This window comes from Anoxybacillus tengchongensis (genome assembly GCF_014201585.1).
Classification (GTDB): Bacteria; Bacillota; Bacilli; order Bacillales; family Anoxybacillaceae; genus Anoxybacillus; species Anoxybacillus tengchongensis.
Window position 1 is genome coordinate 1 of the sequence record NZ_JACHES010000017.1, and the last position, 44,133, is coordinate 44,133.

The 44,133-nt window shown below is 42.0% G+C and carries 39 protein-coding genes, 1 other RNA gene, 1 CRISPR repeat array and 1 other annotated feature; of the genes, 38 read left to right on the forward strand and 2 right to left on the reverse strand.

From position 1 onward, the window contains the following. Nucleotides 1-163: 163 nt before the first annotated feature. From recJ to dtd, 4 genes are all read left to right on the forward strand, one after another. Nucleotides 164-2,524 (forward strand): single-stranded-DNA-specific exonuclease RecJ, encoded by a 2,361-nt coding sequence (recJ, locus tag HNQ82_RS13620; RefSeq protein WP_183250269.1) that lies wholly within the window; start codon nt 164-166, stop codon nt 2,522-2,524. Then, the gene (locus tag HNQ82_RS13625) at nt 2,490-3,002 is read left to right on the forward strand and encodes an adenine phosphoribosyltransferase (protein ID WP_003396235.1); all 513 of its coding nucleotides are present in this window, start codon (nt 2,490-2,492) and stop codon (nt 3,000-3,002) included. Before recJ ends, HNQ82_RS13625 begins: the two co-directional genes overlap by 35 nt. 103 nt (nt 3,003-3,105) lie before the next feature. Further along, entirely contained in the window at nt 3,106-5,304 is a 2,199-nt protein-coding gene (locus HNQ82_RS13630) for a RelA/SpoT family protein (protein ID WP_183250271.1), read from the forward strand. A 14-nt stretch (nt 5,305-5,318) separates the two neighbouring features. Next, a complete protein-coding gene (dtd, locus tag HNQ82_RS13635; protein ID WP_183250273.1) occupies nt 5,319-5,759 on the forward strand; it encodes a D-aminoacyl-tRNA deacylase in 441 nt (146 codons plus the stop codon). Nucleotides 5,760-5,793: 34 nt separating this feature from the next. On the opposite strand, the gene HNQ82_RS13640 is transcribed toward dtd, so the two are convergent. Then, a complete protein-coding gene (locus HNQ82_RS13640; protein WP_055441849.1) occupies nt 5,794-5,967 on the reverse strand; it encodes a hypothetical protein in 174 nt (57 codons plus the stop codon). 132 nt (nt 5,968-6,099) lie between these two features. On the opposite strand from HNQ82_RS13640, the gene HNQ82_RS13645 reads away from it, so the two are divergent. From HNQ82_RS13645 to HNQ82_RS13780, 28 genes are all read left to right on the forward strand, one after another. Continuing rightward, the gene (locus tag HNQ82_RS13645; protein ID WP_183250276.1) at nt 6,100-7,359 is read left to right on the forward strand and encodes an N-acetylmuramoyl-L-alanine amidase family protein; all 1,260 of its coding nucleotides are present in this window, start codon (nt 6,100-6,102) and stop codon (nt 7,357-7,359) included. A gap of 52 nt (nt 7,360-7,411) precedes the next feature. Then, nucleotides 7,412-7,641: a binding site (T-box leader), on the forward strand. Nucleotides 7,642-7,693: 52 nt separating this feature from the next. Further along, nucleotides 7,694-8,965 (forward strand): histidine--tRNA ligase, encoded by a 1,272-nt coding sequence (gene hisS / locus HNQ82_RS13650; protein WP_183250278.1) that lies wholly within the window; start codon nt 7,694-7,696, stop codon nt 8,963-8,965. Nucleotides 8,966-8,976: 11 nt separating this feature from the next. Continuing rightward, a complete protein-coding gene (aspS, locus tag HNQ82_RS13655; protein ID WP_183250280.1) occupies nt 8,977-10,755 on the forward strand; it encodes an aspartate--tRNA ligase in 1,779 nt (592 codons plus the stop codon). A 50-nt stretch (nt 10,756-10,805) separates the two neighbouring features. Then, nucleotides 10,806-10,998, forward strand: a non-coding RNA gene (gene ssrS, locus HNQ82_RS13660) — 6S RNA. 111 nt (nt 10,999-11,109) lie between these two features. Continuing rightward, entirely contained in the window at nt 11,110-11,874 is a 765-nt protein-coding gene (locus tag HNQ82_RS13665) for a tRNA threonylcarbamoyladenosine dehydratase (protein ID WP_183250282.1), read from the forward strand. A 146-nt stretch (nt 11,875-12,020) separates the two neighbouring features. Continuing rightward, complete coding sequence (locus HNQ82_RS13670; RefSeq protein WP_183250284.1) at nt 12,021-15,080, forward strand: efflux RND transporter permease subunit; 3,060 nt, start codon at nt 12,021-12,023, stop codon at nt 15,078-15,080. A gap of 79 nt (nt 15,081-15,159) precedes the next feature. Next, entirely contained in the window at nt 15,160-15,969 is an 810-nt protein-coding gene (locus tag HNQ82_RS13675; protein WP_183250286.1) for a TetR family transcriptional regulator, read from the forward strand. Between the two features lie 11 nt (nt 15,970-15,980). Then, complete coding sequence (locus HNQ82_RS13680) at nt 15,981-17,261, forward strand: replication-associated recombination protein A (protein ID WP_183250288.1); 1,281 nt, start codon at nt 15,981-15,983, stop codon at nt 17,259-17,261. Between the two features lie 73 nt (nt 17,262-17,334). Then, nucleotides 17,335-17,751, forward strand: a complete 417-nt coding sequence (cymR, locus tag HNQ82_RS13685) for a cysteine metabolism transcriptional regulator CymR (protein WP_032100512.1) — start codon at nt 17,335-17,337, stop codon at nt 17,749-17,751. 15 nt (nt 17,752-17,766) lie between these two features. Then, nucleotides 17,767-18,912: a cysteine desulfurase family protein gene (locus HNQ82_RS13690; RefSeq protein WP_183250290.1), complete on the forward strand. Its 1,146-nt coding sequence runs from the start codon at nt 17,767-17,769 to the stop codon at nt 18,910-18,912. Nucleotides 18,913-18,926: 14 nt separating this feature from the next. Further along, a complete protein-coding gene (gene mnmA / locus HNQ82_RS13695) occupies nt 18,927-20,024 on the forward strand; it encodes a tRNA 2-thiouridine(34) synthase MnmA (RefSeq protein WP_032100170.1) in 1,098 nt (365 codons plus the stop codon). Nucleotides 20,025-20,087: 63 nt separating this feature from the next. Further along, nucleotides 20,088-20,744 (forward strand): tetratricopeptide repeat protein, encoded by a 657-nt coding sequence (locus tag HNQ82_RS13700; RefSeq protein ID WP_183250292.1) that lies wholly within the window; start codon nt 20,088-20,090, stop codon nt 20,742-20,744. 12 nt (nt 20,745-20,756) lie between these two features. Beyond that, nucleotides 20,757-23,111, forward strand: a complete 2,355-nt coding sequence (recD2, locus tag HNQ82_RS13705) for an SF1B family DNA helicase RecD2 (RefSeq protein WP_183250326.1) — start codon at nt 20,757-20,759, stop codon at nt 23,109-23,111. Between the two features lie 101 nt (nt 23,112-23,212). Continuing rightward, complete coding sequence (locus HNQ82_RS13710) at nt 23,213-23,404, forward strand: hypothetical protein (RefSeq protein WP_032100167.1); 192 nt, start codon at nt 23,213-23,215, stop codon at nt 23,402-23,404. Between the two features lie 10 nt (nt 23,405-23,414). Beyond that, nucleotides 23,415-23,555 carry a YrzQ family protein gene (locus tag HNQ82_RS13715; RefSeq protein ID WP_183250294.1) on the forward strand — a complete coding sequence of 47 codons (141 nt, stop codon included), beginning with the start codon at nt 23,415-23,417 and terminating at the stop codon, nt 23,553-23,555. 89 nt (nt 23,556-23,644) lie between these two features. Continuing rightward, the gene (locus HNQ82_RS13720) at nt 23,645-24,709 is read left to right on the forward strand and encodes an AI-2E family transporter (RefSeq protein ID WP_183250296.1); all 1,065 of its coding nucleotides are present in this window, start codon (nt 23,645-23,647) and stop codon (nt 24,707-24,709) included. 309 nt (nt 24,710-25,018) lie between these two features. Continuing rightward, nucleotides 25,019-27,652, forward strand: a complete 2,634-nt coding sequence (gene alaS / locus HNQ82_RS13725; RefSeq protein ID WP_183250298.1) for an alanine--tRNA ligase — start codon at nt 25,019-25,021, stop codon at nt 27,650-27,652. An 82-nt stretch (nt 27,653-27,734) separates the two neighbouring features. Then, nucleotides 27,735-28,001 (forward strand): IreB family regulatory phosphoprotein, encoded by a 267-nt coding sequence (locus tag HNQ82_RS13730; protein WP_004889315.1) that lies wholly within the window; start codon nt 27,735-27,737, stop codon nt 27,999-28,001. Between the two features lie 4 nt (nt 28,002-28,005). Next, on the forward strand, nt 28,006-28,428 hold the full coding sequence (ruvX, locus tag HNQ82_RS13735; protein ID WP_032100164.1) for a Holliday junction resolvase RuvX: 423 nt from the start codon (nt 28,006-28,008) through the stop codon (nt 28,426-28,428). 5 nt (nt 28,429-28,433) lie between these two features. Further along, nucleotides 28,434-28,727 carry a DUF1292 domain-containing protein gene (locus tag HNQ82_RS13740; RefSeq protein WP_032100163.1) on the forward strand — a complete coding sequence of 98 codons (294 nt, stop codon included), beginning with the start codon at nt 28,434-28,436 and terminating at the stop codon, nt 28,725-28,727. Nucleotides 28,728-28,813: 86 nt separating this feature from the next. Further along, on the forward strand, nt 28,814-29,896 hold the full coding sequence (mltG, locus tag HNQ82_RS13745) for an endolytic transglycosylase MltG (protein ID WP_183250300.1): 1,083 nt from the start codon (nt 28,814-28,816) through the stop codon (nt 29,894-29,896). A gap of 109 nt (nt 29,897-30,005) precedes the next feature. Further along, the gene (locus tag HNQ82_RS13750) at nt 30,006-30,653 is read left to right on the forward strand and encodes an O-methyltransferase (RefSeq protein ID WP_183250302.1); all 648 of its coding nucleotides are present in this window, start codon (nt 30,006-30,008) and stop codon (nt 30,651-30,653) included. 1 nt (nt 30,654) lies between these two features. Next, on the forward strand, nt 30,655-31,584 hold the full coding sequence (locus HNQ82_RS13755) for a peptidase U32 family protein (protein ID WP_183250304.1): 930 nt from the start codon (nt 30,655-30,657) through the stop codon (nt 31,582-31,584). Nucleotides 31,585-31,600: 16 nt separating this feature from the next. Continuing rightward, nucleotides 31,601-32,854 carry a peptidase U32 family protein gene (locus tag HNQ82_RS13760; protein WP_183250306.1) on the forward strand — a complete coding sequence of 418 codons (1,254 nt, stop codon included), beginning with the start codon at nt 31,601-31,603 and terminating at the stop codon, nt 32,852-32,854. Nucleotide 32,855: 1 nt separating this feature from the next. Next, the gene (gene udk, locus HNQ82_RS13765) at nt 32,856-33,491 is read left to right on the forward strand and encodes a uridine kinase (protein ID WP_183241097.1); all 636 of its coding nucleotides are present in this window, start codon (nt 32,856-32,858) and stop codon (nt 33,489-33,491) included. Between the two features lie 91 nt (nt 33,492-33,582). After that, a complete protein-coding gene (gene greA, locus HNQ82_RS13770) occupies nt 33,583-34,059 on the forward strand; it encodes a transcription elongation factor GreA (RefSeq protein WP_035019996.1) in 477 nt (158 codons plus the stop codon). 47 nt (nt 34,060-34,106) lie between these two features. Then, entirely contained in the window at nt 34,107-35,852 is a 1,746-nt protein-coding gene (locus HNQ82_RS13775; protein ID WP_183250308.1) for a peptidoglycan D,D-transpeptidase FtsI family protein, read from the forward strand. Then, the gene (locus HNQ82_RS13780) at nt 35,849-36,439 is read left to right on the forward strand and encodes a DUF1510 family protein (RefSeq protein ID WP_183250312.1); all 591 of its coding nucleotides are present in this window, start codon (nt 35,849-35,851) and stop codon (nt 36,437-36,439) included. Before HNQ82_RS13775 ends, HNQ82_RS13780 begins: the two co-directional genes overlap by 4 nt. Nucleotides 36,440-36,443: 4 nt before the next feature. On the opposite strand, the gene HNQ82_RS13785 is transcribed toward HNQ82_RS13780, so the two are convergent. Next, a complete protein-coding gene (locus tag HNQ82_RS13785; RefSeq protein ID WP_032100156.1) occupies nt 36,444-36,647 on the reverse strand; it encodes a DUF2536 family protein in 204 nt (67 codons plus the stop codon). Nucleotides 36,648-36,783: 136 nt separating this feature from the next. Here HNQ82_RS13785 and HNQ82_RS13790 point away from each other — a divergent pair, with 136 nt between their 5' ends. The 6 genes from HNQ82_RS13790 (at nt 36,784) to csx2 (ending at nt 43,963) form a co-directional block, all read left to right on the forward strand. Continuing rightward, nucleotides 36,784-37,422, forward strand: a complete 639-nt coding sequence (locus HNQ82_RS13790) for a class I SAM-dependent methyltransferase (RefSeq protein ID WP_183250314.1) — start codon at nt 36,784-36,786, stop codon at nt 37,420-37,422. 18 nt (nt 37,423-37,440) lie between these two features. Then, complete coding sequence (gene mtnN, locus HNQ82_RS13795; protein WP_183250316.1) at nt 37,441-38,139, forward strand: 5'-methylthioadenosine/S-adenosylhomocysteine nucleosidase; 699 nt, start codon at nt 37,441-37,443, stop codon at nt 38,137-38,139. Between the two features lie 44 nt (nt 38,140-38,183). Continuing rightward, nucleotides 38,184-39,107, forward strand: a complete 924-nt coding sequence (locus HNQ82_RS13800; protein WP_183250318.1) for a PLP-dependent cysteine synthase family protein — start codon at nt 38,184-38,186, stop codon at nt 39,105-39,107. Between the two features lies 1 nt (nt 39,108). After that, nucleotides 39,109-40,242, forward strand: coding sequence for a bifunctional cystathionine gamma-lyase/homocysteine desulfhydrase (locus tag HNQ82_RS13805; RefSeq protein WP_183250320.1), 1,134 nt, complete (start codon nt 39,109-39,111; stop codon nt 40,240-40,242). A gap of 62 nt (nt 40,243-40,304) precedes the next feature. After that, nucleotides 40,305-40,535, forward strand: coding sequence for a YrhC family protein (locus HNQ82_RS13810; RefSeq protein WP_425486272.1), 231 nt, complete (start codon nt 40,305-40,307; stop codon nt 40,533-40,535). Nucleotides 40,536-40,908: 373 nt separating this feature from the next. Then, nucleotides 40,909-42,100: a CRISPR direct-repeat array (repeat unit 30 nt; unit sequence GTTTGTATCGTACCTATGAGGAATTGAAAC). Nucleotides 42,101-42,238: 138 nt separating this feature from the next. Further along, a complete protein-coding gene (gene csx2, locus HNQ82_RS13815) occupies nt 42,239-43,963 on the forward strand; it encodes a TIGR02221 family CRISPR-associated protein (protein ID WP_183250324.1) in 1,725 nt (574 codons plus the stop codon). The last annotated feature ends 170 nt before the right edge of the window (nt 43,964-44,133 follow it).

The window sequence follows — 44,133 nt, forward strand, 5'->3', positions numbered from 1 at the left end:
GATAAAAGCGCTTACATGAAACAAGTCCATAAAACCATATATAACCAATAAAATCGGTCGAGAAAAAAATCTCCCACAAAGTCTTGACTCAAACATATGATGAACAATAAATTGCCCCTCAGCGTATTGTTTTGTATAATAAAAAGGTTGAGGGGTGAATGATATGTTAGCATCGAAAACCCGTTGGAACATCAAACAAGTAAACGAACAACAAGTGCAAATGATTGCGCAAGCGTTACATATAGCTCCGCTCGTTGCTTCATTGCTCGTCGGCCGCGGCTATCATACCGTTGAAGCCGCTCGTTCTTTTTTTGAACGAAAGCAATCGTTTCACTCGCCATTTTTGTTAAACGACATGGAAAAAGCGGTCGAGCGAATAGAGAAAGCGATTACAAACGGCGAACGTATTCTTGTTTTCGGTGATTATGACGCTGATGGCGTAAGCAGTACTGTTGTGATGGTCAGCGCATTACGAGAAAAAGGAGCGAATGTGTCCTTTTACATTCCGAATCGCTTTTCCGAAGGGTACGGGCCGAATGAACAAGCATTCAAATTTGCGAAGGAACAAGGGGTATCGCTAATTATTACAGTTGATACAGGTATTTCTGCTTTGCATGAAGCCAACGTAGCCAAACAGCTCGGTATCGATTTAATTATTACAGACCATCACGAGCCTGGTCCGATATTACCGGAAGCATATGCAACGATTCATCCGAAAATTAGTCCAAACTATCCGTTCAAACATTTAGCGGGCGTCGGAGTAGCATTTAAGCTTGCTCATGCGCTCATCGGGCGCGTGCCATACGAATGGCTGGACGTTGTCGCGATTGGAACGATTGCTGATCTCGTTCCGCTTCAAGACGAAAATCATTTACTTGCTCGATTAGGGATTGAACAATTTCGCCAAACGAAACGTCTCGGTTTACAAGCGCTTTGTAAACAATGTGGTGTATCCTATACAGCTGTGACAGAAGATACGATTGCGTTTATGATTGGTCCGCGCATTAATGCCGCTGGACGTCTCGATTGCGCTGATCCAGCTGTTCAGCTGTTGTTGACGACAGATGTAAATGAAGCGGACATGCTGGCTGAGCAAATTGATGCGATGAATCGCGAACGTCAGCAACTCGTCAACGAGATAACGGAAGAAGCGATTCAACTTGTCGAGCAGCATTATAGAGATGATCGCGTGTTAGTTGTAGCGAAAGAAGGCTGGAATGTCGGTGTCATTGGCATTGTGGCGTCTCGTTTAGTCGAAAGGTTTTATCGCCCAACGATCGTGTTAAGCATTGATCAAGAAAAAGGGATCGCAAAGGGATCAGCGCGAAGTATTGAAGGCTTTGACTTATTTGCGAATTTGTCAAACTGTCGCGAGATTTTACCTCATTTCGGTGGACATCCGATGGCTGCGGGTATGACGCTCTCTTTTCATAATGTAGATGAATTACGTCGTCGCCTAAACGAAGCGGCGAAGCAACAACTGACAGCAGAACATTTTATTCCTGTTACGCATGTCGATTTGCGTTGTTCGATTAGTGATGTTTCATTGGAATTAATTGAACAAATGAATCGGCTTGCACCGTTTGGAATGGGAAATCCGAAACCGCGCGTCCTTTTCCAACATGTGCAACTAGATACGTTACGAAAAATTGGAACAGATCAAAATCACTTAAAATTATTGTTAACAGAAAACGGAAAAACATTAGAAGCGATCGGATTTGGCTTCGGGCATATTGGAGATGAAATTGCGCCGAACGCTCGTCTCTCGATCGTCGGAGAACTGGCCATTAACGAATGGAATAACTTTCGCAAACCACAGTTAATGATTCAAGATGTAGCTGTGGACGAGTGGCAATTATTTGATATGCGCCATATTCGTCATCCAAGTAAGTTCATGGCATCGCTTCCAAAAGAAAAACGGTTATTCATCGCTTTCCATCACGATACAGTAGATGTGCTGCAATTAGGGGCGTATGCCGACGAAATTGTATATGTACTAAGCGAGCAAGAAGCGACGATCGATGTGAGTGGAAAATATGTCGTTTTTCTTGATTTGCCTCCGTCACAGCAAATCGTCAAAGTTTTATTAAGTTGTAGTTTACCTGAACGCATTTATGCGTTATTCTATCAAAGGGAGAATCACTTCTTTAGTGTGTTGCCGACGCGTGAACATTTTAAGTGGTTGTATTCCTTTTTGCATAAGCGTAGCCCTTTTGATGTACGGCGTTACGCTGACGATTTGGCTCGCTCGCGTGGGTGGACAAAAGAAACGATTTTGTTTATGATTCAAGTGTTTAGAGAGCTTGAGTTTATTACGGTTGAAAACGGGATCGTTTCTTTAGCCCGTCATGTACAGAAACGGGACTTAACAGAATCCCCTTCTTACCGATTAAAGCAAGCGCAGGCCGAACTTGAGCATATGTTTTTATATTCATCCTATTCCCAACTGAAACGTTGGTTTGATTCATTGTATGAGGAGGAAAATATCGATGGATTTAAAACAATACGTCACGATTGTTCCTGATTTCCCAAAACCAGGCATTCAATTTAAAGATATTACAACAATTATGGACAAAGGCGAAGTGTACAAATACGCAACAGATCAAATCGTCAATTATGCGCGTGAAAAGAAAATTGATGTGGTTGTTGGACCAGAAGCTCGTGGTTTTATTATCGGTTGTCCAGTTGCCTATGCGCTTGGCGTTGGATTCGTCCCTGTTCGTAAAGAAGGAAAACTGCCTCGCGAAGTCATTCGTGTCGAATACGGTTTAGAATACGGCAAGGACGTATTAACGATGCATAAAGATGCGATTAAGCCAGGGCAACGCGTCCTTATTACTGATGATTTATTAGCAACCGGTGGCACGATCGAAGCGACGATTAAGCTTGTTGAACAGCTCGGTGGCGTTGTTGCAGGCATTGCATTTTTAATTGAATTAACGTATTTAGAAGGTCGCGAAAAATTAAAAGGATACGATATTTTAACGTTAATGCAATTTTAATGAAGGAGGGGCACAACGCTCCTCTTTTTCGCATGTTGCTCTTTACATTTGAAAAAATTTTCATGATAATATTGTAAATACGTTTAAAATAAAAGGTGATTGCATGGCAAATGAACAAGTATTAACGGCAGAACAAGTCATTGAAAAGGCGAGCCGTTATTTGTCGGAAGACGACGTACAGTTTATCGAACGGGCATATAAGTTTGCGAAAGAAGCACATCGTGAGCAATATCGGAAGTCAGGAGAACCGTATATCATTCATCCGATTCAAGTAGCAGGTATTTTAGTTGACTTAGAAATGGACCCTGCGACAATTGCAGCTGGATTTTTGCATGATGTCGTCGAAGATACACATGTGACGAAAGAAGATTTAGAAAGAGAATTTGGAAAAGAAGTAGCGATGCTCGTTGATGGTGTAACGAAGCTCGGAAAAATTAAATATAAATCACATGAAGAACAACAAGCAGAAAATCATCGCAAAATGTTTTTGGCGATGGCGCAAGATATACGCGTCATTTTAATTAAGTTGGCGGACCGTTTGCACAATATGCGCACGTTAAAACATTTGCCGATTGAAAAGCAACGCCGCATTGCGAATGAAACGCTTGAAATTTTCGCTCCACTCGCGCATCGACTTGGAATTTCAAAAATCAAATGGGAGCTTGAAGATACAGCCCTTCGTTATTTGAACCCGCAACAATATTATCGCATCGTCAATTTAATGAAAAAAAAGCGGGCGGAACGTGAGCAATATTTAGAAGAAGTCATTCAAGAAATGCGTACACGGTTGCATGAAGTCGGTATTCAAGCTGAAATTTCTGGACGTCCGAAGCATATTTATAGCATTTATCGCAAAATGGTTTTGCAAAATAAACAATTTAACGAAATTTACGATTTGCTTGCTGTACGCATTATCGTTGAAAGCATTAAAGACTGTTATGCGGTACTTGGCATCATCCATACATGTTGGAAGCCGATGCCCGGGCGTTTTAAAGATTATATTGCCATGCCGAAGCCGAATATGTACCAATCGCTTCATACGACCGTTGTCGGTCCAAAAGGCGAGCCACTTGAAGTGCAAATTCGGACGTTCGACATGCACCATATCGCAGAATTTGGAATTGCTGCCCATTGGGCATATAAAGAAGGAAAGACCATTCGCCCAAATACATTTGAAGAAAAACTATCATGGTTTCGCGAAATTGTCGAATGGCAAAACGAAACGAACAACGCGGAAGAGTTTGTCGAAACGTTAAAAATGGATTTATTTTCCGATATGGTGTTTGTTTTTACACCAAAAGGTGACGTCATCGAGCTTCCAGCTGGTTCGGTGCCGATTGATTTTGCGTATCGCATTCACTCAGAAATCGGAAATAAAACGATTGGGGCAAAAGTAAACGGAAAAATGGTTCCGCTCGATCACCCGCTACAAACTGGAGATATTGTTGAAATTTTAACGTCCAATCATTCATACGGTCCGAGTCAAGATTGGTTAAAAATTGCACAAACATCGCATGCGAAAAATAAAATTCGCCAATTTTTCAAAAAGCAACGCCGGGAAGAAAATGTAGAAAAAGGGAAAGAACTTGTTGAAAAAGAAATTCGCAACATGGGCTTTGATGTCAAAGAAGTGCTCACCGCTGAAAATATGAAGCGGGTGGCAGAAAAATTTAACTTTGCTAATGAAGAAGATATGTATGCTGCTGTTGGATATAACGGCATTACAGCTGCCCAAGTCGCGCATCGTTTAACAGAAAAGTGGCGAAAACAACGCGATTTAGAAGAGCAAGCGAAACGTTTGTCGGACATGCTACAAGAGGCAAAGACCATTACCCCAATGAAAAAGCGCGATTTCGGGGTATGCGTCGAAGGAGTAGATAATTTACTTATTCGTTTGTCGCGCTGTTGTAATCCGGTGCCTGGCGATGAAATTATCGGATTTATTACAAAAGGACGCGGCGTTTCGGTTCATCGTGCCGATTGCCCGAATGTACTCGCAGAAGAAGCAAAAGAGCGACTCATTCCTGTTCAATGGGAGAGCAGCGCAAACTGCCAGCGTGAATATACAGTCGATATTGAAATTACTGGCTATGATCGACGTGGCTTGCTTAATGAAGTATTGCAAGCTGTCAATGAGACGAAAACGAACATTTCTGCTGTTTCTGGAAGAACGGATCATCGCAACAAAATGGCGACGATTCATATGACGATTTTTATTCATAATGTGAGCCATCTTCAAAAAGTGGTGGAACGCATTAAACAAATTCCAGACATTTATTCAGTTAGACGGATTATGAACTAGAGAGGGTTGAGGCCATGAGAGTTGTCGTTCAGCGAGCAAAACATGGAAAAGTAACAGTAGCTGGCGAAGTGGTCGGGGAAATTGATTTCGGGCTCGTATTGTTAGTTGGCATTACTCATGATGATACGGAGGAGGATGCCGCATTTGTTGCCGAAAAAATTGCTTATTTGCGCATATTTGAAGACGAGCATGAAAAGATGAACCGTTCCCTTTTAGATGTAGGTGGATCGATTTTATCGATTTCACAATTTACGTTGTACGGAGACTGTCGCAAAGGACGAAGACCAAATTTTATGGATGCGGCAAAACCGGAGCACGCAAAACATATTTATGAGCTGTTTAACGAGCATTTACGTCAAAAAGGAATTCACGTAGAAACAGGCGTATTTGGTGCAATGATGGATGTAGAATTGACAAACGTCGGACCGGTGACATTAATCGTCGAAAGCAAATAAAAACCGCGCTCGCATGTGGACGAGCTCGGTTTTTTTATCCTCGTGCTACATGTTTTTTCAGCTTTTGTACATCACGAAGAGTAAGCCCAAATTCAGAGGCGAGTTCAAACGATGTGAGTTCGCTTTCTTTTTGAATAAATGCATGAAAATCGACGTGCATAAGTGGTGATTGTGAATGAATAAACTCCCCTTTTTCACTATGGCGCATCATTAAGCTCCTTTCGCGTGAAATATCGTTCGTATTATTCCCAATTTTTCTACCTTTTCATTCAAAGAAGGATTTTTTTTGTTTGTGAAGAAATAAAGTAGCGATTATTGACAACGTAGGGGGATTTGCAACATGAAAAAATCGCTTATGACGTTACTGTTCGTTTTTTGTTGTTTGTTGCTGATCGTACAAACGGCGGAAGCAGCGATGAATGTACGCATAGCTGTTAATCAACTCAATGTGCGTACCGGCCCGGGATTTACGTTTGCGGTACAAGAAAAAGTAGCAAAAGGAAAGCAATATCCTGTCGTTCAAAAGCGAGGAGAATGGCTACAAATTCGGCTCGCCTCAAATCGAACAGGTTGGGTGCATGGAAAATACGTTCAAACGCAAAATGAGGCGATTGAAATAAAAAAACAAATACAACAGCCGGTCGTATGCCAAGTAGATGGTTTACGTATTCGCAAGGGACCAGGAACGACATATGCGGTCATCGGTTATGTCAACCGCAACGAGAAAGGAACGGCGACGATGACACAAAATGATTGGATATACGTACGCTGGGAAGGAAAAGAAGGATGGGTGAATCGGGCATATGTAGCAAACGCTGAGCAAAATAGTGAACAAATGACATATGATACATATGTTCAAATGTTATACGACAATACAAATATTCGTTCTTCCCCTTCTACCCAATCGCCTGTGATTTCGAAAGCAAAACGTGGTGATCAGTTCGGAGTCATTCGAAAAGAAGGGCAATGGTATGTCATTCAAGTGGATGCCCAAACGATCGGATATGTAGCCGAATGGGTCGTTCAAGTGACGCAAACATCCGCTCCCTCTCAAAATCAAACAATAGTAGGAAAAACAGTTGTTATTGATGCAGGACACGGCGGCAAAGATTATGGGACAACGGGTGTCAATGGAACAATTGAAAAAATGTTAACGTTACAGACCGTGCTGTTGCTAAGCGAAAAACTGAAACAAATGGGGGCTAACGTCATTTTAACGCGGTCAGATGATCGATTTTTATCGTTAAGTGAGCGAGTACAAATAGCTGCGAACAATAAAGCAGATGCGTTTATTAGCATTCATTACGACAGCGCGTTAAACCGTACGGCGAGCGGCTTAACGGTATATTACTATAAATCAATCGATCGGTCGCTTGCGGATGCGCTTTTTGGTCCCCTCAGTCGCTTAACAGGCATCCAGCAACGTGGAGTTCGTGTAGGAAACTATCATGTTTTGCGCGAAAATAGCCGTCCTTCTGTGTTGCTTGAACTCGGCTACTTAAGCAATCCGAATGAGGAGATGTTCGTCGTATCACAATCATATCAACAGGCAGCGGTAGAAGCGATTTGTAGCGGATTGCTTCGTTATTTCGGAAAATAAAGGTCGTCTTGACAAATGGTTTGTTCGTACGTAATATAAAAGAAAATTCAACATCTCGCCGATGATGGAGAAAAGTAGTTAAGAGTACACATGGCCAGAGAGGAAATGCCGTAGGCTGGAAGCATTTCTCCATGATGACTTAACGAACGAACACTCCGTAGGTTTCTCTTTGAACGCGTCATCGTTAGTAGGAGAGAACGCTTTCCGAGCGTTATCGGATGAAAGTGGAAGCATGCGCTTCAACTAGGGTGGCACCACGGGAACTCGTCTCTCGTCCCTAATTTATTAGGGGTGGGAGATTTTTGTTTGCATAAAAACTAAAGGAGGGAATGATATGTCATTTCAAATTCCGCGCGGGACGCAAGACATTTTGCCAGAACAAGCAGCAAAATGGCAATATATTGAACAAATTGCGCGCGAACTTTGTCGGCGTTATAACTATCAAGAAATTCGTACGCCAATTTTTGAACATACGGAACTATTTTTACGCGGTGTCGGCGATACAACGGATATCGTTCAAAAAGAAATGTACACGTTTGAAGATCGTGGCGGTCGCAGTTTAACGCTTCGTCCAGAAGGAACAGCAGCGGTCGTCCGTTCATTTGTTGAAAATAAAATGTACGGATATCCAAATCAACCGGTGAAACTGTATTACATGGGGCCGATGTTCCGTTACGAACGTCCGCAAGCAGGTCGTTTTCGTCAGTTCGTCCAATTTGGTGTCGAAGCGCTCGGAAGTAACGATCCAGCGATTGACGCTGAAGTCATTGCTTTAGCGATGGATATATATCGCTCGCTCGGACTGAAAAAACTGAAGCTTGTCATCAATAGTTTAGGCGATGTCGAAAGCAGAAAATCGCACCGACAAGCGCTTATCGATCATTTCCAGCCTCGCATTCATGAGTTTTGCGATGATTGCCAAGCGCGGTTACATAAAAATCCGATGCGTATTTTAGACTGTAAAAAAGATCGTGATCATGACCTCATGCGCACGGCTCCATCGATTCTTGATTACTTAAATGAACAGTCGCGCACATATTTTGAAAAAGTGCAAATGTATTTACAAAGGCTTGGCATCGTATTTGAAGTCGATCCGCGGCTTGTGCGCGGTTTAGATTATTACAATCATACAGCGTTTGAAATTATGAGCGAGGCAGAAGGATTTGGCGCCATTACGACATTATGCGGCGGTGGACGTTATAATGGTCTCGTTCAAGAAATTGGTGGACCTGAAACGCCTGGTATCGGATTTGCTTTAAGCATTGAACGATTGCTTGCTGCATTAGAGGCTGAGGGTATTTCGTTACCGATTTCAGAAGGAATTGACTGTTATGTTGTGGCATTAGGAGAACAAGCAAAAGAAGAAGCGGTTGCTCTTGTCGCTGCCCTTCGTCAAGAAGGTGTTTCGGCAGAAAAAGACTATCAAGACCGTAAAGTGAAGGCTCAACTTAAAGCAGCCGATCGTTTGCATGCGACATACGTCGCTATTTTAGGAGAAGATGAACTGCAAAAAGGTGTCATTAACGTCAAACATATGGCAACAGGGGAACAGCAAGAAGTACCTCTTGACATGTTTGTTTCACATATGAAAAACGCATTGCAATAGGAGGGGAAAGTATGTTCGGAAGGACGCATTATTGTGGAGAAGTAACAGATAAAGCGATTGGTCAAACGGTGCGCTTAAAAGGATGGGTGCAAAAGCGTCGCGATCTAGGAGGACTTATTTTCATTGACTTGCGCGACCGCACAGGCATTGTCCAAATTGTATTTAGCCCAGATGTGTCGAAAGAGGCGTTGCAAGTTGCGGAAACGATTCGTAGCGAATACGTGTTAGACGTAGAAGGCATAGTCGTTCAACGTGAAGAAGGGCAAGTGAACCGAAATTTATCGACTGGAACAGTTGAAGTACATGCGACACATGTGACGATTTTAAGTGAAGCAAAAACGCCGCCGTTTCCGATTTCAGATAAAACGGACGTATCAGAAGATGTTCGCTTAAAATATCGTTACTTAGATTTACGTCGCCCGGTGATGTTTCAAACGTTTCAAATGCGCCATCAAGTGACGAAAGCGATTCGCGACTTTTTAGATGAGGAAGGCTTTTTAGAAGTAGAAACGCCGATTTTAACGAAAAGTACGCCAGAAGGGGCGCGCGATTACTTAGTGCCAAGCCGTGTACATCCAGGCGAGTTTTATGCGTTACCACAATCGCCACAAATTTTTAAACAATTATTAATGGTCGCTGGTTTTGAACGGTATTATCAAATTGCTCGTTGTTTCCGAGACGAAGATTTACGTGCTGACCGTCAGCCAGAGTTTACACAAGTCGATATTGAAACATCATTTATGAGTCAAGATGATATTTTAGCAATGATCGAGCGCATGATGGCGCGCGTCATGAAAGTCGCAAAAGGAATCGACATTCCTATTCCTTTTCCACGCATGTCATATGATGAAGCGATCGCTCGCTTTGGCTCGGACAAGCCAGATACTCGCTTTGGACTTGAGCTTGTCGATCTATCTGAGCAAGTGAAAGATTGTGGCTTTAAAGTGTTCGCCAGCGCAGTGCAAAACGGTGGACAAGTGAAGGCGATTAACGTCAAAGGCGCAGCGGACAAATATTCTCGCAAAGATATTGATGCGTTAACAGAATATGTCGCTCGCTACGGGGCAAAAGGGTTAGCATGGTTGAAAGTCGAAAACGATGGACTAAAAGGGCCAATTGCGAAGTTTTTTAACGAAGACGAGCAAAAACAAATGATACAAACGCTTGAAGCGAAAGTCGGCGATTTGTTGTTATTTGTAGCCGATAAAAAATCTGTCGTTGCGGACTCGCTTGGCGCGTTGCGTTTAAAATTAGGAAAAGATTTGAAGTTAATTGACGAATCAGCCTTTCATTTCTTATGGATTACAGATTGGCCGCTTTTTGAATACGATGAAGAAGAAGGTCGCTATTATGCGGCACATCATCCGTTTACAATGCCTGTTCGTGAAGATGTGCCAAAATTCGAAACAGATCCAGCGAGCGTTCGCGCACAAGCGTATGATCTTGTGTTAAACGGATATGAGTTAGGAGGAGGATCGCTCCGTATTTTCGAGCGCGATATACAAGAAAAAATGTTCAAAACGCTCGGTTTTACTGAAGAACAAGCGCGCGAACAGTTTGGCTTTTTGCTTGAAGCGTTTGAATACGGTACACCTCCGCACGGTGGAATTGCTCTTGGATTAGACCGTCTTGTCATGTTGCTGGCGGGTCGTTCTAACTTGCGTGATACGATCGCCTTTCCGAAAACAGCAAGTGCTAGCTGTCTGCTAACAGAAGCACCAAGTGCAGTAAGTGAAGCGCAATTAGACGAACTGCATTTACAAGTGAAGGACGTTCAAAAAGTAGACTAAATTTGTAACGTTGCAAATGCATGCGAAGTGTGCTAACATACAAGTAACAACAAGTCCTGATGTGTTTGTCGTATCACCTATTGTTTTGACCGAACAATGTGTGATACGGGAGCCCGGGTTTTCAGGTAGCGTACATGCCTCATTTACATACCGAGGACGTACATAAGCGTGAAACAGGGCACCCACCTGTGAGAGAGCGGGTTCAAAACAAAGGCCATCAGCGACGGCACGATTGGGACTAAGCAACAAAAACGAATAAAGCCTTAACGTAAAGAACAAGCTTTACGTTGAGGCTTTTTTTGTGCCATAATGCATGTATATCCGATTGAAATACTTACATATGGGAGGAAAAACATGTTACATCAATTTTCTCGTAACGAACTTGCGATCGGAAAAGAAGGTTTAAAACGGTTAAGTGAAAGTACGGTGGCGATTCTCGGCATTGGAGGTGTCGGATCGTTTGCGGTAGAAGCGCTTGCTCGCTCAGGCGTTGGACGTCTCATTTTAATTGATAAAGACGATATTGACATTACAAACGTCAATCGTCAAATTCATGCCTTATTGTCAACTGTCGGGCGTCCGAAAGTGGAAGTGATGAAAGAGCGCATTGCTGACATTAATCCAGCGTGTGAAGTCATTGCGTTAAAAATGTTTTATACGGAAGAAACGTATGAGCAAATTTTTTCGTATGACATGGACTATGTCATTGATGCGTCGGATACAATTTCGTATAAAATTCATTTAATGAAACAATGTTTAGAGCGCAATATTCCAATCATTTCAAGCATGGGAGCAGCAAATAAAATGGATCCAACTCGCTTTCGCATCGCTGATATTTCAAAAACGCATACGGATCCGATTGCAAAAGTTATTCGCACAAAATTGCGAAAAGAAGGAATTAGAAAAGGTATTACCGTTGTTTTCTCGGATGAAAGCCCAATCGTCATTCGTGAGGACGTTCGCAAAGAAGTAGGAAACGATGAAGCAACGATTCGCAAGGCGAAAATGCCGCCGTCATCGAATGCGTTCGTTCCATCTGTCGCAGGTCTCATTATGGCTGCACATGTCGTACAACAATTATTAAAAGACATTCCGATCCAACGTGTAGATCAACAATAGGCGCAAAGGAAAAACATCCTTTGCGCTTCTTTACAGCACATTATTAGTTGCAAAGGAAAGGAAATTGAATTATAGTGAAAATGTGACTGTATGGTCGTAATAAAACGACCATTTGGTCATATTTCAAGAAAGAAAGGAAGAGCGGAATGAACTTTTTAACGAGGTTTAGTTTAAAAAATGCAGTCGCCGTATTTATTATTTCGTTTCTACTCATATTAGGCGGACTATATTCATTTTCTTCTTTAAAAGTTGATTTGTTGCCAAATATTGAGTTTCCACAACTATCTGTGGAAGTCATTTATCCAGGCGCTTCGCCAGAAGATATAAACGAGCAAGTGACGACAAAGTTAGAAGAAAAGTTTAAAGCGATTGAAGGGGTAAAAAAGCTTCAAAGTTCTTCGTTTGAAAGCATCGCAATTATTAATTTAGAATTTCCATTCGACACCGATATGGAGGAAGTTGAACGACAAGTCGAATCGCTTATGAAAGAGACAGATTTGCCGGAAAACGTGCAAACGAAAGTGAATCGCTTCTCGTTCGGTACGTTCCCGATTTATAACATTTCTCTGTTTGCAAAAGGGGACACGAATATCGAGGCATTGCTAAACGATACAATTATTCCAGAGTTGAAAAAAATTAATGGTATCAACTCCATTTCTGTCGGTGGAATGGAAGAGGATATTGTTCAAATTACAGTTGATAAGCAAAAAGCATTACAGTACGGCTTAAGCTTAACGCAAATTAAAGAACAAATTAATGAAAAGTTTTTAGCGTTCCCTGCCGGAAATGTTCAAACAGAAACAGTACAAATTCCGATTCGCGTACAACAAAAAATTGAAACGATAAAACAACTTGAAAATTTGCCGTTGTCTTCGCCAATGATGAATGCATCATCAGGAGCACCAGCAAGTGGTCAGCAAGCTTCTGCAAAAATTACGTTAAAAGATGTGGCGACGATTGAAGCAGTGACAGAGCAAGGAGAAATTACGCGCTACAACTTACAACCATCTTTATCCATGGCTATTACGAAAAAGCAAGATGCCAACACTGTTGAAGTGGCAGAAAAAGTACTGAACGTCCTTGACAAATATAAAGATCAAATTGATTATGCCATAGGATTTGATTCTGCTGAAGGAATTAAAAAGTCTGTTGAAACGCTCGTGCGTGAAGGATTGCTCGGAGCATTGTTTGCGTCCATTGCAGTGCTTATCTTTTTACGAAACGTACGTGCAACGATCATTGCGATTATTTCGATTCCGCTGTCGTTACTTGTAGCGTCCATTTTCTTACAACGAATGGATATTTCGTTAAACATTATGACGCTTGGAGGAATGGCGGTTGCAGTCGGGCGAGTAGTTGACGATAGCATCGTTGTCATTGAGAACATTTTCCGACGCGTGCGCAAATCGAAAACGGGAATGACAGATGAACTTGTCGAAGACTCAACGAAAGAAATTTTAAAGGCAATTACATCGTCGACGATTACAACAGTTGTTGTCTTTTTACCGCTCGGTCTTGTTGGCGGCGTGACAGGCGAGTTTTTCTTACCATTTGCGTTAACGATTGTGTTTTCGCTTTTAATGTCGCTCGTTGTTGCAATTACGATCGTTCCAATTTTAGCGAAATTTTCGTTTAAAAAAGTGCCGCCAGAAGAAAAAGAGGGAGCGTTGCAACGAGCTTACGGTCAAGCGATTGAATGGGCGTTGAATCATAAAAAAACCGTCTTGCTTTTGTCTGTTTTATTGCTCGGTAGTTCATTCGCTATTGTACCGAAGTTAGGCTTTACATTTATTCCAAACGAAGAACAAAAATCATTAATTGCTGCCGTCGAACTTCCATCGTCTACTCCATTAGAAAAAACGAACGATGTATCGTTGAAAATTGAAAATATGTTTGCTTCAATGAAGGAGATTGAAGAAGTTACTGCAGGAATTGGTAGCCGCGATTTCCGTAGCGGATTAAAGCGGAAAAATCAAGCTAACTATTTTATCACGTTGAAAGAAGACACAAACGTAAGCGCATTTATTAAAAAGTTAGAAAAAGAAATGGAAACGATCGCTCAAGCGGAAGTAAAAGGTGCAAAAATCGGTGTTCAAGAATTGCAAACAGGCGGGCCGCCGTCAAACAATAACGTAAATATTGACTTATACTCGACGAACTTAAATGCGTTACAACAGGCAGCGAAAGATGTAGAAGCGTACTTAAAGACGCGCGACGATTTGAAATATGTCACAAATAACTTTACAGATAAACAAAAGCAAGTCGTCGTTAACATTGATACGAACAAAGCAATGGAATACGGTGTATCAGGATTTCAAATTCTCGGTACAATCGCCGATCAAACTCGTCCGGTTCAAGTCGGTACGTTGACGTTAGACGATGAAGAACGGACGGTACAATTGTCGTATGATAAACAAATGGCATCGATAGAAGAGTTAGAAAACACACTTATTTTCACAAAGTTCGGTCCAGTGCCAGTAAAACAATTGGCAGATGTGCAAGAAGTCGATACATTTACATCGATTCAAAAATTGGACGGAAAAGTGTTCGCACGTGTGTCAGCTCAAGTCGTTGGTGACAACATTCAAAAAGTCACACAAGATGTCATCAATGGCGTGAAAAAAGAAATTGATTTACCAAAAGACGTCTCATTTGAAGGCGGCGGTGGAAGCGATGAAACGGTAGAAACGTTCCAACAACTCGGTTTAGCGATGGTTGTAGCCATTGGGCTTGTGTATATTACAATGCTTATTACGTTCGGAAAAGCGCGCATACCGTTTATTATTTTATCATCGCTTGTATTCGTTCCAATCGGCTCGTTGCTCGGCTTATTTATCGCGAATGAACCGATGTCTGTCAGCGTTATGATCGGTTTATTAATGCTCATTGGGATTGTCACAACGAATGCGATCGTTCTCGTTGACCGCATCGGGCAAAATCGTGAGCAAAAAGGAATGACGATTCGTCAAGCGCTCATTGAAGCAGGAAAAACACGCTTACGTCCAATTTTAATGACAGCATTTGCGACAGTTGCCGCACTCATTCCGCTTGCGCTTACGAAATCATCGGGAACGCTCATTTCCAAAGGATTAGCGATTACGGTCATCGGTGGATTGACGTCATCAACGTTATTAACGTTAATTCTCGTTCCTGTTGTGTATGAACTATTTTTCTTCCGTCAAGCGAAAAAAGAACGACAAGCATAATGGATAACAGGCTGACTGAAATTCGGTCAGCCTGTTATGTTATAATAAAACGAGAAATGAACAATAAGGATGAGGCCGAGTGAGCAGAAAAGAGCAAATTATTCAAGTGGCGATGAAACTATTTGCTGAAAAAGGATATCACGCTACAACGATGCAAGAAATTGCTGAACATAGCCAGTTAGCAAAAGGATCGCTATACAATTACTTTAAGTCAAAAGAGGAAATTGTGCTGTCGATTTTTCAATATCATTACGATCAGCTGTTTCAACAATTTGCACATATCGCTTCTGATCGTTCGTTAACGGCACGTGAAAAATTTTTAAAGCAACTTTCTCTACAAATTGAAGCGTTTGAGCAACATAAAGAAATTGTACAAATGCATATGGGCGATCATGCACAAAAAGTTAGCGAAGACGTTCATGCGCTCGTTTTACGTATTCGTTCCCATTTATTTGACTGGTACGTTCAATCACTCATAGATGTATACGGGGAGCGTATTCGTCCGTATGTACTTGATTGTGCCGTTATGTTAAATGGCATGTTAAAAGAATATTTATTTTTCGCCCTTTTTGAACAAAAACCGTTTCCTTTTCAACGATTAGCCCCTTTTTTAATCGGGCGACTTGATACTCTTGTCGACAGTTTACAGCACGACATGCCGTTGCTTAGCCACGATGCTCAAGCGGAAAAAACACGTGCACTTGTGCTTATTGAGGAGATGATCGAAGAAGCAGGTGATCATGATATCGTGGAGCTACTAAAACAATTAAAAACAGAAGTAGAGCGAGATGAACCACGAAAAGCGATTATTGATGCGTTTCTTTTATATTTACAACAAAGTAATATGCGCGAGTTTGTTCCTGCCTTACGTGCAGCGCTAGCATTGTGAGGTGAGAAAAAATGTTGTTTGCTCAAGAGCCGCTTGCTTATCGTATGCGTCCACGCACCATCGATGAAGTGGTCGGACAAGATGATGTCATTGGTTCACATACAGCATTATATCGAATGATTAAAAATGGCTATGTACCATCGTTGTTGCTTTACGGACCGCCTGGCGTCGGCAAAACATCGCTCGCTTATGCGATTGCTGGAACGATGCAACGACCGTTTTATACGTTAAATGCGACAACGGCAGGAAAAAAAGAAATCGAAGAAATTGTGGCAGATGCTCGCTTTGAAGGTAACGTCATTTTATTTATTGATGAAATTCATCGTTTTACGAAAGCACAGCAAGACTATTTATTGCCACATGTCGAAAACGGCTTGATTACGCTTATTGGAGCGACGACGGAAAATCCGTTCCATTCGATTAATCCGGCTGTTCGAAGTCGTCTAGGGCAAATCAAACAGTTGCAACCATTGACAAAAGAGAAAACGATCGAGTTATTACGCCGCGCTTTAGCGGATCGCGAACGCGGATTAGGCAATTGGCATATTGAAATTAGCGATGAGGCGCTGTCTATGATTGCAGAAGGAGCAAACGGTGATGCGCGCACAGCGTTAACGTTGTTGGAGGAAGCGATATATGCAACGAAGCAAGACGATCAATGCGCCGTCGTAGATTTACATACCGTTTCGTTTTGTGTAGAAAAAAGGGCATTGACGTATGATAAACAAGGAGATACGTATTATTCTTTACTCTCCGCTTTTCAAAAAAGCATTCGTGGTAGCGATGTTGATGCTGCGCTTCATTATTTGGCACGACTGCTTGAAGGAGGAGATCTTACCGCTGTTTGTCGTCGTCTTGCGGTCATTGCTTATGAAGATATTGGATTAGCAAATCCACTGATCGGGGTGAAGGTGATGAGTGCGATCGAAGCAGCCGAACGTCTCGGTATGCCAGAAGCGCGCATTCCACTTTCGGTCGTGACGATTGACATGTGTTTATCACCGAAATCAAATAGCGCCTATAAGGCAATTGATCAAGCACTTATGGATGTGCGGAGCGGCAAAGGCCAATCTATTCCGCTGCATTTACAAGATGCTCATTATAAAGGCGCCACACTTCTTGGACGCGGAGTAGGATATAAATATCCGCACGACTATGCGTACAGTTGGGTGGCACAACAATACTTGCCTGATGATTTAATCGGGGTGCAATATTATCAACCGAAACAAAACGGAGAAGAAAAACAGCTCGCTCATGTGTACGAACGGCTAAACGAACGAAAAAAGCAGTAACGTTCCTTTGTTTCGCATTTTTATGTTATAATGGCTTGTGTTTCTTTTGACAGTTGATGAGGGGATGATTCGTTTGAAAATATCTACAAAAGGTCGATACGGTTTAACGATTATGATTGAGTTGGCTAAACGATATGGAGAGGGGCCCATTTCATTAAAATCGATTGCTCAAATGAACAACTTATCCGAGCATTATTTAGAACAACTCATTTCCCCATTGCGAAATGCTGGTTTAGTAAAAAGTATTCGCGGAGCGTATGGCGGTTATATTTTAGCAGATGAACCGTCAAACATTACAGCAGGTGATGTCATTCGTGTGTTAGAAGGACCGTTGCAAGTCGTTGAAGAACTAGAAGATGAAGAACCAGCGAAGCGTGAACTATGGATGCGCATTCGCGATGCGGTAAAAGAAGTGTTAGATAGCACGACGTTAGAAGACTTAGCAAGCCATACAGACGACCATGGTGATGCATATATGTTTTACATTTAAGAAAGGAGAATGTATTTGGAGCGCATTTATTTAGATCACGCAGCAACGTCTCCTGTTCATCCGCAAGTCGTAGAGGCGATGATTCCATATATGACGACATATTTTGGAAATCCATCAAGCATTCATTCGTTCGGACGTGAAAGTCGCCGAGCGCTTGATGAGGCACGGGAGACGATTGCAAAAACGGTTGGAGCAAAAGCAAACGAAATTATTTTTACAAGCGGTGGGACAGAGGCGGATAATTTAGCGATCATTGGTGTGGCGATGGCGAATCGCGAAAAAGGACGACACATCATTACAACGTCTGTCGAACATCACGCCGTATTAAATACGTGCAAATTTTTACAAAAGCAAGGATTTGATGTGACGTATTTGCCTGTGGATGAGCATGGTATGATTTCAGTTGAACAAGTAAAAAGTGCTTTGCGCGATGATACAATTATTGTATCCATTATGTTTGGTAACAACGAAACAGGCGTATTGCAACCGATTCACGACATTGGCCAATTACTTCGCGACCATGATGCGTATTTTCATACAGATGCGGTACAAGCATATGGTCTCGTTCCGATTCATGTAGGTGAACTCGGCATTGATTTACTTTCCGTATCTAGCCATAAAGTGAACGGACCAAAAGGAGTAGGCTTTTTATACGTACGTGAAGGTGTTCGTCTTACACCACACATATACGGGGGAGAACAAGAACGAAAGCGACGTGCAGGGACAGAAAACGTACCAGGCATTGTCGGATTGCAAAAAGCAGCTGAACTCGCACAACAAACAATGGCTGAAAAAAGAACGTTGTATGAGCAATTTCAACGTACTATGCTTGCGACATTTGAACGAGAAGGCATTCATTACGCGGTCAACGGTCATGAAACAAATCGCTTGCCACATGTATTGAATGTTGTGTTTTTCGGAACAAATGTAGAAGCATTGCTTGTCAATTTAGATTTAGCAGGTATTGCTGCATCAAGCGGATCAGCATGTACGGCTGGCTCAATTGATCCGTCACATGTGTTAGTAGCGATGTACGGAAATGATTCCGAGCGTATTCGTTCTTCTGTCCGTTTTAGCTTTGGATATGGCAATACAATCGAACAAATAGAACGTGCTGCGTGTGATATTGCAAAAATTGTGAAGCGACTAACAAAAGCGTGAAAGGAGGGAAAACGATGGCAAGAGTAGTAGTAGGCATGTCCGGTGGAGTTGACTCATCGGTAGCAGCATTATTGTTAAAACAACAAGGATATGATGTCATCGGCATTTTTATGAAAAACTGGGACGATACAGATGAAAACGGGGTATGTACCGCAACGGAAGATTATGAAGATGTTATGCGTGTTTGCAACCAAATTGGTATCCCGTATTATGCGGTTAATTTTGAGAAGCAATATTGGGAAAAAGTATTTACGTACTTTTTAGATGAATATAAAGCAGGGCGCACGCCGAATCCAGATGTGATGTGCAATAAAGAAATTAAATTTAAAGCGTTTTTAGAACACGCGATGGCGCTCGGTGCTGATTATTTAGCAACAGGCCATTATGCGCGCGTTGCGTATCGTGATGGAGAATATCAATTGTTGCGCGGATTAGATGCAAACAAAGATCAAACGTATTTTTTAAATCAGCTCGGGCAAGCACAATTATCAAAAGTGTTGTTTCCAATCGGTGAATTACAAAAGTCCAAAGTGCGCGAAATCGCAAAAGAAGCGGGGCTTGCGACAGCAGGAAAAAAAGATAGCACAGGCATTTGTTTCATCGGAGAACGCAATTTCAAACAGTTTCTAAGCAATTATTTACCTGCACAACCGGGCAAGATGCAAACGCTCGATGGACAAGTGAAAGGCACGCACGACGGGTTAATGTATTATACGATCGGACAGCGCCACGGACTTGGTATCGGTGGTAGCGGAGAGCCTTGGTTTGTCGTCGGGAAAAATGTAAAAGATAACATTTTATACGTGGCGCAAGGGTTTGATAATGAACTGCTTTATTCTGATGCGATCATTGCGACGAATGTGAATTGGGTAAGCGGTCGAAAGCCGAGTGAACCGATGTCATGTACAGCGAAATTCCGTTATCGTCAGCCGGATGTGCCGGTAACAGTAGAAATGATCGATGAGACGACAGCGCGTGTGTCATTTGAGCAACGCGTGCGCGCAGTGACTCCAGGTCAAGCGGTCGTTTTCTACAACGGTGAACAATGTCTCGGTGGCGGAACGATCGATCAAGTCTTTCGCAACGGTGAAAGATTGACATACGTTGGCTAACCTTCAACTCAACAGACGAGTTGAAGGCTTTTTTGTTATAATATTGAATATGAGGTGATAGAGATGGATTACAATGCGCAAGGCATTCAATATATGCAGCAAGGAAAATATGAAGAAGCGGTCAAATGCTTTCATGAAGCAATTGAACGGCAACCGAACGATCCTGTTGGTTACATTAATTTCGGGAACGTATTAGCAGCTGTCGGAGAAGAAGAAAAAGCGATACGCTTTTTTCACAAAGCGCTTGAACTTGATGAAAAAGCTGCAACCGCATATTACGGACTCGGATCGATGTATTACAATCGCCAACAGTTCGAACTTGCGAAAGAACAATTTGAACGAGCAATTCAAGCTGGATTAACGGACGGGGATGTGTTTTTTATGCTCGGCATGTCGCTCATGTATTTAGAGCAACCACGTTTAGCGATGCCGTATTTTCAGCGGGCAGTAGAATTAAACGAGCGCGATGTGGAAGCGACGTTTCAGCTCGGACTTTGCTTAGCCCAATTGCAGTTTGTCGATGAGGCGATGACGTATTTTGAACGGACGATTCATTTAAACGATCAACATGCGGATGCGTATTACAATTTAGGTGTCGCGTATGCATACAAAGACGATCCGAAAACAGCACATGCGATGTTTGAAAAGGCACTTATCATTCAGCCGAATCATTTGTTAGCGGGTCATGGGAAAAAGCTAATGGAACGAGCATTACAGTAAAAAAAGGGGGAGCTGGCGTTGCAACAACAGTTAGACTTCGACGGACGATCGTTTATTAAAGGCGTCCATGTCGGTACCATTTTTCATAACGAAGACAATTTATATTCGGTTATTCGTGTGCGTGTGGAAGAAACAAATGAAGCGCATATAGAAAAAGATGTTGTTGTGACAGGCTATTTCCCTTTGCTCGGTGAATATGACACATATACGTTTTTCGGCTCATTTAAAGAACATCCGCGCTTTGGGAAACAATATGTTGTCGATCATTTTCGAAAAGAGTTTCCTGAAACGAAAGAAGGAGTGATTCAATATTTATCGGGCGGCATGTTTAAAGGAATCGGTAAAAAAACAGCTACTGCGATTGTTGAAACGTTAGGTGAGCGAGCGATTTCAAAAATATTAGAAGATCCTGATGTGCTTGCAAGTGTGCCCAAGTTGACAAAAGCGAAAGCGAGACAGCTATATGAAACGTTGCGCGAACATGAAGGATTAGAACAAATTATGATTGCTTTATCGCAATTTGGCTTCGGACCGCAGTTATCGATGAAAATTTATCAAGTGTACAAAGATGAAACGTTACAAATCATTCGCACAAATCCGTATCAGCTTGTAGAAGATGTTGAAGGAATTGGATTTGGTCGCGCCGATGACCTCGGCTTGCAGCTCGGTATTTCTGGGAATCATCCGGATCGCATTCGGGCCGGTTGTTTATATGTTATTGAGCAACATTGCATGCAAGAAGGACATGTGTATATGACGTACGAACAACTGCTTACAGAAGTAAAACAACTGTTAGAAGCAAAACGTCAAGAACTTGTCGATGTCGCTTGCATTTCCCGTGAAATGGTCCACTTATCTGAAGAAGGGAAGTTAATCGTTGAAGAAGATCGTTTTTATATCCCTTCATTATATTTCGCCGAAAAAGGCATTGTGTCAAATGTCAGGCGACTACTTGAACAATGTGATATGTCAACATTTTCTGAAGCGGAATTTTTACTGGCGCTCGGTGAATGGGAAGAAGAAGCAAATATCCAATATTCGCAAAAACAAAAAGAGGCGATTCAGCAAGCGCTTTGTTCCCCGTTGTTCATTTTAACGGGCGGACCAGGCACAGGAAAAACAACGGTCATTAACGGCATCGTTCATTTATTCGCCAAATTACATGGATTATCGCTTGATCCTGCGAGCTATGATGCAGACGAGCCGTTTCCCATTTTACTTGCGGCTCCAACTGGACGAGCAGCGAAGCGAATGACGGAATCGACAGGTTTGCCGGCGATGACGATTCATCGTTTGCTCGGCTGGAGTGGTGATGGATTTCAGCGCGGAGAAGATGAGCCGATTTGCGGAAAGTTGTTAATTGTTGATGAAATGTCTATGGTCGATACGTGGCTAGCGAATCAGTTGTTAAAATCTGTTCCATCATCGATGCAAGTCATTTTCGTTGGCGATGAGGATCAACTGCCGTCTGTCGGACCAGGACAAGTGTTAAAAGACTTGCTTCGCGCAAATGTCGTTCCGACCGTTCGACTAACAGACATTTATCGTCAAGCGGAAGGTTCGTCGATCATTTCGCTTGCGCATGCGATTAAAGATGGAAACATTCCCCATGATTTGACGATTCCACAAAAAGACCGCTCGTTTATTCGTTGCACGGGTGGACAAGTCGTTGACGTTGTAAAAAAAGTAGCTGAAAGTGCAAAACAAAAAGGATATCGGGCGAAAGACGTTCAAGTGCTCGCACCGATGTATCGCGGTCATGCGGGGATTGATCGACTGAATGAAACGTTACAACAATTATTTAATCCAAAACACGACAATAAACGAGAGCTTACTTTTGGTGATGTCGTTTATCGTGTAGGGGATAAAGTGTTGCAACTTGTCAATCAGCCAGATGAAAACGTCTTTAATGGAGACATCGGTGAGATCGTTGCTATTTTTTATGCGAATGAAAATGTCGAAAAACAAGATCTCGTCGTCGTTTCGTTTGATGGAAATGAAGTGACGTATCCGAAACAAGAATTGCACCAAATTACGCACGCGTATTGCTGTTCGATTCATAAATCGCAAGGAAGTGAATTTCCGATCGTTATTTTGCCTGTTGTGAAAAGTTATTATCGTATGCTGCGACGCAATTTACTATACACAGCCATTACGCGCAGTAAGCAGTATTTAATTTTATGCGGTGAAGAAGAAGCGTTCCAACTTGGGGTGATGCGAACAGATGACGGGACGAGGCAAACAACGCTATACGAAAAATTAACAGCTACCATTTCTTCTGAACAACAACTGCTCCCAATGGAAGATGCAAACATCGGAATGGAAGGTGTTACCCCGTATGACTTCATGGAAAATGACGTAACATAACAATGGACACACATATCGGTACGCTTCTTTTGCAATGATGTATGTTTGCGTAAAAAAATGACAAAGATAGAAGAAAAAAATAAAAAGGAGCGTGCCTTTTTATGTTAAAGTGTCCGAACTGTCAAAGTAAAGATTTAGGGAAAATCGGCGTCAATCAGTATTATTGTTGGAATTGCTTTATTGAGCTAACCGTTCAAAAAGGAATGATTTATACGCATCAAGTCGAAGAAGACGGAACGCTTAGCTCGCTTGACGATTTATTTAGCGAACATGAACGAACTTTGTTTTCGTAATGAAAGGAGAATGACGATGAATCGAACAATCGCTTCTTTAATCGCGATCGGTGCTGGAGTGGCAGCATATCAATTAGCGCAACGAAACGGTGGCGTGAACATGCGCAACATGCGAAAAGTCGGCAAACAAATGTTACGTCCATTTATGTAACGAAAAACGGCAATCTCATTTGAGGTTGCCGTTTTTCGTATAACATCTTCTATTTGTCCTCACACTATAGAAGTAAAGGAGGGATCAGTTTGGAACATCCACATCTTCATTTTTTCGTTCGCTTAATGAAAATGTTATTAGTTTTAATTTTTATTTACTTCGTTGTGAAACTCAAATCCGTATGGTTGCCATTTTTACATATGTTTATTAAGGTTGTAACCCCTTTTCTTATCGCTGCGTTCATTACATACTTATTGCATCCTGTCGTAGAGTATGTTCATCAACGTGGGATGCCGAGAGCGCTCGCTATTCTTTTCATTTATGCGTTATTTTTTGGTGGAATCGGTTTTGCGGTTTATAAAGGCACACCATTATTTATTGCCCAGCTAGAAGATTTCAATAAAAGTTTACCGATATTTGTCCGCACGTATGAACAATGGACGAATTATATTCATGAAGAAACGGCCACATGGCCTTACGATGTTCATAAACGAATTGAAGCGATGATTACAGAAGCAGAAACGTTTATTAGCGGGGCGGTTACAGGAACAATTATCGGGTTGAAACAGCTAATTAATCGAATCATTGTCTTTTTTATTATTCCGTTTATCGCATTTTACATGTTAAAAGATGTGGAGCTTATCAAAAAAGTGGCATGGGAATGGACTCCGAAAAAATGGCGAAATAAAGGCGTTCAATTTTTGCGCGATGTCGATCGCACACTCGGTGGGTATATTCGTGGACAATTGTTTGTTTGCCTATTGATCGGAACAGCTGCTGCGCTTTCGTTTTGGCTCATTGATATGAAATACCCTCTTTTGCTTGGCATCATCGTTGGCATAACAAACGTCATTCCGTATTTTGGACCAATTATCGGCGCCATTCCAGCAGCGATTATTGCCGCCACCATATCGGTAAACAAATTACTTCTTACTGTCGGCATCGTCTTTTTATTGCAGTTCATTGAAGGAAACATTTTATCTCCACTTATTGTAGGGAAAAGCTTACATTTACATCCGCTAATCATTATGTTTTCCCTATTTGTTGGCGGGGAAATCGGTGGTATCATCGGTTTAATCATTGCCGTCCCACTCGTTGCGATTGCCAAAGCGACATTTGCCCACATTCGCTCGTTGAAAACAACGGTGCATTGACAAAAAAAAGGGGCTTGTCTATAATTTTCACAAGAGTAATACATACAAAAACGATGACGGATCGAGTATGTTACAGTCCATCTTAAAGCGCATTTTGGCGCACAGAGAGGAATTTCCGCGGCTGAAAGAAATTCCAGATGAAGGGTAACAGAACGCTAATCCTGAGTGCAGGCAAACCCTGCCGACGAAGCCACGTTACGGCGGTTGAGGTGATGGACGTTTGTCCATAAACAGGGTGGTACCGCGAGCAAGCTCTCGTCCCTGAGCAGGGATGGGAGTTTTTTATATTTTATAAGGGAGGAAGGAAACGTGAAAAAGCTAACATCTGCTCAAGTTCGTCAAATGTTTTTAGACTTTTTCAAAGAAAAAGGTCACGCCGTTGAGCCGAGCGCATCGCTCATTCCAATTGACGATCCATCGTTGTTATGGATTAATAGCGGTGTGGCGACATTAAAAAAATATTTTGATGGTCGCGTCATTCCAGATAATCCACGCATTTGTAATGCGCAAAAATCGATTCGTACAAACGATATTGAAAATGTCGGAAAAACGGCGCGCCACCATACGTTTTTTGAAATGCTCGGCAACTTCTCGATTGGCGACTATTTTAAGCGAGAAGCGATTCATTGGGCATGGGAGTTTTTAACGAGCGAAAAATGGATTGGCTTTGATCCGAACCGTCTTTCTGTCACAATCCATCCAGAAGATGAAGAGGCGTTTGACATTTGGCATAACGAAATCGGGTTACCAGAAGAACGTATTATTCGGTTAGAAGGAAACTTCTGGGATATCGGGGAAGGTCCAAGTGGGCCAAATACAGAAATTTTCTATGACCGCGGTGAACAATTTGGCAACGACCCGAACGATCCCGAATTATATCCGGGGGGAGAAAACGAACGCTATTTAGAAGTGTGGAACCTCGTCTTTTCACAATTTAACCATAATCCTGACGGTACGTACACGCCGCTACCGAAGAAGAACATTGATACGGGCATGGGGTTAGAGCGAATGTGCTCGATTTTACAAGACGTTCCGACAAACTTTGATACCGATTTATTTATGCCAATCATTCGCGCAACTGAGCAAATTTCAGGTGAAACATATCGTACAAATGCTGAAAAAGACGTGGCATTTAAAGTCATCGCAGACCATATTCGTACCGTAACGTTTGCGATTGGAGACGGTGCGCTTCCATCAAACGAAGGACGCGGTTATGTGTTGCGCCGCTTATTGCGACGTGCGGTTCGTTATGCGAAACAATTAAACATTCAACGTCCATTTATGTATGAACTCGTGCCGGTTGTCGGTGAAATTATGGTTGACTATTATCCGGAAGTGAAAGAAAAAGCAACGTTCATTCAAAAAGTCATTAAAAATGAAGAAGAGCGCTTCCACGAAACGTTAAACGAAGGACTTGCGATTTTAGCAAGCGTCATTGAAAAAGAAAAACAACGTGGTAGCGATACGATTAGCGGTGAAGATGTATTCCGCCTGTACGATACATACGGCTTCCCTGTGGAATTAACGGAAGAGTATGCAGAAGAAGAAGGAATGAAAGTCGACCATGATGGTTTTGAGCGTGAAATGGAGCGCCAACGTGAACGGGCACGTGCTGCACGTCAAGATGTCGATTCGATGCAAGTACAAGGTGGCGTATTAGGCGATATTAAAGTAGAAAGCACGTTTGTTGGCTACGATCAACTTTCTGTTTCGTCTGTTGTCGAAGTGATCGTGAAAGACGGTCAACTTGTGAATGAAGTGAGCGAAGGACAAGAAGCGCAAATGATTTTACGTGAAACGCCGTTTTATGCAGAAAGCGGTGGACAAATCGCTGACCGTGGCTGGATCGAAGGAGAAACAGGAAAAGCGTACGTAAAAGATGTCCAAAAAGCACCAAACGGTCAACATTTACATCATATCGTCGTTGAACATGGGGTCATTCAAACAAACGGCACATATACAGCACGTGTCGATGAAGCAGCGCGTGTTGATATCGTGAAAAACCATACAGCGACACATTTGTTGCATCAAGCGTTAAAAGATGTGCTTGGCGTGCATGTTAACCAAGCTGGTTCGCTTGTTGCGCCTGACCGTTTACGTTTTGACTTTACGCATTTCGGTCAAGTAAAACAAGAAGAGCTTGAACAAATTGAAGCGATTGTCAACGAACAAATTTGGCGCAATCTCCCGGTTGCGATCGACTATAAACCGCTTGATGAAGCGAAAGCGATGGGGGCGATGGCGCTATTCGGCGAAAAATATGGCGACATCGTACGCGTCGTGCAAGTAGGCGACTATAGCCTAGAGCTTTGCGGTGGCTGCCATGTAACAAATACAGCCGAAATCGGTTTGTTTAAAATTGTTTCTGAATCAGGCATTGGGGCAGGTACACGCCGTATTGAAGCGGTCACAGGAAAAGCTGCGTATCGTCTAATGAACGACCAAATTGCATTATTAAAAGAAGTAGCGGAAAAATTAAAAACAAATCCGAAAGATGTGGTAACGCGCATTGATACGCTCATGAATGATATGCGTGAACTGCAACGTGAAAATGAATCGCTCTCTGCCCGTTTAAGTCATATGGAAGCAGAAAGCTTAGTAAACGAAGTAAAAGAAGTAAACGGTGTTCAACTTGTCACAAGCAAAGTAAATAACGCCGATATGAACAGCTTGCGTGCGATGATTGACGATTTAAAACAAAAATTAGGATCAGCAATCATTGTGCTTGCTTCTGTACAACAAAATAAAGTAAACTTAATTGCCGGGGTAACAAACGATTTAGTCGACCGCGGCTATCACGCAGGGAAACTTATTAAAGAAGTAGCGACGCGCTGCGGCGGTGGTGGCGGTGGCCGAGCAGATTTAGCACAAGCCGGCGGAAAAGATGCGAATAAAGTAGACGAAGCGCTTAAATTTGTCGAACAGTGGGTAAAATCTGTTTAATAAATGGTGGAAATCGTGTACAATGGATGTAAGGATGGATATGCCAGATTTCGTGGAACGTGAGAGTGGGGTGCAAAAGACGGTGAGTTCGTTTGATAATACAATGCAATTTAACTTTCCGGAAGAACCGATGGATGTCGATGTTCGGGAAGTGTTGCTTACCGTATACGACGCATTACAAGAAAAAGGGTATAACCCAATTAACCAAATAGTCGGCTACTTATTATCTGGTGATCCAGCTTACATCCCTCGCCATAAAGATGCCAGAAACTTAATTCGTAAAGTCGATCGTGACGAATTAATTGAAGAATTAGTGAAATTCTATTTACGAACACATCGCGAGGAATAGCCACATGCGTATTTTAGGATTAGACGTTGGAACGAAAACGCTCGGTGTTGCTGTAAGCGACGAGTTAGGATGGACGGCTCAAGGCATCGAGACGATTCGCATCGATGAAGAAAACGGCGAATATGGTTTTGACCGTTTGCGACAATTAATTGAGCAATACGCGGTTGAGGAAATCGTCGTCGGATTTCCGAAAAACATGAACGGCACGATCGGGCCGCGTGGCGAGGCGACAAAACGCTTTGCGGAACAAGTGAAAGAAACGTTTTCACTTCCTGTCATCCTGTGGGATGAAAGATTGTCCACGATGGCAGCAGAGCGCATGTTGATTGCTGCGGACGTTAGTCGAAAAAAGCGAAAACAAGTGATCGACAAAATGGCCGCAGTAATGATTTTACAATCGTATTTGGACCATAAACAATTGAGGTGAACATGATGGAACACGGTGAAAAACACATTACAGTCGTTGATGAAGACGGCAACGAGCAACTTTGCGAAGTATTATTTACATTTGAATCTGAAGAATTCGGAAAATCTTATGTTCTGTACTATCCAATTGGTGCAGAAGAAGATGACAATGAAGAAATCGAAATTCACGCATCTTCCTTTATCCCAGGAGAAGATGGGCAAGCAGGAGAGTTGCAGCCGATCGAAACAGAAGAAGAATGGGATATGATCGAAGAAATGTTAAACACATTCCTAGGTGAAGAGGAAGAAGGAGAGGAATAAGAGGCTGGCTATACGTCAGCTTCTTTTTTTATTTATGTCATGTCATTATTTGTAGTATAATGTCAAAAGTGAGGGGAGGATGAAGCATGTTACAAGAACACGAAGCGAAAACGGTGCGAAAAATTGTCTTATATATTACAGTACCTCTATTATTGATTATAATTGCTGCATGCATTGGCTTGTTTGTATATATTCGTTCTGCCTTGCAGCCGGTTGATCCGAACGACAAAACGCCAATTCAAGTAGAAATTCCAATCGGTTCATCGGTGTATACGATTGCGAATGTATTAGAAAAAAACGGTGTGATTAAAAATGCGACCATTTTTCGTTATTACGTGAAATTTAAAAACCACGCCGACTTTCAAGCAGGCAATTATACGTTTACAAAAGCCATGACGTTAGAGCAAATTGTAGGTAAGTTAAAAACAGGAAAAGTTGTCAAAGAAGCGAAATTAAAAATAACAATTCCAGAAGGAAAACAGCTGACGCAAATTGCGACAATTATTTCGCAAAAAACAGGCTATTCATCAAAAGACATTATGACAAAGTTAACTAATCGCGCCTATATTGATGAGCTTATGAAAAAATATCCTTCTGTTTTAACAACGGATATTTTAAATAAAAACATTCGTTATGCGCTTGAAGGGTATTTATTCCCAGCGACATATTCGTTTACAGAAGAAAAACCGTCGCTTGAAAACATAATTGAAACGATGATTGCCAAAACAGAAGAAGTGTTGGCGAAATATACAGAAGATATGGAAGCGCGTGGCATGACGGTTCATCAACTACTAACGATGGCATCACTCATTGAAGAAGAGGCAACAGAAAAAGCAGATCGTGAAAAAATTGCAAGCGTGTTTTACAATCGATTAGAAAAAGGTATGCCGCTCCAAACCGATCCAACGGTTTTATATGCGCTCGGCCAACATAAACAACGTGTATATTACAAAGACTTAGAAGTAAACTCACCGTACAATACGTATATGTATAAAGGACTTCCACCGGGACCGATTGCGAATGCAGGAGAAATGTCCCTTCACGCAGCTCTTCATCCAGCGGAGACAGATTATTTTTACTTTTTAGCTACACCAGCAGGAGAAGTGATTTTTACAAAAACACTTGACGAACATAATCGGGAAAAGGCAAAATATATCGGAAAGCAATAAAACGTTCGCATTTTGTTTTGATTTATGGTAGTATATATAAAGTTATGGATCGTGACGAAACAAGAGTTCAACTCGTTTGAACTCTTGTTTTTACGAGGAGGACGGTTTGTTGGTAAATCAGGAAATTATTCAATATGTAGAATCATTACTTCCTAAAAAAGAAGAAACAATCGTAGCAATGGAACAATATGCGCGTGAACACGGTGTTCCGATTATGGATGCGCTCAGCATCGAAACGATGTTGCACATATTAAAACTCATTCAACCGATGCGCATTTTAGAAATTGGCACTGCGATTGGCTACTCTGCTATTCGGATGGCAAAAGCGTTGCCGAATGCGAAAATTGTTACGATCGAACGAGATGAAGAGCGCTACAAACAAGCGCGTATGTACACGGAGCAAACGAATACGAAAAAGCAAATAACGCTACTGTTTGGTGATGCCCTTGACATAAACGATGAAGTAAAAAAATACGCTCCGTTTGACGTATTGTTTATTGATGCGGCAAAAGGACAATATCGCCGCTTTTTTGAGTTGTATGAGCCAATGTTAAGTGAAAAGGGGATTATTATAACAGATAACGTACTGTTTAAAGGACTTGTCGCCACGAATGAACCGATTGAACAAAAACGCATTCGTCAGCTCATGAAAAAAATTCGAGCATACAACGAATGGTTGGTGGCGCATCCGAGCTATGAAACGATCATCATTCCGATCGGTGACGGAATGGCGATATCGAGAAAACGAGGTGAGTAAAATGAAAAAACCAGAATTGCTTGTTACGCCAACGAGCGTTGCTCATATGGAGCAACTGGCTCAAGCAGGAGCCGATGCCGTCATCATTGGTGAACAACGGTACGGTTTGCGTTTAGCAGGCGAATTTTCACGCCAAGATGTAGCAGATGCGATGCAAGTTGCTCGTAAGTACGGTGTGCGCGTATATGTTGCGATGAATGCGTTGTTTCATAACGATAAAGTCGATGAACTGAGTGATTATGTTCGCTTTTTAGCAGAACAACAAGTGGATGCGATCGTATTTGGTGATCCAGCGGTGTTAATGACGGTGCGAGAAGTGGCACCGCATATGAAACTTCATTGGAATACAGAAACGACAGCAACCAACTGGTATGCGTGCAACTATTGGGGACGAAAAGGAGCGAAACGCGCTGTTCTTGCCCGAGAATTAAATATGGAAGAAATTATTGATATTAAACATCATGCGGAAGTGGAAATTGAAGTGCAAGTGCATGGGATGACATGCATGTTTCAATCGAAACGTTCTCTCATCGGCAACTATTTTGAATATCAAGGAAAGTTTATGGAAGTACAACAAATGAAATATGCGAAAGGGCTCTTTTTATACGATAAAGAACGCGACAATAAATATCCGATTTTCGAAGATGAAAACGGTACGCATATTATGAGCCCAAATGATATTTGTATTATTGACGAGCTAGGGGACATGATTGACGCAGAAATCGATAGCTTTAAAATTGACGGTGTGCTTCATGAGCCAGAGTATATTACAGAGGTAACGAAACTATATCGACGCGCCATCGATTTATGCGCAGAAAACCGCGAACAATACGAAGAAGAAAAAGGTGAACTGCTTGCGCGCATTGAAGCGATTCAGCCAAAGCATCGCCCGTTAGACACCGGCTTTTTCTTTAAAGAAACGGTATATTAAAAAAGGAGGGAGACATATGAGCATATCACAAATCATTGACGGCAAGCGTGTCATTGTGAAAAAACCGGAGCTACTTGCCCCAGCTGGCAACTTAGAAAAGCTAAAAGTGGCGGTTCATTACGGGGCAGACGCTGTGTTTATCGGTGGACAAGAATACGGTCTCCGCTCAAATGCCGACAACTTTACGCTTGAAGAAATGGCCGAAGGTGTGCAATTTGCGAAACAATATGGGGCGAAAATTTACGTGACGACGAACATTTACGCCCATAACGAAAACATTCCTGGCCTTGAAGATTATTTGCGCGGTTTAGAGAGCGTTGGTGTGCACGGCATTATCGTTGCTGACCCGCTTATTATTGAAACCGCGCGTCGCGTTGCACCGAAACTTGAAGTGCATTTAAGTACCCAACAGTCGCTTACGAACTGGAAAGCGGTACAATTTTGGAAAGAAGAAGGACTTGAGCGCGTCGTTTTAGCCCGTGAAACTAGCGCTGAAGAAATTCGTGAAATAAAAGAAAAAGTCGATATTGAAATCGAAACGTTTATTCACGGTGCGATGTGTATTGCGTATTCCGGTCGATGTGTATTAAGCAATCATATGACCGCGCGTGATTCTAACCGTGGTGGCTGTTGTCAATCGTGTCGCTGGGATTACGATTTGTACAAGCTTGAAGGAGATGAAGCGCTGGCGTTATTTGACGAAACGGACGATCCGTTTGCGATGAGCCCGAAAGATTTAAACTTAATTCAATCCATTCCAAAAATGATTGAACTTGGTATTGATAGTTTAAAAATCGAAGGCCGTATGAAGTCGATTCACTATGTGGCAACGGTCGTTAGTGTTTATCGCAAAGTCATTGATGCTTATTGCGCAGACCCTGACAATTTCGTCATTCGAAAAGAGTGGCTAGATGAGCTCGATAAATGTGCTAATCGTGACACCGCACCAGCCTTTTTTGAAGGTGTTCCGGGCTATAAAGAGCAAATGTTTGGTGTTCATAGCAAAAAAACAACGTACGATTTCGTCGGTCTTGTGCTTGATTATGACAAACAAACAGGCATCGTGACGTTGCAGCAGCGCAACTTCTTCAAACCAGGCGATGAAGTTGAATTTTTCGGACCTGAAATTGAAAACTTTACACAAGTTATTGAAAAAATTTGGGATGAAGAAGGGAACGAGCTTGATGCTGCCCGTCATCCGCTCCAAATTGTTCGTTTTAAAGTCGATCGAGAAGTTTTCCCATACAACATGATGAGAAAGGGGCACTAACATGAGGAAGAAACCGGTTGTCATCGGAGTTGCAGGAGGCTCCGGTTCGGGGAAAACGACCGTTACAAAAGCGATTTATGAACATTTTCAAGGACATTCTATTTTAATGCTTGAACAAGATTTTTATTATAAAGATCAGAGTCATTTACCGTTTGAAGAACGATTAAAAACAAACTACGATCATCCGCTCGCTTTTGACAATGACTTGCTTATTGAACATATTAATAAACTGTTGAATTACGAACCAATTGATAAGCCTGTATACGACTACACGCTTCATACGCGCTCAAACGAAGTTATTCGCGTTGAACCGAAAGACGTGATCATTTTAGAAGGCATTCTTGTATTAGAAGATGAACGATTGCGCAACTTAATGGATATTAAAGTGTACGTTGATACGGATGCCGACATTCGCATCATCCGTCGTTTACTGCGCGACATTAAAGAACGTGGACGCACGCTTGAGTCGGTCATCGAGCAATATGTAAATGTCGTGCGTCCGATGCACAATCAATTTATTGAACCGACGAAACGATATGCCGACATCATCATCCCAGAAGGCGGCCATAATCACGTTGCCATCGACTTAATGGTTACAAAAATTCAAACGATTCTTGAACAAAATTCTATTTTGTAATACCATAGCATAGATAATATGTAAACTTTTTGTCTTTGTACGAACGAGCCGTTCGTACATTTTCCATACATAAATAAAAGGAGTGAATGACATGTCAATGGAAAAAGAATACCCAATGACGAAAGCTGGGAAGGAGAAACTCGAGCAAGAACTTGAATATTTAAAAACAGTGAAGCGAAAAGAAGTCGTAGAGCGCATTCAAATTGCGCGCAGCTTCGGGGACTTATCTGAAAACTCCGAGTACGATGCGGCAAAAGATGAGCAAGCGTTCGTTGAATCGCGCATTCAAATGCTTGAAAATATGATTCGCAATGCGAAAATTATTGAAGAAGATTTAGAAAGTACAGACATCGTATCGCTTGGAAGAACAGTGACATTTGTCGAACTTCCAGATGGGGAAGAAGAGTCGTATACGATCGTCGGTAGTGCAGAAGCGGACCCGTTTGAAGGAAAAATTTCAAACGACTCTCCAATTGCTAAATCGCTTATCGGTCGCCGTGTTGGTGAAGAAGTGACAGTTCACACGCCTGGTGGAGACATGGTTGTAAAAATCATCGCAGTGAAATAGGTTTTAAAATACGACACCTCGTCGACAATGAAGACGAGGTGTTTTTTATGGTAAAAAAACGGATGGTCATCATATTAACAATCATTCAACTAGCCATATTCAGTTTGATCGGTCGGCTCGTTCAACTACAACTTGTAAGCACCGAGTCGTTTCATGGGATTAATTTAATTGAAGCGAGCGTCGCCCAACGAACGGAACAGCTCATTATCGATGATGGGCGCGGGATGTTCGTTGATCGCTATGGTCAGCCGCTTACATACGAGTACATTCCAACGCTCGTCCTATTTCCGTTTTTAAAAAAAATGGACTGGCCAATCGATCAAATTGCTGCGATCGTTTCCATGCCAAAAGAGATGATCAAACGACAGCTTGAAGAGGCGAAAGGTCCAATCATTTTGCATAACGGACAACGGCCCATTCAGCTTCAATCGTGGCAAATGGAACGTATTAATGAGTTGCATATTCCCGGTGTCATCGCTGTTCATAAACAATATGAACTAAAGGAAAAATACGCCCAACATGTGATCGGTTTACTTGGTGAAAATGAGAAGTTGCTCAAGGAACGATACGGGGATAGAAAGTTATCAGCAAAAAAAATAGGTGTATCAGGTTTACAAAGTTCGTTTGACGAGTTTTTAATTCCTGATGGGGAAACGAAGCTACTGTATCACGTAGATGCTCGCGGTGAACCGCTATTTGGCATGGATGTAAAATATACAGAGCAAGCAAATCCATTTTATCCGATTACCGTACAAACAACCATTGACCGTACCATGCAACAACGTGTCGAACAAATCATTGCTCAACATGGGATGGAAAAAGGAGCTGTCGTTTTGCTCGATGTCGAAACAAACGACGTTGTTGCGATGGCAAGCGCCCCAGTGATTGATGAACGAAATCCGTACAAAGACGGAGCGGCACAAAACAGAGCGCTCCTTCCTCAAGTGCCGGGTTCTGTGTTTAAGGTGGTCGTTGCAGCAGCAGCACTTGAAAACGGGCTTATTCACGGACAAACGTTTAACTGTGACCGGAAAATTAACGGTGAGTCGGAAGAAAAAAAGAAAGGCATGCGGTCATTTGAAGAGAGTTTTGCAATCAGTTGTAATCGAACGTTTGGAGAGTTAGGAAAACAGCTTCTTGCGATGGACAAAAATATGTTTGATATATATGCTCAAAAGCTCGGTTTGTTTCCGCGCGTTGGTTGGGAAGGGAATGTATATCATTTCGAATCGTTTCGTCCACTTCGCGAAGAGAAGCAAGGGAAAATTTGGACGGATGAACGAGATAAACACGTTCCGCTTGCTGTTGCCCAAACGGCGATCGGTCAAAAAGATGTCCGTGTATCGCCGCTTGCGGTAGCGAATATGATGGCAACCATTGCTCGCGGCGGTGAGGCAAAACAAGTGCGTATCGCCCGGAAAATGATGTATAAAAATGGTACAACGTTTTTCACTTTTGACGAAAAGAGATTAACAACCGATTCCTTGCGCAAAGAGACGATCGGCAAACTACAAGAGCTGTTACAACTTGTCGTGACGCATTCCGAAGGTACGGGTCGCACGTTTCAATCGTTGCCTTATGCCGTAGCAGGAAAGTCAGGAACAGCAGAAACGGGGAAAGAAGAACTCGTAAACAAATGGTTCGCAGGTTATTTTCCAGCTGACCGTCCAAAATATGCGCTCGTTGTGGTACAATTAGAAACAGCATCAGCTGCCTCTGTCACGAACGCCATTTTTGCCGATATCGTTCGTGCAACATATGAGTTGGAACAGAAAGGAATGAACGAAGAGTGAGTAGCCGTTTTGCGAAACGTTCAAAACAAAGAAAAGTAAATCGTATATTGAATACGTTGATTGCGATCGTATTTGCGCTTATTTTATTTTTCGGATGGAAATGGTTATTTGCCAACGACCGTTCAGTAAAAGAAACAAACGCCTCTCCGCAACCGGTTGAAGTCGAAACAAACGAACGAGAAACGAATGAACAACCGTCAGAACAACAAACAGAACAACAAGAAAACAATGAGAAAGTAGAAGAAACCGTTGTCGATGATCCAAATTCCAATGTCGTTCGTGAAATTGTCAATCCGTCATGGCAGCCGATCGGTACAACGCAATCGGAGCCGCATGTGACACAATACGATAAAAATTCGGTTGATTGGAAAGAAATGCTCGATGCGATTAGTTATGCGACTGGCATTTCTTCTTCTGATTTGATCGTTTGGTTTATCGGAAATGGAGGAAGCCCGAATCATGCTGTTGCTACTGTTTCCAAAAAAGATAAAACGGAACATTATAAAGTGTTTATCGAATGGGTAACAAATGAAGGGTGGAAGCCAACAAAAGTACAACAATTAAAAGAAATAGAGCGCCGTCCGTGACGCTCTATTTTTTTGCTTTAAAATGCACCATCGCACTATAAAGACGTTGTCCGTTTTCTAACAGTTGCATGTGATACGAAACATGATGCACTTCAAGCATAATCGCTTTGTTATGTTCAATTTGCTCATTAATTTTTTTCTCTAACGTCGCTAAGTCCGTCGCTTCGAAAAATTCCACTTTATCTTGAATGAGATCAAACGTAATCATCGTCTTCCTCCTTTCTACACGTAGTTTAACATATTTCCATTGAACATCTAAAAAAAATGTGGTAGATTGAGAACAGTAGCGTATTTAATTCATACTATACTTATAGGAATTATTATATTTTGTGGAGCGTGACATCATGGGACGTGAATTTTTAGACATCTTTGAGAATTGGGCACAGTCGTACGATTCGTCTGTATACGGGCACGATGAACAATACCGTGACGTATTTGACGGATATGAGACGATTTTAAATACAGTCGTTGAAAAAAGCGGCAACGTCGTTTTAGAGTTTGGCGTCGGAACAGGAAATTTAACAAAAAAATTGATCGAAGCGAAAAAAACGGTATATGGCATTGAACCGTCCACACCGATGCGTGAACTCGCCAAAGAAAAACTCGGTGATGTGACGATTGAAGACGGAGACTTTTTACAGTTTCCTTTGCCGAATGAACCGGTCGATACGATCGTGAGCACATATGCATTTCACCATTTAACAGACAAGGAAAAGGAAGAAGCGATCGGCAAATATAGCGCACTTCTTCGTAAAGGTGGTAAAATAGTGTTTGCTGATACAGCCTTCATTGATCGCGAAGCGTATGAGGCGATGATTGCAGAAGCAAAACAAAAAGGATTTGTTGACTTAGCAGAAGATTTGCAGCGCGAATATTACACGACAATTCCTATTCTTGAGCGCGCGTTTACAACAAACGGTTTTACCGTCACCTTTACGCCGATGAATCGTTTCGTCTGGTTGATGGAAGCTGTCAAACAATAAGTGAAAGAGGTTGAAACGATGAAAATAGCAATCATTGGAGCAATGGAAGAAGAAGTGGCGATTTTGCGCGAAAAAATAGCCAATCGAACAGAAACGACCGTGGCGAATTGCTCTTTTTATAGCGGCACGTTAGACGGAGCCAACGTCGTTTTATTAAAATCAGGCATCGGGAAAGTGAATGCGGCGATGTCGACAACGATTTTATTAGAACGTTTTGCCCCAGATGTTGTAATTAATACAGGCTCTGCTGGCGGTTTTGCCCCATCATTAAACGTCGGAGATATCGTCATTTCGACAGAAGTTGTTCACCATGATGTCGACGTCACCGCATTCGGCTACGCTTACGGTCAAGTGCCAGGCATGCCAGCGCGATATGTTGCCGATGAGCGATTAGTGCAAGCAGCCGAAACGAGCGCAGCGCACATTCGCGACATTCAAGTGGCGAAAGGATTAATTGCGACAGGCGATTCATTTATGCACGATCCAGCGCGCGTCGATTTTGTACGCACACAATTTCCAGACTTATATGCCGTCGAAATGGAAGCGGCTGCGATTGCGCAAGTATGCCACCAATTTGGCGTCCCGTTTGTCGTCATTCGCGCGTTATCAGACATCGCTGGCAAAGAGTCAAACATATCGTTTGAACAATTTTTACAAAAAGCAGCCCTTCATTCATCTGAGCTTGTGCAATTAATGGTGAATGAATTAAACAAATAGGAGAGTTTTCCTCTCCTTCTTTTCATCTTTTGGGAGGTTACAACATGAAAGTAGCGAAAAACGTGCATGAATTAATCGGCCATACACCGATCGTTGAAATTACGCAATTTCCGCTTCCAAAAGGGGTACGCATATTTGCGAAATTAGAATATTTGAATCCGGGCGGAAGCGTCAAAGATCGTCTCGGACAAGAATTGTTAAACGATGCGCTAGCGACAGGAAAGTTAAAAGAAGGCGGAACAATTATTGAGCCAACGGCAGGCAATACAGGAATCGGTCTTGCGCTTGCTGCGATCGGGAAAAACATTCGCGTCATTTTTTGCGTGCCAGAAAAATTTAGCATCGAAAAGCAACAACTGATGCGCGCACTTGGCGCAACCATCATCCATACGCCAACGAGCGAAGGAATGGCAGGGGCGATTCGGAAAGCGAAAGAGCTCGCCGCTGAAATTCCAAACTCCTATTGCCCACAACAGTTTGAAAATCCAGCTAACCCACGCACGTATTATAAAACGCTCGGCCCAGAAATTTGGGAGCAACTAGACGGACAAATTGACATTTTCGTTGCTGGTGCTGGATCAGGCGGCACATTTATGGGAACGGCGAAATTTTTAAAAGAAAAAAATGAGCGGATAAAAACGGTCATCGTTGAACCAGAAGGGTCGATTTTAAACGGTGGAGCACCGGGTCCGCATCGCACTGAGGGAATTGGCATGGAATTTTTGCCACCATATATGGATACGAGCTATTTTGATGCCATCCATACGATTTTAGATGACGATGCGTTTCAGCGCGTCAAGGAGCTTGCGCAAAAAGAGGGACTGCTTGTCGGCAGCTCATCTGGTGCCGCGTTTCATGCCGCTTTATTAGAAGCGGAACAGGCGGAAGAAGGAACGAACATCGTCGTCGTTTTTCCAGATAGCAGCGAACGATATTTAAGTAAACATATTTATGAAGGCGGGATGTAACGTGAGAAGAAAAACGAAATTGATTCATGGCGGCATTGCCGGAGATGTGCATACAGGGGCTGTCTCTGTTCCCATTTATCAAGTGAGCACGTATAAACAAGAAGCGGTCGGCGTGCATAAAGGATATGAATATTCACGTACAGGCAACCCGACCCGCCATGCGTTAGAGGAACTTATTAAAGATGTGGAAGAAGGATATGCTGGCTTTGCGTTCAGCTCAGGCATGGCAGCCATTACTGCCGTCATGATGTTGTTCAATAGCGGCGATCACGTCATTTTAACTGACGACGTATATGGTGGCACGTATCGCGTCATGACGAAAGTATTAAACCGCTTGGGCATTGCATCAACGTTTGTCGATACGAGTGACTTAGCGAACATTGAAGCGCACATTCAACCAAACACGAAAGCCATTTACATCGAAACGCCGACAAATCCACTTTTAAAAATTACAGACGTACAAGGGGCATCAGCGATTGCGAAACGTCATGGATTGTTAACGATTGTCGATAATACGTTTAGCACACCATATTGGCAAACACCAATTGCGCTTGGCGCAGACATCGTCATTCATAGCGCGACAAAATATTTAGGTGGTCATAGCGATGTTGTCGCTGGGCTTGTCGTTGTCAATAGCGAACAACTCGCAAAAGATATTCATTTTATTCAAAACTCGACAGGCGGCATTCTCGGTCCGCAAGATTCGTGGTTATTGATGCGCGGCATAAAAACGCTCGGCATCCGCATGGAAGAACATGAACAAAATACGCGCAAAATCGTTGAATTTTTAACGAATCATCCAGCGGTTACGCGCGTGTATTACCCTGGGCTTCCGTCACATCCAAATTATGATGTAGCGAAAAAACAAATGCGCGGCTTTGGCGGCATGGTGTCATTTGACGTCGGTAGCGCTGAAAAAGCGGAACAAGTATTAACGCGCGTCCGCTATTTTACGCTAGCGGAAAGTTTAGGAGCGGTAGAAAGTTTAATTTCACTCCCAGCAAAAATGACGCACGCCTCTATTCCGAAAGAGCGCCGCAATGAACTAGGCATTACCGACGGCCTCATTCGCATTTCTGTCGGGTTAGAAGATGCCGACGATTTAATGGAAGACTTAGCACAAGCTTTGGCATAAATTACATCGCCCCCTTTTTTCTTTTCTATGATACATTGAAAGAAGGAAGGGGGACGGTTATTTTGGAACAACAAAAGCGACATTGGTTAGGAAAAGCGCGTGACTATAAAGCATACAGTCTCGTTTTATTTGCGCTTAGTGCGTTTTTATATGTCGGAACATGGATTCCAAACGCCATTGACGAAGCGAAGCGACCACTTGTGCTCGGAGCGGTGTTTATTCTCATGCTTTCCTCTATTTTTTTCTCCCACCGTTCACACATATATGCACGAAAAATAGAAGAAGAAGCATAAACCCCATTTTCGAACGAAACAAAAACGTGTAAAATAAAAGAAAATGGGCAAAGGGGGAATGTATGATGATGTGGATGATTACAGGTCTAGTCATTACAGCCGTCATCGGTTTTGTTATTATCGCGGAAGTGAATGCCGAAGCATAAAACAGTCTCTAAACAGGAGACTGTTTTTAATACAATTCACTTGTGATAAAATTCACAACTGTCGTCGACCTCCAATCTTGCAAAAACCCCGGGGGATCGACGACACTTCATTTTTTGTGAATTTTTTAGCTGTATCAACGGACATAGACTATTGACTGAATTTTCAAATGTATGTATAATGATGTTGTATAGCTTTTCCATGTGTTGATATATCAACACTTTTTTGGGTTTGTATCGTACCTATGAGGAATTGAAACATATGATTCAATTGTTTACGGGGTTTGTTGGATCCGGGTTTGTATCGTACCTATGAGGAATTGAAACTGTCATAGTCTTCGATGTTTAATTCGTTGACTATATAGTGTTTGTATCGTACCTATGAGGAATTGAAACATTTTTCATCGGCAATTTCTACGCTAGGAGGATTGTTCTGTTTGTATCGTACCTATGAGGAATTGAAACGGTAGTGACTATTATAGACCGTGGAGTGTAGATAAAACAGTTTGTATCGTACCTATGAGGAATTGAAACCGATGACATCACACATCCATTGACAGTAGCAAATCAGTTCGTTTGTATCGTACCTATGAGGAATTGAAACAATCCCGTCGGTTTATGAACAAAATTAGGCAATTCACAAGTTTGTATCGTACCTATGAGGAATTGAAACCTGTTCCTGTATCTAGGGCATATAACCAGTCGGGTTTGTTTGTATCGTACCTATGAGGAATTGAAACTTTTCCCAATTGTGCCAATAAACAGGAAAAGAATTCTCGCAGGTTTGTATCGTACCTATGAGGAATTGAAACATATTTCAGTTTTTTTTCCTGAGAAAGTGTCTTAAAAAGTTTGTATCGTACCTATGAGGAATTGAAACCCGCATGATGTGTATGTGAGGGGGGCGTTCTGATGAAGGTTTGTATCGTACCTATGAGGAATTGAAACCTTTTTTCCGCCCGTTGCAATATGGGCACGTGGCTAAGTTTGTATCGTACCTATGAGGAATTGAAACGCGATGAGGATTTTAGACAACGTATGAAAGAGGAAAGTGTTTGTATCGTACCTATGAGGAATTGAAACTAGACTCAAAAGAGGGGGAGAGAAGACCTCTCCCTAAGTTTGTATCGTACCTATGAGGAATTGAAACCTCGATATTAATTTGTTTCAAAGCGATATTAGCTACGTTTGTATCGTACCTATGAGGAATTGAAACCAATTTTAGATTGATAATTAAAACTTGTTCTCTTTTTTGTTTGTATCGTACCTATGAGGAATTGAAACACGAGACCTTTCGTAGCCCCGTCTCCAAAGACAAGGTCGAAGTTTGTATCGTACCTATGAGGAATTGAAACAACATATCGTAGATAATGCCTTCCGCCAGCACCCATAGTTTGTATCGTACCTATTAGCGATTGGCATGGGTTGTATTGAAAAGTAGGGATGTTCATACCCTGCTTTTATTTTTTTAATTACAAATTTCAGAAAAGTATTGCGTAAAAAATAGTTCGTTTGTATCATCAGTAATATGAGGATATTTTTTGAAAAGGTGGATACAGGATGAAATTACTAACATTTCTCGGTGCGAATGACTATCGTGAAACAACGTATCGTTTTCGGGAGCGTGTGCATACGGCAAAGTTTTTTCTATCTGTCCTTATTCAAGAACTGCAACCAGATGAAATATACGTATTTATGACAGATGGGGCGCGAGAAAAAAACGAAGCACCGTTGTTTGACGAATTAAAACAATACGGTGTAGATGAAAAGAAAGTGCATGCTGTGCGTATTCCCGATGGGCAAACAGAAGAAGATTTGTGGAATATTTTTTCCATTCTCGCTGATCAAGTGCATGAAAATGACTCTATCGTTCTTGATATTACGCACGGCTTTCGGACATTGCCGCTCGTTGGAACAATTAGTCTGCAATATTTGAAATTTGTGAAACAAGTACATATTGCTGGGGTATATTATGGAGCGTTTGAAGCAAGAAAAACAGAGCACATCAATGGACAAGAAGTCGTTGTTGCTCCGACGTTTGATTTAACTCCTTTTGTTCACCACCTTCCTGAATGGCAGCGGGCAGCAAATGAATTGATGGCATTTGGTGATGCGAAGACACTAGGTTCATTGCTTGAATCATTACATAATCAGCTTCGAAAACAAAACATTGCGGTGAACGAACTGAAACGCTTTGGAAACTACGTTAACGATATTAGTGCGTATTTAAGAACGGGACGAATTAAATCGTTTACCCAACTATTTTCAAAGTCTGAAAGCATATTGCAACAAGAACAACTCTTGAAAGAAATTGAACAGTTTGTGCCACCTGTCCGCTACATTTTTCATCAGCTTGTGAACTATGTTCAATGCATCGCCCCGAAACAGTCACGATTGCATACATACTACGATTTAGCGATTTGGTATGGCGATCACCACTTGCTTTCTCATTGCTTCATTATGTTGCGAGAAATGATTGTTTCGCTCATATTGGAACGGGTGCTTGATGAAATTGGGCCAATGCCGGATGAGCGCGAATTCCGTTACGATCCAATACGGAAAAAAGGTGAGCGACTGCTTATTACATTGTTAAAACAACAAGAAAAGAAAAAGTTACACAATCCGTTGTTGAAAGAGCTTGCAGAGAAGCTTCATCGGCTGACAAATTATCGCAACGATCTTGGACATTTTAGTTTCCGAACAGATCATGTGCCGCCGAAAGTTTTCTATCGTTTCTATGAAGAAGAAATTAAATCTTACAAGTTATTTCAGTTTTTAGAAAATGAGCAACTTTGGAAAGAATTTAAAACATGGCATGAAGAACAAACGATAAAGGAAGAAGCGAAAGAAACCATTCTAATTACTCCGTTAGGATTAAGTAAAGGGTTGCTTTATAGTGCTATTGTGCACAATCAACCAGAAGCGATATGGCTATTAACATCCAAAGAAAGTGCGAAGCAAGTGAACGATGTTTGTCAACAAGCTGACTTTCATGGCAACGTTCATGTGGTAGTGATGGAAGATCCGTATACAGATTTCAATCGTTGGCAAACGTATATGAATCAGTTCGTTCATGCAATAGAAACGGACAATCGTGTGCGTTTTGTTGTGAATTTAACAGGTGGCACGACGGCGATGCAATATGTTATCCAACAAATAGCAGAAAGGCTAAAAGAAAAAGGCGAACACGTCCAATATGTCGCACAAGTAGACCGAAGACCTGTGAATGAGCAACAAGAAAACCCATACGTGCTTGGGGAGCAAATGATCGTTGAAGGGCATTAAGGGGGTAGTAATTGTTAAAATATTTTTGTAAAAATCAACAAAACTCTATATACAATTTACAAAAAATTACAAGGTAAAAGAGCCAACAAAGCCAAGAGAATGGTTAAGGAGCTAACTGAAAATGATTAAAACATATAAGGTTATGCTACTTCCGAATAACAAACAAAAAA

Excerpts from the sequence above, each read along its gene's own strand:
- recJ (WP_183250269.1), top strand. The coding sequence starts at position 164 with ATGTTAGCATCGAAAACCCGTTGGAACATCAAACAAGTAAACGAACAA.
- HNQ82_RS13630 (WP_183250271.1), top strand. The coding sequence starts at position 3,106 with ATGGCAAATGAACAAGTATTAACGGCAGAACAAGTCATTGAAAAGGCG.
- HNQ82_RS13640 (WP_055441849.1), bottom strand. The coding sequence starts at position 5,967 with ATGCGCCATAGTGAAAAAGGGGAGTTTATTCATTCACAATCACCACTT.
- HNQ82_RS13790 (WP_183250314.1), top strand. The coding sequence starts at position 36,784 with ATGGGACGTGAATTTTTAGACATCTTTGAGAATTGGGCACAGTCGTAC.
- HNQ82_RS13670 (WP_183250284.1), top strand. The coding sequence starts at position 12,021 with ATGAACTTTTTAACGAGGTTTAGTTTAAAAAATGCAGTCGCCGTATTT.
- mltG (WP_183250300.1), top strand. The coding sequence starts at position 28,814 with ATGTTACAAGAACACGAAGCGAAAACGGTGCGAAAAATTGTCTTATAT.
- HNQ82_RS13755 (WP_183250304.1), top strand. The coding sequence starts at position 30,655 with ATGAAAAAACCAGAATTGCTTGTTACGCCAACGAGCGTTGCTCATATG.
- HNQ82_RS13700 (WP_183250292.1), top strand. The coding sequence starts at position 20,088 with ATGGATTACAATGCGCAAGGCATTCAATATATGCAGCAAGGAAAATAT.
- HNQ82_RS13665 (WP_183250282.1), top strand. The coding sequence starts at position 11,110 with ATGTTACATCAATTTTCTCGTAACGAACTTGCGATCGGAAAAGAAGGT.
- HNQ82_RS13680 (WP_183250288.1), top strand. The coding sequence starts at position 15,981 with ATGTTGTTTGCTCAAGAGCCGCTTGCTTATCGTATGCGTCCACGCACC.
- mtnN (WP_183250316.1), top strand. The coding sequence starts at position 37,441 with ATGAAAATAGCAATCATTGGAGCAATGGAAGAAGAAGTGGCGATTTTG.
- HNQ82_RS13625 (WP_003396235.1), top strand. The coding sequence starts at position 2,490 with ATGGATTTAAAACAATACGTCACGATTGTTCCTGATTTCCCAAAACCA.
- HNQ82_RS13775 (WP_183250308.1), top strand. The coding sequence starts at position 34,107 with ATGGTAAAAAAACGGATGGTCATCATATTAACAATCATTCAACTAGCC.
- HNQ82_RS13760 (WP_183250306.1), top strand. The coding sequence starts at position 31,601 with ATGAGCATATCACAAATCATTGACGGCAAGCGTGTCATTGTGAAAAAA.
- HNQ82_RS13715 (WP_183250294.1), top strand. The coding sequence starts at position 23,415 with ATGACGATGAATCGAACAATCGCTTCTTTAATCGCGATCGGTGCTGGA.
- HNQ82_RS13785 (WP_032100156.1), bottom strand. The coding sequence starts at position 36,647 with ATGATTACGTTTGATCTCATTCAAGATAAAGTGGAATTTTTCGAAGCG.
- dtd (WP_183250273.1), top strand. The coding sequence starts at position 5,319 with ATGAGAGTTGTCGTTCAGCGAGCAAAACATGGAAAAGTAACAGTAGCT.
- HNQ82_RS13800 (WP_183250318.1), top strand. The coding sequence starts at position 38,184 with ATGAAAGTAGCGAAAAACGTGCATGAATTAATCGGCCATACACCGATC.
- greA (WP_035019996.1), top strand. The coding sequence starts at position 33,583 with ATGTCAATGGAAAAAGAATACCCAATGACGAAAGCTGGGAAGGAGAAA.
- HNQ82_RS13645 (WP_183250276.1), top strand. The coding sequence starts at position 6,100 with ATGAAAAAATCGCTTATGACGTTACTGTTCGTTTTTTGTTGTTTGTTG.
- csx2 (WP_183250324.1), top strand. The coding sequence starts at position 42,239 with ATGAAATTACTAACATTTCTCGGTGCGAATGACTATCGTGAAACAACG.
- mnmA (WP_032100170.1), top strand. The coding sequence starts at position 18,927 with ATGGCAAGAGTAGTAGTAGGCATGTCCGGTGGAGTTGACTCATCGGTA.
- udk (WP_183241097.1), top strand. The coding sequence starts at position 32,856 with ATGAGGAAGAAACCGGTTGTCATCGGAGTTGCAGGAGGCTCCGGTTCG.
- hisS (WP_183250278.1), top strand. The coding sequence starts at position 7,694 with ATGTCATTTCAAATTCCGCGCGGGACGCAAGACATTTTGCCAGAACAA.
- ruvX (WP_032100164.1), top strand. The coding sequence starts at position 28,006 with ATGCGTATTTTAGGATTAGACGTTGGAACGAAAACGCTCGGTGTTGCT.
- aspS (WP_183250280.1), top strand. The coding sequence starts at position 8,977 with ATGTTCGGAAGGACGCATTATTGTGGAGAAGTAACAGATAAAGCGATT.
- HNQ82_RS13710 (WP_032100167.1), top strand. The coding sequence starts at position 23,213 with ATGTTAAAGTGTCCGAACTGTCAAAGTAAAGATTTAGGGAAAATCGGC.
- HNQ82_RS13740 (WP_032100163.1), top strand. The coding sequence starts at position 28,434 with ATGGAACACGGTGAAAAACACATTACAGTCGTTGATGAAGACGGCAAC.